Here is a 57,671-nt window from a genome sequence, read left to right on the forward strand (position 1 = left end):
GTGTGATTGAACTGCCTGGCAAGAAAGAAAAACTCGCCTGCGAAATGCAGGCGCTACGCATCGGGGACTATCTGCTACTGACGATTCCCGGCGAACCGATGGTTGAATATGGGTTTCAAATCGAGAAGGCTATTGCCGATCGGGCGATTCCCATTGTCGTGGGTTATGCAAATGGCAACCTCGGTTACATTTGCACGGCCGAATCCCACAAGTACGGCGGTTACGAACCTAACGCCTCCCCGCTGCTGCCCGAAGCAGAACCGCTGATCCTTGCTGAACTCAACCGCCTGGCAGATAAAGTCCTGGCCGACGTATTCGAGTCGTTCAAGCCCACCAAGTAGCTGGCTCGCATTCCTTGATCGTTCGCCCCCGGCATCGACTCGTGCCCGGCAGTTTTCGTACTCGTACACCGTGTGACGCCGCGTCCGCCACCGCGATGATATTACGCGTGCACTTTGGCCCGGACCCCGACATACTTAACGTCGTTGGCACGATAGTCGCTACTTGCTCTGTCTCGGAACTCGCAACAACTACCACAGGTTATGTGTGAAGGAGGAGAAGAGATGTCAGAGTCTTTTGATGCAACCGAACGAATCCGCCAAGCGGCTTATCAGCGCTGGCTTGACGGCGGGCGACGCGACGGGACCGCTGCGGAGGATTGGTTATCGCGGAAAATCAACTCGCTGAAGAAGCCGTAAAAGCGACTATGGTCGACGACGTGCAGGAGGCTTCCGAAGAGTCATTTCCGGCGAGCAATCCTCCGGCTTGGGGTGGCGCGACAAGTTCCCCCAGCCAACATACTAGCCCAGCAGACCCCCAAGCTGTTGCCGTTGACCCCGGCGCTACCAGTCTGTCGAGCTCGCCAAAGAAGCCGAAAGCAGTGGCCAACAAGCGAGCGGCGAAGTCCCCTGGAACTCCCAAAACCGTTGCGCCACCGGTCAACGACAAAAAGCCTTAGTTGGTCGGACTAGGCCATTCAGGGCGAATGAGATTACTTCGCTTCGATGGGCACATCGCAAAAGGTGAGGGCGGCAATTCCATTCTGCCCAAAGAGCAGATTGTTGGGACTCCAATTCGCGCTGTCGAGATAGGTTAACCTCGTCGCTAGTGATGGACTCTTCAGCTTGAGCGTAAGCCGATTGCCGCTCGTTTTACCGAACTCAACTTTCTTCGGCTCGCCAGTTAGATGGAACTGGCTGGTCAAGGAATCTGCCCAGGTGATTGGTTGGTCGAATTCGAGTGCAAGTTCATCGCGCTGGTCGCTCGTAAACCAAACCCGCGTTACGTTTGCAGGAGTAATCGGACTTGAAACTGGGTGCTGGTAAACCTGGTGTTCAATCAGCGGGCTAATGAGCCGGGCAAACTCCGCGTAGCCTGCGGGCGGAAAATGACAGCCGCCAGGCGGCTGAATGCCAAGAGTGGACATGACATGTAGATTAGAAAATAGCGACGGCAACGTTCGTTGAATTTCGCGCAGCTTGTTGTCTGAACCGTTGATTCCCATCGAGCAGGCCTTGGGCCAGATCTGAAACAGGTAGTACTGCTCGAGATTGGGGTAATCCGTTTTCCAAGCAGCCGCCAGATCGACAAAGTACGGACGATAAGTCTCCCAGCCAAAACCGCCCGTTGGTCCATCGGCTCCTTGATCGTTTTCTCCCTGATGCCACAAGACCGCGCGGATTCCGTGCGTAAGCTTGGCTTGCTGCACGCGCCACAGCAGTCGGCCATAGATGGTCGTCACATCGGTCGGATCGACGGCATTGCGTTGATGCTGATCGATACGAGTTCCACCCACAGCACCATTGATGACGCAAATGGGAATTTGCTCTTTCTCGACGAGCCGTCTGGCGAGTTCCATTCCCCAAAAGCCAATCTGCCCTTGGCCACCCTGGCGATTGCGGACGACTGCATTACTCCAGACGTTCGCCCTCGCATTGCGAGGATCGCTGGCTGGACTGCCGAAACTGCGAATCCAGTCGCTGTTGAACGCGGGATCTTCTTTGCCGATATCGGTGGCATCGGCATTCGACTGCCCATTAATCAAAAAGGCATCGCCACAAACCAGGTTGGCGGCCGTGTGCAGCACTGTTTCGCGATCGCCGATCTTTGCTCCAAACTCGGTGCGATATTTAATTAGCCCTGCGGATAATCTCACTGACAGCGAATATGTTTTATCTGCGGTTACCTTGGTCGTTTCCGTAGCAATCAGCTTGTCGTCGGCAAAGACCCGCAGAAACACCGAATCTGCTTCGTTCGCTAAGACGCCGGAATAGACCAGGTTTCCGAAACGCTTGCCGTCGGGATTCCGGTAGTCGCGCGAATAGAACTGGTTGTCCACTGGCTGTTCGCTGGCGGTCTGCGGTTTGACTGCCCACGCATCTTGGCTGCCTGCTGGTTCCTTGATGGTGACGGTTGTCGACTGCTGGGACTTCGCGCCACCATTATCAATTGCGACAGAGATCCTTAGCGGTCCACTCCCCAGGGCCCGTTTCAACTTCAGCTTGCCCGGAACAACTTCCTTGATCACCGCCACATCGTCGACCGACCAGGCAAAGGTCAGTTGTCCTGCCCCCTGCGTCTGCATGGCAGCCAGATTCTCGATCTGCGGAACAATCTCCAGCGGCCGCCTGCCGTCCCAATTCGCGGGAGCGGTCAATTTGAAGATTGGCTCGGGAATGGCTTCGCTGACCGAAATCTCAACGTTCTGCGTCTTCACTTCCGTGGGATAAATCGCTCGCAGTTGCAGAATCTGCTGCTGGTCGCCAACGACTCGCCCTGCCAGGAACGGAACCGAGAGCCGGTCTGTAGCGACGATCGTTTCCTCTTCACCCGACTTAAGAATCCAGAACACCTTCTGCGCGCCGCCCACTTTCGCGGTCAAGGTCTGGCCGCGACCTTCAGCAATTTTGAGCTTGCTTTCGGAAACAGAAAACTCGGCACCGGGCTGAACCAGCAGGCCGACCAACGATTGCTGGGGCTTCTGATTCTCGTACTGCAGGCGTACCCAATCGGCCGATCGTGCGACTTGCGAAACTCGAACTTCATCCAGGTCGCCCACAAAGTCGTAGTTGTGGTACCAACCACCCAGCCACAGCCGACCGGGGCTCTTGATGTTTAGCAATGGTTTGGCAGAGCCATCGAGCTGGCCGTTGATGTAGATCCGGCCGTCCTCGCGGTCATAGGTATGGACGACATGAATCCATTCGTTCAGCGGCAGGCGACTATCGCTGCGCACATCCGAGAAGTCGCTGTCGATCCGGATGTGCGGCGGACTGCGAAACAACATGCGGACCTTGCTACCGCGGCCACCACCCTCGTTACCCCAGCCGATGATCGTGGAATTAGGCCGCTCAACTCGAAACCATGCTTCAGTGCTGTGAGAACTGGCACCAGCCGGGTAGTTCGGAATCTTGTCGCCGCCAAATACACCTTTACCGCCGGGAAAATGGCGAGCGTTGCCGATCACTCCTGGCGTTGACGTCGTCCCGGTATCGGTACTAGCCAAGGTACCGACGTCGTCGTGGACCGGGTGATTCATATGCCACACGCCGACGTAGCCATTCGTTGCGTTAAACACAGCGGGCCCACTCGACGCACTCACCGCATTCGAATTACCCCAATGCAACTTCAGTTCTTGGCGCGAGTTTCCGGTGATCTTGGGAACTCGCACCCACACCGCGGCAGTTCCCTGCGTGGCATCCCATTGTTCAATCTGGTAGGCCAATGCTTCTCCACTGGACGACGAAAATCGCAAATCGTCGCCGGCTGACTTCGCTTGACTGAAATCGAAGAAGTCCTTGTGCAGACGAACGAGCAGTGGAAAGTCTTCGACGGTCGCCTTCGCAGGCAGGTTCGCTCCCTCCGGCGTCGTCAGGATCCACATCGATCCCGAATGCTTCCAGTCGCGGTGCTTATTAAGTGCTGTTTCCGCAGAGCAAGGCCGAAGTACAACAACAGCTAGAAGCAGAATTACGACCAATTTCATACCATGCCTTAGTTGACTCATGAAGTCACAGATCGTTTCGCCGAAAGTAAGTGGAGAGGGGCAGGAACCGGGCAGCAGCTACTTCACGGGCTCAAGGCCAAAGTCGCGAATCGTAAGTAATGTTTGCAGCGAGTAGCCACGTGCGGCGAGCGTTTCGCGGCCACCTTCCAGGCGATCGATAATCGCAAGGACGCCGCGAATTTTCAGGCCAAACGCTTCAGCTTTTTCAATCGCGGCCAACGAACTTCCACCGGTCGTCACCACGTCTTCGACAATCACCACTTCTTCACCAGCGGTCACGGGCCCCTCCACATCGCGCCCCGTGCCATGCTGCTTGGCTTCTTTGCGGACGATAAAGCCCTTGATCCGTTTACCTTGGCGCCCCGCCACAGTGATGATGGCGCCCGTGATAGGATCGGCGCCAATGGCCATACCTCCGACGGCAGCTGGGAGCGGATCCCCTAGTAGTTCGAGCATGCCGTCTGCAATCAGATTCGCACCCCAAGAGTCGAGCGTGATTTTGCGGCAATCGAGGTAGTAATGCGATTTCTTGCCTGAGGCGAGCGTGAAGTCGCCCACTTGCAAAGCCGATTGACGAACGAGGTCCATGAGGGCGGGCTTATCGAACATGATGTTTCCAGCGATGACAAAAGTGAGGAGCGGTTACCAGCGAACAAGTTGCCGGATTATAAACAATGCTCACCACGTTGCGGCGAAGATCGCAGCCTGAATTGATTACCTCGCTTACGTCGGCCTGACCACATGAAGAACCCAGAAAATCTCGACTCGCTCCGGACGGTTCTCATTACTGGTGGAACCAGTGGAATCGGGCAGGCAATTGCCCGCGCGTTCGCAGCGGAAGGCTGTCGCGTCATCGCGACCGGAGTTTCACCCGCTGAAGTTGCCGAGTGCCAGCGCGAATTTGCCAATCAGACGCAACTGGCCGTGAAACAGTTGGATGTGACCGATGTCGTAGCCATCGAGCGACTCGTCGGTTCGCTGCCCCGTATTGATGTGCTGGTCAATGCCGCCGGAGTGATCTTGCGCGGGCAGGAACATGAGCCCGAAATGTTCGCCCGCGTGATCGACATCAACCTGAACGGTGCCATGCGAATGGCAGCGGCATGTAAGTCAAGACTGGCGGAAAGTAAGGGCTGCGTGCTGAATCTTGCCAGCATGCTCAGTTTTTTCGGCAGTGGTCCAGCACCAGCTTATAGTGCCAGCAAAGGTGGAATTGCCCAACTGACAAAATCACTGGCAATCTCGTGGGCGACGGAGGGAATTCGGGTCAACGCCCTTGCTCCAGGGTGGATCGAGACAAAATTGACCGAGCCGCTGCGAAATGACTCAAATCGTTCAGAGAAAATACTTGCCAGAACCCCTCTTGGGCGGTGGGGCAAGCCAGAAGAAGTAGCTCCAGCGGCCGTATTTCTTTGTTCGCCGGGAGCGTCATTCATCACGGGGGTTGTGCTACCTGTAGACGGGGGCTACCTCATTGCGTAACGAATTCGATCGATTACTGTTAAGTGAACGGCCAAAGTCGCTGCCGGGGCGAGAAAGTTTTGAGATCGACCGGTTTTGAGCGACACCTCTCCGATCGACGATGGTTAGATGTTTGTTAGAGTGTTGCCAACGGCGTCCTGGCCAGGGTGATCGCAGTTGACAACGTTTCTGCAGTAACCAATGTCCCTCCCAGGACTTCGGCAATCGGAATTACTCGTGCCTAGCGCAATTTCTCTCGACGACGAAATCATCGTGGCCATTCGCCGCATCTCACAAGCGGTAGAAGGTTACTCTCGGTACCTCTGGCAAGAATACGGCTTAACCGCACCTCAATTGGGCGCGCTCCGCGAATTGGAAAAGAGCCCGCTGGCTACTCCGGGACATATTGCGGAAAAGTTGCATGTCAGCCCGCAGACCGTAGCTGGAATCTTGAAACGACTGGAACAGCGGGGATTGATTACCCGCGCCCGCGTCGAAAATGACCGTCGCAGTTTTTCGCTGCAACTGTCGGAAGAAGGTCGTCGGCTGTCCAATGAGGCACCATCCCTGCTTCGCGATCAGTTCCGCACGGAACTTACTCGCTTGCAGGTTTGGGAGGCGACACAGATTCTCTCGACCTTGCAGCGGGTTGCCACGATGATGAGTGCCGAAGACGTAACCGATTCGGCCCCCTACTTCACCCCTTCGCTAGAAATTAGCAACGGCGAGGCCGATGACGTGGCATCCGTTGGGACAAATACCGCTAACGGCAAAACCAAGCATGCGACCAAAAGTTCGCTGCGTGCTTAAAGACGAATAATCCATCCAATAAAAAAGTCGCCGACGATGCGGCGACTTTTCTGTTCGTCGAGCAATGACGTTGCTTGCTGCTTACTTTTTGCGCTTCTGAATCGCGCGGGCCACTGCTTCGCCCATGGTGGCTGGGCTATCGGCGATTTCGATGCCGGCATCTTGAAGAGCAGCCACCTTCTCGGCAGCCGTTCCCTTGCCCCCGGAGATGATCGCACCCGCGTGCCCCATGCGACGTCCCGGCGGAGCAGTCCGGCCCGCGATGAACGCAGCGACTGGCTTGGTCACGTGTTCCTTGACGAACGCGGCAGCTTCTTCTTCGGCGGTGCCGCCGATTTCGCCCATCATCAAGATGGCTTCAGTTTGCGGATCTTCCTGAAAACGCTTGAACAGGTCGATGTAGTTGGTGCCGACGATCGGGTCGCCACCGAGACCGACGCACGTCGACTGGCCAAGTCCTAAATTAGTCGTTTGCCAAACAGCTTCGTAAGTTAGCGTACCGCTGCGGCTCATGATGCCGATCTTACCCGGCTTGTGAATGTAGCCCGGCATGATGCCAATCTTGCATTCACCGGGAGTGATCAAGCCGGGGCAGTTAGGGCCGATCAGCACCGCATCGCTGCGGCGAATCACTTCGTAAACGCGGATCATATCGATGACCGGCACACCTTCAGTGATCGCGGCGATGACCTTGATGCCCGCATCGAGCGCTTCGAGGATGGCATCAGCCGTGAAGGCAGCGGGGACGAAGATCATCGTGGCATTGGCACCGGTCTTCTCGACGGCTTCGATCACGGTGTCGAACACCGGCAGACCTTCGACGGTCTCGCCAGCTTTGCCCGGCGTGACACCGCCGACCATCTTGGTGCCGTATTCTTTGCAGCCCTTGGTGTGAAACGCACCAGCCTTGCCGGTGATGCCCTGGCAAATGACTTTAGTGTTCTTGTTGATCAAAATGCTCATGGGAAGTTCTTATTTGCAGATTGTTGATTTGAGATTGCAGATTGAGGAACGATCGCGGCCGTGTGCGTTAGGCACTCTTGGCCGCTTCGACAATCTTCTTCGCCGCGTCGGTCAGGCCGTCAGCCGCAATCAGCTTGACGCCGCTCTCGCGAAGGATCTTCTTGCCTTCTTCGACTTCGGTCCCTTCGAGGCGAACCACCAGCGGCACGGTGAAGCCGACCGCTTTGCTGGCTGCCACAATTGCGTTGGCGATCGTCGAGCACTTGGCGATGCCGCCAAAGATGTTGACCAGAATCCCCTTCACATTGCTATCCGACAGAATAATGCGGAAAGCTTCAGTCACCTGAGCTTCGTTGGCACCGCCACCGACATCGAGGAAGTTCGCTGGTTCGCCACCGTGCAGCTTAATGATGTCCATCGTCGACATCGCGAGGCCAGCACCATTGACGAGGCAACCAATGCTGCCATCGAGCTTGACGTACGACAGGCCAGTGTTGCTGGCGCGAACTTCGGCCGGATCTTCTTCGGTCAAATCGCGGAGTTCGAGCAAGTCCTTGTGGCGGAACATCGCGTTGTCGTCGAAAGCCACCTTGGCATCAAGCGCGACCAGGTCGCCCGCTTCTGTCACGACGAGCGGGTTGACTTCGACCATCGCACAGTCGAGTTGAACCCACAGCTTGCAGAGGGCCCGCATGAACTTCTCAGCGCTGGCGACGCTTGGGCCCTTGATGCCCAGGCGATAGCAGAGCTTGCGAACTTGGTAGGGATACAGACCAGCGTGGGGATCGAAATGTTCTTTGAAGATCTTTTCGGGGGTGTCGTGTGCCACCTTCTCGATTTCCACGCCACCTTCGGTTGAAACCATCAGCACGGGCTTGGCCGCGGCGCGGTCAAGGACGATGCCCAGGTACAATTCGCGGGCGATCTTGCAGCCTTCTTCGACGAAGACCTGATTGACGACTTTGCCTTCTTCGCCAGTTTGAATCGTAACCAGCGTGTTGCCAATCAAATTGCGAGCAACGGTAGCAGCTTCTTCCGCTGACTTGACCAGTTGCACGCCGCGCTGCGCTGGGTTTTCCTTGACGGTTCCCTTGCCGCGACCGCCGGCATGGATTTGCGACTTCACCACGGCGATCGGTCCGCCCAGGGCGGTGAACGCAGCTGCTGCCTCTTCAGGCGTGCGGGCCACTTGCCCCTTGAGCACGGCGACGCCAGCTTTGCGAAACAGTTCTTTGCCTTGGTATTCGTGAATTTTCATCGGGTTCTTTGCCTGCCACGGGTCACTGCAAAACTTCGTTCAGTCGAGCGGGCGATTATGGGGCAATAAGGGCTGATTTGCAATCGGACGCATTCCGTCCAACTACCAAACGCGGGATCGTCGCAGATCGGCACTCTTTGGCCGCGGATTGCCAAGTTATAAGGCTAGTGGCTTCACCTCGGACGAGTGGCGAACTAGAATCGGTCAGAGCCCTTCGTCTTCTCTACTGCTAATGCGTTTTTGGAATCAGCCATGAAAGCCTGCTTGAGTTGGTCGTGGTCGCTGTTGTTCTTGCTGGTCGCTTTGGCCAGTCCAGCGCTGGGTCAGTTTCAAGACCTAGCCGCGAAGATACCTAACTCGGCCAATGTCGTCGCGTTTGTAAACGTCGAAAAGTTGATGGCCAGCCCGATCGCGATTCAGCAGGACTGGGCATCGAAGCGGGATAAGGCATTCTCTTCAGGCGTTTCGTTTTTGCCTCCTGATGCCAAACACGCCGTATTGGCAATGGATATGGACCTGCAGTTGTGGACTCCCGTCTGGGAAGCTGCAGTGATCGAACTTGATCACAATCCCGACATGGCGAAGGTTGCCCAAATGACGGGCGGAGCCCCAGATGTGATCGCTGATTTGCAAGTTGTCGCGCTCCCCAGCGACGCCTATGTAGTAAAGTTCGACACGGAAACAGCCGCCTTCATGGCCCCCGCCAATCGTCAATCGACGACGCGCTGGTTGCGCAGCGTGCTGGCAAAGAACGACCTCAATCTTTCGCCTTACTTGTTTGAAGCATTCAAGTATGCCAACGATCGCGGCACTCCCGTGATTGTTGCCATCGATTTGGAAGGGGCGTTTCCCATCGGCGAAGTGCGGGCTCATCTCGCAGCCGGTGGTGACTTCGTCAAGCAGAATAAGCTCGATCCGGAACTCGTCGCCCAGACGATTGCCGGTGTGCGGGGCATTACGCTTGGTGTCACCTTTTCCGATAAGCCCTTCGGCAAAGTGAAGATCGATTTCACCGACGATATCTCGCTCGCGCCAGAAATGGCTAAAGCGGCCATGATTCATGCCTTCAGCAATCACGGCGTAATGCTGAACGAATTCTACGATTGGAAGCCGGAAGTCAGCGGCAAGAGTGCTTCACTTGAGGGCTTCCTAACGCCTAGCGGAATGCGCCGCGTTTCGAGCTTGTTCAATCGTCCGCCGTCCCTCAAGCCACTCGACCCTGCCAAGGTCGCCACTCCCAAGAGCAAGGAAGAGATCATGAAGGAAGCCTCGATCGCGTATTTTCACGCAGTCGAAGGCCAACTGCAGGATCTGAAGCAAACCAAGCAAGGAACCGCCGTCTCGTCGATGGGGCAAATTGGCGTCTGGATGAGCAAGTACGCGAACAAGATCGATCAGCTTTCCGTTCTTTATGTCGACCCAGAACTGGTCGACTATGGTGCCTATGTCTCGGACACGCTCCGCTCGTCGTACAACGCGATTCGTTCCGGTGCAGCCCGCTCGCGAATTCGTCAGGTAGACACACCGATGCAATACGACTACTACACGCAGACCAATACCTACGGCTATACGGTTCGCGATGGCTGGTTTGGTGGCGGCTATACTCCCTACGGATATACCAACACCTACGCCGTTCCCGATCAGCAGGCTTACATTCACGCGAGGACACAGGCCGCGACGGAAGAGCGAGTTACCTCGGGCAATCAGGCTCGCGACATTTTCCAGGGAATCGAGAAGGCGACCGGCGACATCAAGCGAAAGATGACGCAAAAGTACAGCGCCGATTTTTAAGCCAGCGCAGCAGCGCTGTTGATTGCTATTTCGCGACTGGCGGGAAGATGGTTTTCCAATCCCGCCGCATATCGACGACGGACCAGCCTCGATCGGGCGCTTCATCCAGAGCACGCGCGAGGCGACCGACATGGGAATCTCGATCGTAGGCGTATTCTCGCTCCGCATCGGTGTGATGCACGATCAGACCGATGCGCGATCCCTTCCCCGCAGTTGTCCAGCGGAGCATTTCGTAGTCGCCATCGGAATTGCCAAAGGCGAAGACCGGCCGCCGGCCGATAAGTTTTTGAATGCCCACCGGCTTCCCCGTTTTGTCATCAACAAAATCCAACTCTGCGAGTCGCATGAGGACCGGCTCAGCATCGCGCAGTTCGTACTTGAGTTTGCCTGAACTGCCGATAACCTGCTCGGGCGGAATTCCATACACGCGCTCAGTAAAGGGGCGCATGAACTCGATGCCGCCACCTGAAACGATATAGGCCTTGAAGCCCTTGCTGCGCAGAAAGGCCAGCACTTCGAGCATCGGCTGATAGACGAGTTCCGTGTACGGACGGTCGAACTTGGGATGTCTGGCAGTGGCGAGCCACTGCGTCACGATCTGCTCAAAATCGGCCGTCGTCATGCCTGTGTGAGTTGCTGCCAACAACTGCAGCATTCCCTTTTCGCCAGCAGCTGCCAGTGCCTTGATGTCGTGCCTCAGCACTGCGGCAAATGGCTCCGCTGTTTTCCATTCGGGATGTTGCGCAGCCTGTTGGCGGACGCGGTCGAAGACAAACTGCATTTGCACATAAACCGGCTGTTCACACCAGAGCGTGCCGTCGTTATCAAATACCGCGATGCGCTCCGCAGGTGGAATGAAGTTCGGACAATCAGCATCCGTGGCGCAGGCCACGAAGTCCAGGATGTCCGTGCGCGCGGCACACTTATTCCAGGATGGCAGCGGATCATCATTCGCATTGGCAACCGGTTCTCCTGTTGCCTCTTGCGCACTGGCAACCGGCAGCTGAACTGCAGCCAGCAGTGAGGCTGCACTCGCGAGGAAGTGACGTCGGCTTTCACTAACAGACTGAATGGTCATGGCAGCTCTCGATAAGACTAGGAAAGAGACCGCACTATTCTCGCTGTTCGGAGAACCGGCTGACAATCGGTCGCGCAGCGCGTTCAGTATGTGTAGAAAGCAATAATCTTTGATGTTCGTTAGCTACCGAAGTTCGGTAGCGCAAGGTGACTAGCTGCAGGATTTCTGCGATGTAGTAACCTGCATGCCCACACTGTTGGCCTGATTCAACCGCAATCTCTGGCTTGCCCCCGAGCAGCACATTTGCCTGTCGCAGGGGTCGTGACTAGGATCAATTGTTCCTCAGCTCGCGCTGGTTGAGGTTTCTTTTTGACCCTTGAACCCCGCGACATCGCTCCTATGTGGAATTGGCTTGGCTCGTTAATAGGACGCAATCGCGAGGCACGTACGGGGCAGGCCCACATGACGTTTGGGCAAACGTCGATTGGGCGGACCATGTCGCGGACTCGCCTGTTGCTCAAAAAGCAGATCTGGGTCTGGCCCATCATCGCGGTCGTGTTGTTGGCGACAGTCGGGTTTTTCGTCCGTGTTTCCATTCAGCGGACGATGGAAGACAACCTCCGTTCGCAGCTGACAACGCTCCGCGATGTCGAGCGGGCGATGCTCGAAAAATGGTTCCACGTGCAAGAGTCGAACGCGCTATCACTGGCCAGCGAACCGGAGGTGAGGCACGCTATCGAGGCCATCCTTAAGGCTCGCCAACTGGCCGCTGAGCAAGATGCCGCGATTGCACCGACGGCGATTAAGGAACTTCAAGCGCGGCTCCAGACGGAGTTGGAGCCGGGGATGCAGTCGCATAAGTTCTTCGGCTACATCGTGGCCAATCGCGATCAGCGCGTCGTGGCTTCTAACTCCGAAGAACTGATCGGCCAGACCCACCCCAGCTACGACGACCTCCTTGGTCGAGTTCTGGATGGCAGATCAACCGTCACGCCTCCCTACGCGAGCATTGCCTTACAAAAAGATCACGACGGCAAATTACGAACTGGCCTCCCCACCATGCTCGCCTGCGTGCCGGTGCGCGACGAGAACTTTCAGATCATTGCCGTGCTCGGAATGCGCATTCGGCCAGAAAAAGAATTTACCGAGATTCTGCAGTTCGGCAAGTTTGGCCAAACAGGCGAGACATATGCCATCGATAAGTTCGGGACGCTCGTGTCTAACAGCCGCTTCGATAAGGACCTGAAACTGCTCGGCCTGATTCCCGACACGAAGGAGGCGGCTTCGATTCTGAACATTCAGGTGCGCGACCCAGGTGGTGATATCACACGCGACTATCGCCGTACCAAGCACCGCGAAGAACTCCCCCTAACTAAAGTTGCCTCAGAACTCGTCAGCGGTTCCACGGGCGTCGACTTGACTCCACATCGTGATTATCGCGGCGTCCCCTCGATCGCTGCGTGGACGTGGCTACCGGAATATGAAATGGGGCTGATCACCAAAGTCGAATACGCGGAAGCCTTCGCCCCGCTGACGATTCTCAAGCGGACCTTTTATACACTGTTCGGTTTACTCACACTCAGTGCGATCGCCATCTTCATCTTTACCATCGTGGTTACGCGCCTGCAGCGCGAGGCCCAGAAGGCTGCCATCGAAGCCAAGCAGTTGGGGCAATACCGCTTGGAAGAACGAATCGGCGCGGGCGCAATGGGCGTAGTCTATCGCGGGCACCATGCCATGCTGCGACGGCCGACGGCAATCAAGATGCTGGAGGTCGATCGGGTGAACGAGTCATCACTCGCCCGCTTCGAACGCGAAGTGCAGATTACCTGCAAGCTCAACAATCCGCATACCGTGGCCATTTATGATTTTGGTCGCACCCCCGAAGGGGTCTTTTATTATGCGATGGAGTTTCTCGATGGCATCAACCTACAAACGCTCGTTGAACGCTACGGCGCGCAAAGCGAAGCCCGGGTCATCAGCATCCTGAAACAGATTTGTGCCTCGCTCTTTGAAGCCCATTCGCTGGGCCTGGTGCATCGCGACATCAAGCCCGCCAACATCATGCTCAATCGCCGTGGTGCCGAGCCAGACGTCATCAAGGTGCTTGACTTCGGTCTCGTTAAGGCTTTGAACGAACGTCAATCAACAACTGGCAACGATCTCTCGGGCACACCGCTCTATATGTCTCCCGAAGCGATTCAAACGCCGGACCTGGTCGATGCTCGCAGCGACCTGTACGCCGTCGGAGCCGTTGGTTACTTCCTGCTTACCGGCCAGACCGTCTTCAATGCCCAGACGTTGACCGAACTGTGTCAGCAGCATGTCGATGGAATTCCCGAGACCCCTTCGAAACGAACGGGCCGGGCCATATCCGCGGAACTTGAACACGCGATACTCGCCTGCCTGGAGAAGACCCGCGGTAAACGACCACAAACGGCTCGCGACTTGGCCGCGATGCTCGACCGCGTACCCATCGTTCAACCTTGGACACTCGACGACGCCGAAGGCTGGTGGAGCCGTCACGAACGGGGCGAAGCCATTGCCAATCAGGCTGTAGTTGCTGCCGCGACTACTCCCCCAGCACCGCGCCCCGCCGGCAATGGCACCGTTATCTCGGGGCTTGATCGGACGATCGACGGCCCCGGAAATTAAACGCCCGGCTTAAGGCGTGAGCGGCTTGTACTCGTTCAGCGGCGAAGGGGGTATCCGATTGGTAATGAGGTTGTCCTTCAGTTTCTCGCGCCACTTCTGAATTGAGGTGGTGTTCGAAGCGAGCGGCTTTTCGGGACGATACATCAGCATTAGCCCCGTGATTCGCCGCAAACTATCGAGCGCGACGACGCGCACATCGTTATCGCTGCTCTCGAGTGCCTTCACCAGCTTCTCGGCCGCGCCGCTGGTCAATTGTTCGTCACTCGCACCCAGCAACATTTCGTAGACCAACTTGGCGTTCTCGGGACGTTGATTCTGCAAGGTGGCAAAGACGCGGCCGGCCGTGTCGGTCGAACGAGTGAGTGCCAACCGCAGCGAATCGATGTCGGCCGCCCAGTAGGAATATTGCCGCGGATCGTTAAGTTCGGCCAGAATTGGCTCGAACTGATCGAGCGCGGCGAGTGACCGGGAAGCGAGCGAACGAATCTCGACGCGCCGTCCCGTGGCATGTTCCGCGAGAGCAATATCAAGCGGCTTATCGAGGGGCAATTCTGCTTCCATATCGAGCGAAGCGCGACGTTCGATATCGGGCAAGCTTTTGGCATCGACCCAAGTTGGCTGTTCAAAAGGGCCAGCCATGCGCGGCAGCTCATCAGCCAGGTAAATGACAACTTGCGAAGCCGGAATCTCGATGGCCTCTGCTTTGTCGACTCCGTCACCGGTCGGTTGCCAAACCACGCGGCCACCGAGCGCGAACAGGTCAATCACGCGCACCAACTCGGCACGCGGATCGTCAGCAGAGATACCAGGTGGCAGAAAACGACGGACTTCAATGGCGACTGCAGCATCGGCGTCAGCCAGGGTCACAACACCCTTCAGTCCCGCCAAGTTGAGTTCGATTTGACCGCCAGCCGCTCCGACAGAGACGAGTACCACGCGACCATATTCGATGGTCATTGCCGCACTGCCCGGCTGAGTCGGCTTGTCCATGCGAAAGGCCGACTCACCGGCGAACATCGCTTGCAGGCCGGTGGCAAGCGTAAGATGGGGGCGATAGGACGGCAACACTATAAACCGCTGCCCACTCGTAAGGGGCGAGCGTGGAGCCAACCGATACCAAAGATTCGTCTTCATCTTCGGGTCGGCCACCAACTGGGCGAGCACCTGTTCATCGGAAGTGTAGCGGCCAGCATCAACCTCTTCGGCTGGCACCACGGTCGGCATCGGTTCGATGGGCTTTGGCTCAACCGGGATCGGTTCTAGGGGCTTCGGCTCTGCAGGCGTTAGGGGATCAACCGGCGGCGGAACTGGCAACGGCATGGGGGGAGGCGGGACAATCGGCTTCACGTCCACTGGATCAACGGTGCGAGCTTCACCGGGCGCGGGCTCGACAGGAACTGGCGTAACAGGAATTGGCAGAGGAGGAACGCCTTCGCCCGGCAAGGGCATGGGCGGATTCAGCACCGGCAATTGATCGCCCGGCAGCGTTGCGCGGCCAGGATTCTCGGCCGGATCCGCAGGAATTCCCGGCACGAGGGGTGGGGGAACAGAATTCGCATTGGGATTTAAAATGGGATTCGGGTTTTCCAGCGGATCGCCGTTGGGTTGTGCGGGAACAACAGCAACGGTTGCTCCGCCCATGCCCAGCAACTTGGCCAATGGATGCGTACCATCGAATGGACCCATCAATCGCAGGGCACCGACGGCGATCAGAAAGACGGTCGCGAGTGCAACTGCCCAGAGCCAGTTGCCGCTTCCTTGCGCTGCCTTCAGATAATCGGGCACAACCATCGTCTTGGCGACTGGCGGAGCTACCGGGTCGGCGACTTTGCCATTCTCGCTCGGCGGTTGTAAGGTCGTCGCTGAGGTCGCGGCGCTCGATGGCTTCGGCGGAACGGGGGGAGCACCGTCGTGAATGGGAGAGTGCGACGAGTCGAGACGACTCGGTCCTGCTAGGCGGGCCGCTTCGGCCTTCTTGGCCAGTTCATAAACTCGCTCGCGCAGATTGGCGGGCACATCGGCCGGCTTGTTCAGCACCATGGCCAGCACCTGGTGGCACGACGCCACTTCGGCCAATTGCACGTCCGATTCAAGACACAAGCGTTCGAACTCGCCAATCCGTTCGGGTGCCAGCGAACCATCGAGATACTCGGCTACCGAATTCGGGTCGCGGCCCAGTCCCTTACCCTCGACCTTCGGCGCGCCCATTCGCAACTTGCGGCTGATGCTGCGAATCCGCATCACTAGCCCCGAAGCGAAATCACTCTTTTCGATCTTCTCGGCCAGGGCTTGCGAATCGGCCGGTTCGAGCACGTTATCGAGATAAGCCAGCAAGGTGGCGAGTGTCAGACGCATGATCGGCAGTCCTCTTCGCGAGTAAGGTCCACGTGGCGATGAGCAAAGTCATCGGGCAACACGCAGCCGCTACCAGTAATAGTGCGGCTGGAGGCCGTTTTTCGTACAGGCGGGCTTAAAAAAAGAATTCACCGCGTACCGTCGCGACGTAAGTCTGGAGAGCAACGCGCGAAAAGACCACCAACTTGTTCAACTTTGTGGGCGATTGTTGAACAGCAAGTGCGATAACTCTCGGCTGCGGCGCAAATGGCTGTTCAACTATCGAGGCAAAGTTGAACGCCCCCCATTGGAGGCACAACTGAACTTACGGCGAATGGCTCGCGCCCCCTCGCCGGCAATTCTCATAGAATTCGCGACGCTCACGGCAGTTACTTGCTCGGTCGCTTTTCAGCGATCAGTTGCAGCAGCGCCTTTTGAGGATCAGCGAATTTTTGAATCCCTTCGTCCATCAGAGTCTTTTCAAGATGGGCAATGTCGACCTTCTTGGCGATTTCGTCGAGGACGGCCTGTGGCGGCAGCGAATCAACCTGCCGGGTGAACTCGCGCTTGCTGCGGGCGATGGCTTCGTTGGTGGCCGGGGGATTGGTTTGAATGTCGCTGCCGGCGAAGGCTTCGACATACTTCCACGGCGCATCTTCCTTCTTCTTGGTTCCCGTGCTCGCAAAAATCATTTCCTGCTGCAGCGGCAATTTCTTCTCCGCCCAAAAGCGGCAATTCTCCGCCCAGATTTGCTTCGCGTTCACAATGCCCACTTGCCCCTGTGCTGCAGGCGACAGCTTGGGGACATGCTTCTCTGTGTAAATGTCAACGCGCGAGACAAAAATGCTGTAGACCGATTTGAAGCGTTGGAGGTTGGTACGCTTTTGAGCGCCGCGCCAGATGGCGTCGCGAGCGGCTTCGTACTGCCGGGGCGAAAAGATCAGCGTGACATTTAGCGTGACGTTCGCGGCACATAATGGCTCTAATGCTTCGAGCCCCGCCGGGGTGGCGGGAACTTTGATCATGCGGTTCCGCTGACCAGAAGACCACTTCAGCCCGAGTTCGACATATTTGGCCACCCGCTCGGCATGCGGCATATTCGCTACCGGATCTTCGATCAGAGGATCAAGTTCAAAGCTGACGTAGCCATCGTTGCCGCTGGTTTCTTGCCAGACAGGCAAAAAAACCTGCTGAGCTTGCCCCACCAGGCGGTCGGTCAACTTCCAAGCGACCTGGTCGTCGGTCGAACCCTCGGCAGCGAGGCGAACGATCTCGTCGTCAAACCGACCGGTGCGAATCAGGTCCGAAATAATGACTGGATTGGAAGTGGCCCCGGTGGCACCCTCCTGACGATCTCGCTTGACGAGTTCAGGGTCGATCGAGTCGAGCCACAACTTGGTACCGGAGGCTACGAGCGATTGGAGGGGAGTCATGGGTCTTCCTTGAAAATTGAATTGCAGATTGCAGATTTAAGAATGCAGATCGAGAACAGGAATAGACTGCCTTTCAATCTGCAATCTAAAATCATCAATCTGCAATTCTTTCAGGCCGCTTCGTCGGCGGCAGTGATCACAAATTCGCTGACCAGGGCCTGATTGAAATCAAATACCTGGTCAAAATCCTCGCGGCGATCTTCCGGCGATTTGGTCATTTCGCCGATCTTGATCAGATTATAAACGATCTCGCCAAAGTCGCTGGTGCACGTGATGCCCCAGCCCGCGAGGACCAGCTTGGCCATGAAACCGTATTGATCGTGAGCGTACAACTTGAGCGCGTGGCACAAGTCCTGGCCGGTGACGTGTCGCACTTGACGAACTTCACCTTCGGCGACTGCCGCTTCTTCCTGCCGACCGAGTTCCAGCACATCCTGGGCATATTCCAGTCCGCTGCGTACGAACTGATAAGCCTCCAGCTTGTAGCGGCGGTCTTCACAGAGCAGTTTGATGAGCGGATGGATATCGGGAGTCATGCTTTTGGACACGGCAGGATTCCTGAGGATCGATAAAGTACGGCGAGGTTTACGGGACGGGAATTAAGGAGAGGAAAGATCGGGCGGAGGCTGCTCGACTTGCGTGGGGGGCATTGTCGGCGGCAAGTTGGCGCTGGGATCTGATGGAGGCGCATTGGCCGGAAGTTCACCGCGCGACATATCGTCGTACGGCACTTCTGCCGGACGATTCGCCTCGGGCGGTTTCGTTTCGCGGTTCTGTGGATCGCGCGGCTGTTGACTCCCACGCTGGTCATCGCGCCGCTGCTGCGAACCAGCACCGGTTGGTCGTTGCCGCGAGCCACTATTTCGATCATTGCGATCATTCGGTTCGTTCTCGGCGTTAGTCTCGCCGGCAGGTGCTGCGCCCGAATCGTCCTGTTGATCCTCTTCGGCATCGCGCGAGCGGCCACGGCGAACATTGCCGCTGCCAGTCTTCAGAATCGTGAGGACTTCAGCGACGCCAATCAACACGCGGCGGCCATCTTCCATCTGCACCAGCAACTGCTGCGTGAGAATCTCCTGACCAAGCACGCGGGCCCGGCCGGTGGACGTGACAATCTCAGAACCAGCGGGGGGCAGAGTCTTGTGCAGTTCTTCGTACGTATCGTATTCGTAGCGCAGGCAGCACTTCAATCGCCCGCAGCGGCCAGAGATCTTCGTCGGGTCGAGCGTCGCCTTTTGCAGCTTGGCCATCTTCATCGACACCGGTGGCATTTCGTGCAGGTGCGTGTTGCAGCAGACGGGCTTACCGCAGTCACCATAGTCGGCCAGCAGTTTGGCTTCGTCGCGCACACCGATCTGGCGCATCTCGATGCGGGTTTGAAACTCGGCTGCCAGTTTCTTCACCAGGTCGCGAAAGTCGACGCGGTCTTCGGCCAGGTAATACACCACCACGCGCTCGCCGCCGAACAGATGCTCAACATCGACCAGTTCCATCGGCAGGCCGAGGTCTTTTACGTGATTGCGGCAGACCTCGAACTCGTTGCGTTCCTTGCTATGAATGTGAACGAGTTCGTTGGCGTCTTCCTGGCTCAGTTCGCGCAAGATCGCGCCGCCCGGAGAACCGCTCAAGCTCTTGGCGACATCGTCGGTCGCTTCGCACAGCACGTCGCCCGCTTCGAGCCCCCGCTGCGTACGGGCGACGACTTTCATGCCACGACCATAGCGCTCGCTACCGCGCGCATTGAAGATGCCGAGCGCTCGCGTCGAACCGTATCGCAGCACGTATCGTGCTGATTGCCGCCGTGGTTCTTCGGTAGTCGCCATGCATTGCCCGGATCGAGGGAACGAAATTCAACGGCCTTAACCGCCGGAATGAACCCGCTCAGTATATCTTGCTGCTGCGACTGAAGGTAGGCGCGGCAAGGGTGCGAAAGCGCAAGGACGAGAATCTGCTTGCAATCCCTTCCTGGCACCGACAGGGCTAAGTAGGTTGCGTATAGATATGTCGGAGCGACTTCAGTCAGAGCGGAAGCACGATGTTTATTCATCCAAGTCTGGACATGCTGATCATCTTTCGCACTCGCGAAGTGTCGCCAGAACTGCCGGAACTGAAAGCGCGGGCGATCATTGATCGCCAGGCTGGGAAGTACTTTCCCAATTGCCAATCTGATATCCGCGTCTACGCCCGCGAAGTTGAACTTGAACAGGTCATCACCGCGTTTTCAAACGCTGGTCTGCATATCAACCAGTTCTCGATATCGCCTCTCTACCTCGAGAATTTCTGGGAGAACATTCCAGACGACTGCATCGGAGCCTGCTTGAATGCTGATGGATACGTCAGTCTTGCTGAACCGGCCTTGGCTTGGCGCATCTTGCCTTTGGATGAGCCCGTGTATACCAGTGGACGGCCGGTCTCCGGTGAAGAACATTCGCGTCAACGACCACACGTTCTCTCTCGCGGTGGAGGAGTACCCATTGTCAGTGATGAACTGATCGCCCAGTTGCGCGCTTTTGGCGCGGAAGGAGATACAGCACCGATCATCTATCGAGGCGCCAATAAGCAGGCGTATGATCGCGTGCAGCCCGGCTATAAAAGGTTTCTCGTTCGTCCTGAATATCCAATTCCACCGAAAAATGGCTTCGAGTTCTTGCCTGCTGAAATTCCGGAAAATTTCGGCATTTGCGCTTTGCGAAGATCAACGTCGGACGAATGCTGGTACGAACTCGCCTTGTCGTTGCCCGAGTGCCAAGAGCTTAAGGAAACTCGCCCCAGCATCTTGCTCACTCCTCTATTTAGGCTGGGCGGACAGACTCACAACATGGTCAACGAGATTCAAGCGGCAGTGGAGCGAATCAACCACAGCCAGACGGGTTGAATTCAGTCATCAAACAATGGATCAATGGCTACTAGGATCGCTCTCGGGAAAACTTTACCAACGGATGTTTGGCAAGATTTCCGAATCATCGAGCTCCCAGGGAACTCTGCTTTGGAGAATGACCTGCCGCTCGCGCCACTGCTGATACGATTTCCAACCCGCGGCGATCAAGAGCGGACCCAGGATGACCAAGATCGTTAATGATCGAAGGCTGTAGCGCATGCGGGAATTGTATCACGCGGGCAGCAAGCGGTAGTCCGAGATCTTGCTCTCTTCACAGCGCAAGCCCCTCACTCCAACCCTCTCCCCCGAGTACCGAGGCGAGGGAGTAAATGCAGCTTATCCTTGCCCACAAGTACCGAGGCGAGGGAATACGAGCAGTTAGGCTTTGCTGCTGATGAGCGTGCCCACTTTTTCGCCGCGGACGGCGCGGAGGACGTTGCCGTCCTTGCGAAAGTTGAACACCAGAATCGGCATCTTGTGTTCCATGCAATGCGCGATGGCGGTGCTGTCCATGACACGCAGGTTTTGCTCACGAACGGCGTTATACGTGAGTTCGCTGTAGAGCATGGCGTGCGGATTGCGTTCCGGGTCGTCGCTGTAGACGCCGTCGACCTTGGTCGCCTTCATCAGAATTTCGGCTTCGAGTTCCATCGCCCGCTGGGCGGCAGCGGTGTCAGTCGTCACGAATGGGCTGCCGGTGCCCGCCGCCAGGATGACGATGCGACCTTTTTCCAAATGACGTTTCGCCCGCCGGCGAATGTAAGGCTCGGCGACGCCGTCCATCTTGATGGCCGTCATGGCTCGCGTCTGGCAACCGATCGATTCGAGCGCGTCTTGCAGAGCCAGCGCGTTGATGACCGTCGCCAACATGCCCATGTAATGAGCCGTCGCTTCTTGAATGCCTGCTCCGGCACCTTTGAACTGCGAGCCGCGCAGTATATTTCCTCCCCCTACGACCAACCCGATCTGGCAGCCAGCCTGGTGCGCCAGTTTAACTTGCCCAGCAATATGCATGACCTCTGGCACGCCAATCCCGCGCTCGCCTGCATGGCTCATACTCTCGCCCGAAAGCTTGAGAATGATGCGTTTAAAGCTTGCGCGCGGAGCAGTTGATTCGGGCATTGCGGGTGAGGGCCAGAGATTAAGGGCCGGGGGCCAGGGATGGATGAGGAACTAAAGCACGACAATTTGCGAAGGAGTCGAATTTCGGAAGCAAAGATTGGGGGGAATGCCTTGCTTGCATTCCCCTGGTCCCTGGCCACTAAACTCCGGCCCCTCCGACACTACTCTTCATCGTCCTCTTCTTCCTCTTCTTCATCATCCCAGTCGTCGTCTTCATCGTCGTCGAGGTCGTCGTCTTCTTCCTCTTCGTCTTCATCGTCGAAATCTTCGTCGTCGACTTCTTCCCATTCGTCGTCGAAGTCTTCGTCGGCGTCTTCGAGATCGTCCTCGTCGTCTTCGTCGTCGAGGTCGTCTTCATCTTCCTCAAGATCGTCTTCTTCGTCGTCGAGGTCATCGTCCTCGTCGTCATCGAGTTCGTCTTCTTCAAAGTCGTCTTCGTCATCTAGGCGGGGAGACTGGACGACCGGCTGCGTAGTCGCAGAAAAAACACCGGCCTTCCAGTCGGCGGCTTCTTCTTCGCCCAGCCAGAATCGATCCGGGGTCAAAACACTCACGTCGAACTCCTTCTTGCGGTGATGCTACGGTGAATCGGTGTACGGTTCATCGGCCAGAGGTGAAAAAGAATCGACAGCCAGACTCAAGGTTGGGTTCGCCGTAGTGGCCGGAGCCATGAGCGTTCGCATTTCTTGAGCGCGGGGTAAGTCGTCTAAATTCACCAGGCCGAATAATTGGAGAAATCGTTTGGTTGTGTTGTACAAATAGGGGCGACCGAGTTCTTCGCTACGCGAGCCGATTCGAACCAGGTCACGTTCCATTAGTTGGCGAATCACTTCGCCGCAGTTCACTCCGCGAATGGCCTCAATATCGGCCCGCGGTGTTGGTTGACGATAGGCAATTACTGCTAGCGTTTCCAGGGCGGGTGCCGACAATCTCAACTCAGGCGGCACATGCCCCAGCCGACGAAGCCAGGAACTGAACAGCCGGCGAGTCATCAATTGAAAACCACCCGCCACCTGTTCTACTCGAAACGCCCGCCCCACGGCATCGTAATGTTCGTTCAAGTGGCGGATTAGTGTACGGGCTTCAGTTCCATCCGCCAAGTTGGCGTATTGACTAAGTTTGCGAGTATTCAGCGGTTCGCGGGCCAGGAATAAAACCGCCTCAAGCCGCTGCCTGGCGGTCTGCCGCAATTCATCGTCTGACTCGGCCACCAAACCGAGCACTGTTTTCGTCGCGGCGGCCAAAATTAACGGGCGATTTGGTGTGATTCGTGGGCAACCGCGCGGCGAGTCGAGCGGGCTGCCATAGCGCGCGGACGTACTTTGCAGTTGGATCGCGGGAATGGAAGAGGTCTGGCGCATCGGGCGTTCTGATTCAGCTCCGCTGAAAAGGAGGCTCGCAACGACGTAACATAAGGCCGGATGGAAGTTAGGGACAAGCCCGGAGATGGCTCCGAAGAAACGAAAGAGTTTTTTTACAGATCGAGACTTACTCAATTGACGGCCGCTATTCAGCCGACCTAGAATACCAATCAACGTGCTTTGATAGCTACGTTTCTGGTGCGACTTTGAACTTAGCTTCAAGTATCACCAGTTAACTCCCTGACTGCGGTCCCACCTGATTCCGCAGCCAGTCGCCAGATTAGATGGATCGAACCTACCCCGGGACGAAAGGCGAATCATGTTGCGAATTGATGCTGGCCGGACTGGCCCCTATTGCGATGGCGTTTCCCGTCGCAGCTTTGTGCAACTGGGTCTGGCTGGCATGGGCAGTTTGGGGCTCGGCAGCTTTCTGAAGTTGAAAGAAGCTTCCGCTGCGTCGGTGGGGAAAAAAGATACGTCGGTCATTCTGCTCTGGATCGATGGCGGTCCGGGGCACATGGACACGTACGACATGAAGCCGGAAGCGCCGCCCGAGTATCGCGGCATCTGGCGGCCGATCAACACCAACGTCCCTGGCATGCAGGTGACCGAACTCTTTCCGCTGCACGCGAAAGTGGCCGATAAGTTTTCGGTCATTCGCTCGATGCATCACAACAACGGCGACCACTTCACCGCCGGTCACTGGATGCTCACCGGCCGCGGCGGCCCCAGTGGTGCTGCCCAAGCTGGCAAATTCCCATTCTTCGGCGGCATTGCCACCAAGCAATCGGGCCCGCGCCAACACGGCATGCCAGCCAACGTCGCCATTCCGTATGCCATGAGCATCGGTCTGCGTCCCGGCTACTTCGGCGGCAACTACATCGGCCCGCAAGAGAATCCCTTCGAAACCGAAGGGGATGCGAATAATCCCAAATTCGAAGTGAAGAATCTCACGCTCGGTAAGACCATGTCGGTCGATCGACTTGAAGATCGCCGCAATCTCCTCTCAAGCATGGACAGGCTCCGGCGTGAGATGGATCGCAGCGGCAAGCTTGAAGCGATGGACAAGTTCGATCAAAGCGCGTACGAAATGATCACCGGCGAGAAAGCTCGCCAGGCTTTCGACATTAATCAAGAAACGCCCGAAACTCGCGATATGTACGGCCGCCACTCGTGGGGGCAAAGCGCTTTGCTAGCCCGCCGACTCGTCGAAGCAGGAACGACATTCGTCACCTGTCACTTCGGGGGCTGGGATCATCACTGGAACCTGCAAAGCGGGTACGACAAGTATCTGCCCATCATCGATAAACTCGTGCATGGCCTGTTCACCGACCTGTCGGAGCGAGGGTTGTACGACAAAGTCACAGTCGTTCTGTGCGGCGAATTCGGCCGCACACCGCGTATGAACGACGGCGGTAACGGCGGCCCTCCGGGCAGCATGGGAACTCCCGGTCGCGATCACTGGGGGAACGCCATGTCGGTCCTGATCGGCGGCGGCGGTATCAAGGGTGGCCGGCTGATTGGCAGCACTAATCGTTTGGGCGAAGTTCCCAAGGATCAGCCGCTTATGCCGGGCGACTTGCATAAAACGCTGTTCAAAGTGCTTGGGGTCGATCCCAACGTTCACTATCCCGATCTCACCGGCCGCCCGATTGTCTCCGTCGACCACGGTGCCGTAATTAACGAGCTGTTTTAATCGAAGGCATCCGCTGCGCTCGAAATAGCCCAAGGCAGTCGATTTGAGTTCTCCCGCGAACCTGATTGGCATCTCGCGTGTCTTTTCCAGCACCAGCGTGATCCCAGTTTGCTCGCGGAGACTTTCCACTCAATCTGCAAAAACTTCAGCAGGCGATCAGCATTCGCGATCGCAGTTACCAGTTGCTCTTCTGGCTGAGCGAGCAGATTGGCAAAGGAACAATCGCGATCTCGCGCGTAGCCAATCATTCGGGCGGGCCCGAAGCGGTGACCGAATGGCTCCGCAATTTCGCCTTCGTGATTCCTGCTCCGTTGCACCCTCACCCGAGCGAACTCACCGAGTTCGCAGCTTTCTTCAGCACCTATCTGACGTCCTCGTTCGATGTCGTCGCCAAGCCTGGCACACGCGGCGAGGGACCAACAGGAATTTGCGGCTGCCCGATCTGCGTGCGAATCGTCAACGCCCCTCATCTGCAGGCAAAGAAACTGACAGCTGGCGATAAGCGACGAGCCGACTTCTTGATGACCGAAAGCCTGCTCTCCTTGGCGAAGGAGCAAGCGTACTTTCTGAGCGAAGATGATGCCGAACAAATCGTGCTGGCCAAGCAGACGCGCCGCGCTTGTGCTTATCTGGCTTATGGCGAGTGGCTCATCCGTCGACTAGCTGGAGAATCCGATGGTCCCGCAATCCTGGTACTCTGGCGACTAATCGCCTGGGATCCGCGCGGCGGCATGATCCGCGGCTTCAAACTGACACTCGACGATTTCGTAACGGCAGAGCAAGCACTCGGCCAGCAGATCGCGCAGCAACAAAACAATCGTCGAAGCGAGGAGAACCCGAGACTCGATCAATAAGTTGGAGTTCCGCCTTTAGGCGGCCAATTGCGATAAAGACCGCCTAAAGGCGGAACTCCAACGACAGAGACTCGTGCGATCGACCTCGCTTCGCCGTTGCTTCAGGGGGGCTTTGCGGTACTTTGCGAGTTGAATGAAATCACATCGCAAAATCTGGATGAAGGTTTGGTGAAGTTCGGTTTGCTCAGCATTGGTTGGCGCGTACGTTAACGCCCGTCACTCGCCAATTCTGAGACCTTTGAATGCCCGCCGCGCTTATTCGCTCCGCAAAGCTCACATACAGTTGCCACCTATGGGTGTTGGCAGCACTGTGCGCGGGGTGTGGAGTGTCAGATCGACCGCGGCTCTATCCGGTGTCTGGCGAACTCTTCGTGCAGGATACACCCGCTGCCGGTGCACTGGTCATCCTTCGTCCACTTGAACAGGCAGATGCAAACACCTGGCCCATGGGCTTCCCCCGTGCAACGGTGGCGGACGATGGTTCGTTTCAATTCGAAACGTACGACGAGGGGGATGGAGCTCCAGCCGGTAAATATGTGTTGCTGGCTGAGTGGCGAGGCAACGAAGACGTCGGCGAAGAAACGGACGATTCCGTTCGCCAGAATCGGCTTGATCCCATTTACAACGACCCAGGACTCTCTCCCTGGACTGTCGATATCGCGGCGAAGCGAAATCGATTGCCGCGCTTCGAAGCGACTTATCCACCACCTCCCCCCGTCGCCAAAAAGTAGCGCATGGAATTGGAGAGAACAAGATGTTTCGTTTCGTTCGACAAAGTCGGGGTAAGCAAACTGCCGCTGGCTTCACGTTGGTCGAGCTGTTGGTGGTGATAGCCATCATTGGCGTGTTGATGGCACTTCTGTTGCCGGCAGTGCAGAGTGCCCGCGAGTCAGCGCGGCGGATGCAGTGCAGCAATCACGTGAAGCAGATCATGCTTTCGATGCATCACTTTCACGATACCTACTTGGTTCTGCCGCCAGGGGCAGTTCGTCCACCCGCAGCCGCAGTTCAGGCCAAATTCAATTTGACTTCGTCGACGGCCTATCATGGCTGGGCACCTTTCATACTGCCGTTCATGGAGCAGAAGAACCTGGCGGATAAGTACCAGTGGGACCAAGACTGGCGGAGCATGGCCAACCGTGCGGTAGTCGAAACTCAGGTGAAGATATTCATCTGCCCCTCCTCCCCCATGCAGTTGCGTTGGGAGGAGCGAACGAAGGACGGCTTCGATATTCGCGCGGCCGCCAGCGACTACGGCATCATGAACGATGTCAGCACTTCTGGGCTGAATGGCTTGGGCTTGCTTGATCCAGCGAGTAACGCATCGAGCGACGGCGTGATGAAGGTGAATGAAGCGCTGCGGTTTGCAGAAATAGGCGATGGGCTCTCCAATACGTTTTGGATCGACGAGTGTGCTGGGCGGCCCGCCGTTTATCGCCGTGGCGGCAAGAGAGCATCGGCTGGGCCCCATTCCGACGCCAATTCCAGCGCCTTCAGCGATCGCAACGAGCATGTGATTCACGGCTACAACAGCACGGGAACGGCCGCTGGTGCCTACGCGATTAATGTCACGAATGCGGACGAGATCTTTGCGTTTCATCCCGGTGGCGCGATGGCCGGCTTCGGCGATGGTTCGGTGCGATTCTTGGCAGAAAATACCGCCACACGTGTGGTCTGTGCCTTGGTGACTCGCAACGCGGGCGATCCCATCGATTAACGGCCAGTCAGCAACATCCAGACGTTCTAGCCGAGCTGCGCGAGGCAAGAAACGACACCGCCGCAGAATCGTTTGATCCTGCGGCGGGCGTTTGTCGCGATTCGTGCAGCTGAGAGGACTAGACTCTCAGCTGCGGTCTACCTGTTTCTCCAGAGAGAAAGCAAGTTGGCTCTTTGCTAACCGTTGGCTTAGAACAGGTAGATCAAATCGATACCGAAGGTGGTCTGGTCAGTCCGGGTGCCGTCATCGTAGGGCAGGGCCAAGGCACCGCCGGCAGGAATACCGTTGAACCAGTCGTAGCGGACTTCACCGCGGACGGTCAGGTTCGCAGTGGGCGAGTAGTTCAGGCCCGTGGTCAACTCGTAGAAGTTGCCAGCGAACGTCGAACCGGCCAGCGGGTTGTTCGGGCGAACACCGGTGACGCGGACGCCATCGTCATCGCGGAACCATTCACCACGGAAGCCCCACTTCCAACAATCGTTGATTGTGTAGAAGAGGTACTGATTGATGCCGTACCATTCAGCGTTTTCCGCACCACCCAGACCACCAGCCACCTGGCGACCGTAATCGTGCTGGAAGATGTACTGCCAATCTTCGCTGATGTTGCGGGTATACACGAGGCTATGGGTATAGCGATCGGTGTAGACGGCGGTATTGTCGAAGCGAGGTTCGTTGCCGTAAATCACGTTGAACGCGAGTACGTCTTCGCAGCCAGTCCAGGTGAAACCAGCGATGAAGCCCGGGTCATTCTGAACGCGGTCGAGAGCATCCCAACCGTTCACAATGCCGTAGTTCAGGCTGACTTCGTCGCTCCACTTGTACGAACCGAGCATACCCCAATGGGTGAAGGGCTCGCCGTACTGCATCGTGTAAGCGTGCGAGTAGAAGAAGTTGCCATTCGCAGGCACCACTTCGTAACCGAGAACGGTATAGAAGTGACCGAGCTTGATGGAGTTGTTCTCGTTACCCACTTCGGCGTACAGCTGAGGAATGGCCAACCCGTAGTTCGGATTGGTATTCCACTTCGCTCCACCGGTTGGGGTCGTTTCCCAGCCCAGCGATTGCGTGAAGATGTAATCCGAACCGTACAGCAGGTCGACGCGACCACCCCAGTTCCAGCAGCACGTTTCACGGTCGATGGCCTTCTCAGCGACGAGATACAACTGGTTGAATTGACCAGAATCACGATCGTTGAAGGTCACTGGGCCATTGAAGGTCGAAGGTGGGTTGTGGAAGTTGTAGGTGTAGCCGGCGTTGACGAAGCCGGTGATGTTCCAGCCGCATTCCTTTTGGCAGAACAACCGCCAAGGATCGCAGGTGGCTTCTTCTTCTTCGGCACAGGCGTCGCATGCGGCCGGAGCAGCAGCGGCAGCCATTGGGGCTTGTTCGACCATCGGGGCCGGCGGTGGCCGGTCGCTGGGCGAAGCCTCGGGTTGATAGAAGTAGTCGTTGGTCGCAGCGACCTGACGAACTTGTGGTTGTTGCCCATACGTTTGGGCAGAGGCATTACTTGTGTAAATGCCCCAAGCGATCGCGGCAGCGAAAGCAAGCTTCGACAGTTTCATGGTTTTAACTCCCCAGTCCATGAGGAAACGGTTGCAAAGAGCGCGACAAACGGCGCAGTTCGTCACGCCAAACAGGTAGGGCCAACAGGCAGGTACTGGGAATCCGTGGCAAGCAATTGGAAGGGCAAACCGTCGCCTTATCCCAGCACTGTTGATATCGGTACTGCCGCGCTGGCAGGTGCAAGACATTCACTCGATAAACATGGCAGAAACCGCGACTTTGCGTCGCGGGTGTGAAACCTTGCCGGATGTTCCGCAGGTGCCGTCGTTAAGGTCGTTACAACCGGACTTCAATCAATTCCGGACGTTGCACGCTTTTAGGAATGCCCGCGCAAGCAGGGTTCGAGTTCAGGAAACGAAGCTCACACAAGGTCCTCGAACAGGGCATCGACAAACTGCTGCGCGTTAAACTCTGCCAGATCCGCAGCCTTTTCCCCAAGCCCCACGAACTTGACTGGGATCGCGAACTTTTCCCGAATGGCAACCACCACACCACCCTTGGCAGTGCCATCGAGCTTGGTGAGCACAATGCCCGTACACTTGGCGGCTGACGAAAAACCCTGAGCCTGGCTGATTGCGTTCTGCCCCGCAGTTCCATCCAACACCAGCAGCACTTCGTGTGGCGCATCCGGTATGACTTTGCCCATCACCCGATGGATTTTCTCGAGCTGCTGCATCAAGTTCGACTGGGTCTGCAAGCGTCCAGCGGTATCGACAATGCAGATATCCGCATTCACTTCGACGGCCTTCGCCACCGCGCGATGAGCAACACTCGCTGGATCCGCGCCCGGCTCGGCTTTGACAATTTCCGCGCCCAAGCGATCGGCCCAGATCGTCAGCTGTTCAACAGCCGCCGCGCGAAAGGTATCTCCAGCGCCGAGGACAACCTTTTTACCCTGATCTTTGAAGCGTTGGCAAAGTTTAGCGATTGTAGTGGTCTTGCCGGAGCCATTCACGCCCACCACCAAGATAACTGTGGGCCCGCTGGTGACGAACTGCAATGCTTGCTGTTGGCCTGGTTGGTCGAGCATGCCGCGCAGTTCCTGCTTCACGGCCGCTAGCACATCACTCATTTGCACCACGCGCCCGCGAAAATCGGTTTTCACCCGATCGCGCAGCTTGTTGGCAGGGCCGACACCCATATCGGTCTTCACCAGGGCGGCGAACAGTTCCGTCAGGAACTCGTCATCTACGAGCCGACCCTCGCGCTTGAACAAGTCGCGAATATCGGTGTTGAGGACGTCGTGCGTTTTCTTCAGCGCCGACTGCAGGCGGGTGAAGATGCTCTGCGGAGTTGCCGCTTCTGCTGCGGGTTTGCTGGCCGACTGTGGTGCCTCGGGCAAAGCAAGCTCATCGGGCTTCTTCTTGAAATAGTCAAAAATTCCCATAGGTCTTATCTTGGGCACCAGGGGCAACTAGCCGGTACCCGCTTAGCAAGAGGACGAGATTGGTTTGATTGCGGCAAGAATGACCATTTTCACAGATCGCCGCTGGGCACAGACGATTGGCAATTACTTTTCCGCCTGTTCTGACTTGCCCGTTTCCCGACGTTCCTTAACGAACCGGTCGAGAATTCCGTTGACGAAGTGGAACGATTGTTTGGCCCCGAAACGTTTGGCCAGTTCGACCGCTTCATTGATCGCCACTCGCTCGGGCGTATCGGAGTGGAGCATCTCATAAGCGCCCAGCCGGAGGATATTCCGGTCGATCACCGCCATCCGCTCGAGGCTCCAATTATCAGCTGTCTGCTTCAGGAGGTCGTCGAGTTCGATCCGGTTCTTTCGCACTCCCGCCACCAGTCGGCGAGCAAAATCGAGCAATTCCTGGTCCTGATTCAGGCGATTGCGCATGAAATCGTCGGCCTGAATCGTCTTCCGATCCGGGTTCAAATCGTCTTCGAATAAAACTTGCAGCACGACTTCTCGCGCTCGGCTACGGCGAGTCATAACCCCCACACTCCTGGGTTGCGGGCAACGGACTTCTTCACTGTCACGTCGATTATACGGGGCGAGCGGCCATTTTGAGAGGAGACCTAGAGCTGAATTGCCAGAACCACCTCAAGGCGAAGTAGCTGGCCGAATTGTGCCTTGCATCAGCGCGCCGTCGGTGTGCCAAGGATCCCCTCCGCCGTTCTTGCCTGATTTGGTTTTGTGAAAATCGGCAATCAACTGCACATCGACCAGCCGCCCGGTCTGCTGCAAGTCGCCAAACAGCAGGTCTCGCTCGGCATCGACATCTGGGGAAATGTGGTGGGTGATCTGGCCGGTCGTACGACTCAACTCGACATGCGAGTCATACGCAGCCGAACCCACCCACAGAGGACGATTTTGATCGTCCAATTGAGCCGATTTCCAAAAGCGCACATGGTGCCGCTGACGCGGATTGTTGCCGACCGGCTTTTCAAAGGCAAAGTCTTCCTTGCGGCCATACAAGAACAAATTGCTGACTGGGGCCGCTCGGTACTCGCGCGAGAGGACCGTATCGGCGGCAATCTTCAGGTCAGCGCGCACTCCCAAGGGATCGGCCGGAAACCAGCCCGCGGCTTCCATCACCGGTTTCAAATCAGCTTCGGCACTAACGAGGGCCACGTTAATCGGATCGCCCAAGTGCCCGTCGGCGGCGACAGTCATGCCCGGAGTATTATCGAGCCCCGGATGCCGATGTGCGTAACGCTTCCACACCAGAGGCATCACTACGTAGGCAACTAAAAAATACGTCGCCACAATGCCGAGGAACACGAGCACAGCCGTTTTCCATTCAGAACGGGAATTCTTGGGTGAGACGGGCGCGGCAGATTCGGAGGTCGCAGGTACTTCATTCATGGGGTGGTCGCTTCATTCGGTCGAGCAGGACTGCACTTAGAATAACCATTCCCAGCACAATCTGCTGCCGCTTGCTTTCCAACCCAACTAAATTCATGCCATTGGCGATCACTGCCAGAATCAGCGCTCCGATAAAGGTCCCCCACATGGTGCCGCGACCACCCGCCAGCGAAGTCCCGCCAACCACGACTGCTGCAATCACCATCAGTTCGTGCTTCGAGCCATAATTGGGGCTGCCGGCCCCCAGTTGCGATGCCATCAGCACGCCACCAAGGCCCGCCAGCGCAGCGCAAATGATATAGGCAGCGATTGTCACGCGCTTGACCGGCACACCGCACAGCCAGGCTGCCTTCAGGTTGCCGCCGACCGCGTACAAATGCCGGCCGAAGATTGTTTTTGTCATGATGAACTGGGCGACGACATACAAGCCAATCATCAACACCGCGGAATTGGGGATTCGGACGAGCGCTGTACCCTTTCCCAGCCACATGAACGCCCGCGGAATTTCGTCGATGGTCGCTCCTTGCGACAGGTTGTAGGCGACTCCGTCAGCCAGCAACATCATTGCGAGCGTAACGATAAACGACGGCACGCGGAGCAACGTGACGAATGTCCCGGAGACTGCGCCAAACAAGGCACAGGCACCAATCGCAGCCAGACTGCACGCCAATGTGGCGAATAGCGATGCGCTTTGCCCACCTGCCAGATCACGGAGCAAAATAGTGCAGATCACAGCTGAGAGCGCGATCAAGCTGCCGACCGAGAGATCGACGCCGCCGGTAATGATGACCATAGTCATCCCGATCGCAATGATCGCGATTACGGCGATTTGGTTGCTGATGTTCAGCAGATTGTCGGTTTTCAGAAAGTTGGGCCAATAATAGGGCTGCGGTTTCAGGATCATCACGGGTTGTGACTGCCTCTCGGCCCACCGTTGTACGGCGGTCCAACTGCTGGCAACTTCGCTGGCTGCGATCAGGTCGATCTTTTGCCCCGCCAATGTCGCGGCCTCAAGCGCCGCGCGAGCTTGTGGCGGCTCGGCATTCACTATCACGGGAATCCGAAATCCCCGTTGCTCTAGTTGCGCCTTTAGTTCAGTGGCGAAGGCTAGATCCTCACTGGTGCTGCGCGTGAGGATTGCCACCGAGTTGCCGGTCGCCAGTTGCCCGCTGATTCTGGCGGCCAAAACTTGACCAGCAACTGCACCGGTCGGCGATTGTTTATCCCACGTCAGCACGCTGAGCACCGCGATCAGAATCACCAGCGCGACGAGCATCGCCTGCTCGGCCAGCAACCAGCGCAGCCAGGCAAGATACCTATTCGAGTTTTGGGCTGTGGCAGGCATAGATCCCATATCGTTGGCTGACGAATCGGGGCAGATGAAAAGCTACTTGCTCAGCGATTCATCTTTCTGCCCATCTGCCTGGCGATAGAGCTCGGTGGGAATCAGTTGCTCGGCTGGTGGCGATTTGCCATCGAAATATTCCAGAATCGACTTGGCGGTGAGTTGCCCCATCCGCTCAGGATACTGAATTGGGTCAGCGTAAATCTTGCCGTCGCGAATCGCCCGCTTGCCGTCGTCCTGACCGTCGAAGCCGATTATCTTCACTTGCGCAGTCTTGTTTGCCTTTTCCAGCGCAACATAAGCACCCAGTGCCGAGGGGTCGTTAATGGCAAAGATGCCGACCAAATCGGGATGAGCTTGCAGGGCGTCCTCCGCCGCCTTGTTGCCGTTCTCGCGTTTGCCATCGCCGGGAAGTTCGGCCACGATGTCGATCTTTCTGTCAGGATTTTTCTCGTTGTAGGCAGCGATCACTTCCTTAAAGCCTTTAACGCGCAACAAGCACGATTCCGCTTGCTTGAAGTCAAGAATGACGACCTTGCCCCCTGTGCCCCCGAGCGCTTCGATCATCGCCTCGCCGGCCTGTTTGCCGCCACCGTAATTATCGGTGGCAATATGCGAGACGACTTTTGCCTGCGGCGCAAGGCAGGCAATATCTGCCGTGAAGACGGGAATGCCCGCAGTGTTGGCTTTTTGAATTGCTGGGCCGATCGCTTTGGAATCGCAGGGGCAGAGTACAATTGCCGAACAACCCTTGGCAATGAAGTCTTCAATTTGGCTTTGCTGCTTGGCAACGTCCAACTCGCCAGCCACGACGATTGTCGTGTAGCCTTCTTTCGCAAGGTCGGCCGTCACGCTATCGGCGATCACCTTGAAGAACGGATTATTCAGCGTGAGAACCGAGATGCCGATCGGTCGCTTTTCATTGATTGGCACTTTGCCCGTTTCAATAAGAGGCTCGCTGGGGCCGCTCGGTTCGACGGCAGCAGGACTGCAACCGCCGCACGCGAGAATTCCCAAGCACAAGAACGACAAGAATGCAGACAAACGTCGCACGGTCATCGGAATCGCTCCGCAGGCAACCGAGTGGAGAGGTAAACGTGCATGCCATGTTAGCAATCCCCCCACCGAATGCGAGCGTGATCGTGCAGGAGTCTGCCAGCCGGTCTTGAACGGCGCTAAAGTCTCCTGTCTTAGCTGCTCGCCCCTCGCCTCTCGACCATTGCACCGCTAATATTGTGGAAAGCCTAGCTCCTTCAACTCAGCAGAGAATTGCCCACGAATCATGGAAACTGAATGGTACAGCCGCGTTAGTACGCTGCAGGTCAGGGTCGGTCAACTTCGAGACAGTCTTTGACTACGACAACAAGCTGAGAAAAGTAAGGGAAATTGAAGAGCGGATGGTCGCGCCCGAATTCTGGAACAACCAGGAGAAGGCCCGCGATGTCATGGCCCAATTGAAGGCCTTGCTCGCCGTCACCAAGCCACTGCAACGCGTGGTCAAGGGGACTGCCGATTTGCCCGGCCTGCTCGAAATGGCCGAATCCGACGACAGTCTCTCCAGCGAAGTCGCCAACGAAATCGGCGAGCTCGAATCCCTGGTCGACGAACTCGAACTGCAGGCGCTACTCAACGGCCCGCACGATTCTGCTGGCGCGATCATGAGTATTTACGCGCGCGACGGCGGCACAGACGCCAACGACTGGGCCGAAATGCTGCTGCGGATGTACATGCAATATGCGGCGAAAGCTGGTTTTGAATTCGTCGTGCTTGACCGGTTGGATAACGACCAGGCAGGCATCAACAGCGCGACAGTCGCCATTCGTGGTCCGATGGCGTACGGATTTCTCAAAGGTGAAAACGGCATTCACCGACTGGTGCGCATCAGCCCGTTCAACTCGGAAGGAAAGCGACAGACGAGTTTTGCTGCGGTTGACGTCGCACCCGAGATCAACGACGAATCGGAAATTGTGGTCGATTGGGCCAAGGATGTGCGCGAAGAAACGATGCGAGCCGGCGGTGCCGGCGGACAGCACGTGAATAAGACGGAGAGTGCGATTCGGCTGATGCACTACGAAACGGGCATTGAAGTGAAATGCCAGAACGAACGGAGCCAGCACCAGAACCGCGCTCTCGCGCGAAAGATGATGCTCGCTCGTTTGGCCCGCTTGGCTGATGAAAAGCGTGAAGCCGAGAAAGATCTGCAGTACAAAGCCAAATCAAAGGTCGGCTTCGGCTCACAGATTCGCAATTACTTCTTGCATCCCGACCAACGAGTCAAAGATCAGCGCACTGGTTATCTGGTAAGCAACTTCCACACGGTGCTTGATGGCAACATTCAGGGCTTCATCGACTCGTACTTGCGCTGGCGGATGAAGCGCGGCGGGGAAGATATCGGGACTGCTGGGGACGACGATGAGTAGGAGCCAGGCCATGCTCTCGTTTGCTAGGCGCTGAGTTCGGGAATGCGTTCAATCGGGACTTCGTTTTCTTGCCACCACTCGCGGGCGTGTTCACGCGTCCAAGTGCCGGAGTCGTGGCACCGATCAAGTGCGGCAGCCAGGTCAGAGGCAGATTGAAAACGTTGGCCGGAATTCTTCTCCAGGCACCGGAGAACGATCATCTCGAGGTCGCCAGCCAGATCGGTGCGCACGAGCGAAGGCCGAACCGGCGTCTCGTGGGCATGCTTGAACATAATCTTCAGCGGCTTATCGTCCTCGAAGACTGGCTTACCCGTGACCAGATAATACAGAACCGCCCCAAGCGAATAGACGTCGCTGCGCGAATCGGGCTCTGTGTCGCCCGTGGCTTGTTCCGGAGACATGAACAAAGGCGAACCGGTGATGGTTCCATCGGCGGTCAAATGCGCCGCGTTGAGGTCGGTCAGCGGTTTAGCAAGGCCGAAGTCGAGAAGCTTAACAACATCACACACGCCGCCGCGCGAAGCGGCAAAAATGTTGGCGGGTTTGATATCTCGGTGGACGAGTCCCAAATCGTGGGCTTCTTGCAACGCATCGCAGGCCTGGCGAATCAGATAGATCGCGCGGCCAGGAGGAAGTGGACCAAAGCGGCGAACCAATTCCGACAAATTCATGCCGGGCAAGTATTCCATGACGTAGTAAAACGTGCCGTCGTCGGCCCGGCCATAATCGAAGATGTCGATGGTGTTCCAGTGCGAAAGTCGCGCAGTCGCCTGCACTTCGCGTTCGAAGCGGGCAAGAACCTTGGGGTCTCCGGCCTTCTCTGGACGAATCACCTTGATCGCGCAGGGGCGCTTCATCAGCTGATGTTCGGCGAGATAGACTTCGCCCATGCCACCGCTGCCGATCAGTTGCTTCAGCTGATATTGGCCGAGGCGTTTGGCCTGATAGACCTCGCTGCGAAGAGTGTTGATGGTGTGGACACCCCAAACCGAACTGACGGCAGCAATCGCCATCACCAAGACAGTAACTACGACCGTGTCCCACTGTTCCAGCAAGACTTCGGCACTTTGGACGTGTGTAATTGCCGAAAGCGCAATCAGCAGCACCGGCAACCCCGAGAGCACGCCGATAAACACCGCTGCTCGTTGCCAAGTGTTGGGAATGAACAAGGCATAAATGTAAATCGGCAGAAGCCAGGCCGCGGCCACTTCGGGATGCATGCCATAGTTTTCTGCAAAATACGTCGCCCGGCTGTAATGGAGCGTGGCGAAGAAACCGGCTGGTACAAAAAACGTGGCAATCTCAATCCAGCGGAGCTCGGAGAGAGTGAATTCTCGCCGGGTGCAGAGCAGAAAGCCAAGCATTCCAAGGATCAGTGTGGCAACGATATGGGCCGCGTAGTTAACGACATAGATCACCCGATCCCATCGGTCGAACGACAGCGTGTGCCAGACGAGAAAAACGGCTAGCGCTGCGAAGATTAACAGCGAAGCGGAACGGAGACGCGACCGGAGTAGGTGCGTAACTTCCGAGCGAACAGCTGTGCTATTTCCTTCCCTCAGATGGAGACGGCAGACTTGTTCGCTGCCGTTGTCCGAACTGGGATCCGACGGCGCATCGAGCGTAACGTCGCCGGGGTTGACGGAAAGTCGGGGCTCGGACTGGGCCGAAAGTCTCACGCGCGGGCTCGCCTGGGTGGAGTAATATCTCACCCATCATACCGCAACTCGGCGGTCAGGCGAATCACGCGCGGCTACTACGTTTTGTTAACTACTCGGTAACAGGGGGGAGCAACTGCGGAGTCTCGTCGTCCGCAATCCGGTACGAGCCGTCGGGTTGCGCCGCAGGAACTTGCTGTGGATACGCAGTTGGCTGAGGAGCCGCGAACGCAGTGGGTGCGGAGGGGGGCTGCTGCGTATTCGCCGGCGCGGTCGGGAAGACGATCTCGACCGGATTGCTCGTCGTTTGCGAAGCCTGCTGGAATGGACTCTGGCCGGTCGGCGCCGTCCGTTGAACTGGGCCCGCTTGGAACAGGCTGAGCGCTTGTTGCCGTTGATCCATTGGCTGTTGAGCATTCACTTGAGCATACGGCTGTTGGACGTTCTGCTCGGGAACGCCACCCATTTGGGCCAGTAGTTCGCGTGCGGCGCTAAGTTCCGGTTCAACTTGTAATGCTAAACGCAGGTGCTGGGCTGCTTCTTCCTGCTTACCCCGACCGACAAGCAAGTAAGCCAGGTTGTAGTGCGCGGCACCTTCGCTGTTGAGCGCTTTGAGATGGCGGAAGGCTTCTTCGGTGCGGCCATTTTCGACGAGGACTGTCGCCAGGTTATTGCGATACTTGGGATCCTTGGGAGATCGTTCGCAGGCCATCGTCAAATGTTCGACGGCCCGAGCAGCGTCCTTTTGGCGGGCGTAGCACAGTCCGAGGTCGTTCTGTACAAGACCACTCTTAGGATGGGCCGCCGCGGCGCGATTATAGGTTTCGATCGCTTTTGGGAAGTTTCCCTGGCGGTCGTACAACCGACCAATACTAATGAGTGAGGCGAGATCGTTGGGCGCGACCTTCAGGGCCTTTTCATACTGCTGCAGCGCTTCGGGGAACTTCCCCTTGGTTTCGTACATCCGGCCAGCAGCGATCAGAATATCGGGAGTGATTGCTTTCGTCTTGCTATCCAAGCTGGTTGGGTCGTCGGTAGGAACTGCTGACTTGGTTCCCTTCCAAGCGAACACCGAACCCACGGCCGCCGTCGACTTGTTCCACGCGTTGCTGACGTAGTTACCGCTCGTGGCCTTTGGTTGCTGATAGGCACCTCCAGCACCGGACGAGAAGTCTTGCGACAGACCATCGTATTTCTGCTTGCCGACATCGGGTGTCGCCGAGCTGAACATGCCCCCCGTGCCACCAGATCCGCTGCCCCACCAACCCCAGGGCGATTTGCAGCCTGTATTTAGTGCACAGACCAACAGGGTGCAAGTTGCGACGAAACGCAACGTACGACGACCGAACGATGGTTGATATTTCTTCATCGTGCACCTCTCCTCGCAACAAACAGCCTCTCCGGCTTCGAACAGCCGCGACGCATGTCTTGCCGCGGTTCGGACGCGACGAAGCGCGCCCCTGTTTGTCATCGTCGCGCGGGCCAAGTTGGCTAAAGTCGAATCGTGCCGACAATGCGCAGGATGCTGAGAAGAACGAATGCGCTGCTAGCGAAAACATCCGCTGGCAGCGTTCCGTTGGCGAAGCTTAGAGTCCCTTTTCACCTTCAAGGCTCTGCGGCAAATCACTCAAGTCATCGAGACCGAAAAGATCGAGAAACCGACCAGTCGTAAGAAACTGTGGCGGTGCCTTTGGTTCGGCTCGTTGGACCCGTAGAACATCGCGGCGAACCAATTGTGATAGCACGGCACCACTGGGTTTGCCGCGCAGCCGTTCGACTTCGTCGGCGGTGATGGGTTGCTGATAGGCAACGATTGCCAGCACATCGACGGCCGATTGCGACAGACGGGCTTCTTTCACCCGGCCATAAAACCGATCGCGAATCGGCCCCCACTCGCGACGTAGTTCCAACCGATAACCGGCCCCATGCGCGGCAACGTGATAAACGGAGCCATCGCGTTCGTAGCTATCATTCAGCTCTTGAACCAGTTCGTCGATTTCTGCTGGCCGCACGCCACGCATCAGGCCGGCGATTTGTTGACTGGTGAGTGGCTCGCCTAAGGGATGACCGACAAACAACATCGCTTCGAGAATTGTCAGTGGCGTGACTTCCGCGGCGTCATCGTCGTCCCCATCAATTACGTCGAGCGGTTCGTCATCGCTCTCCGCAGACGTTTCCTTCGAACTCTCAGGCGCGACAGTTGTCTCAGCTTCAACTCGCTTGGCCGCGGCTTCGTAGGGATCGGCCGCCTCGGTCATGAGCGAAGCGTAGGCCTGGCCGAATTCTTCTAACGACAGGCCCGCATCATCGGGCTCTTGAAAATGCGCCAGACCAAGGGACTCAGCGATTTCTGCGGGATCGGGATCTTCAAACACGACTACGCGCGGTGTCGAGGCCGAGCGCGGCCCACGTTTGTTTACAGCAGTTGCGTTTGGCTGCTCGTCGGGCGTAGGCGCGGACGGCACATCGGACTTCGCGGACTTCTTGCGTGCCATCCAGGTTCAACCTAATCCTTCCCCTTGTGCTCGACATCTTTCCAATACTTCTCGAAGGCCCCCTTCACGTGAAAATCGGGGCTGTTGTCGAGATCGTGGCACTCCATGCACTTTCGCTCGGCCACACCGCCAGCCAGCGACAGTTTCATGGCGTCGCGCCGGCTGGTGACTTCCGCTTGAGCCAGTTGCACCGTTCCACTTTCGGCTTCCACGTGCGCGGAACCAGGACCGTGGCAGTTTTCGCAACCGTTGTGCCGCATCAGCGGAGTTTCTGTCAGTGAGGTGTAGCCCGAGGTAAAGGGAAAGAACTTTTGTGGTTCCCAACCCGTCACGTGGCAACTAAGACATTCGGGATCGAAGTGCCGCGCGATATGGCCTCTTTCATTTGGCGGCTTGACGAGTGAATCTGTCGCGTGCGAGTGAGGAGTATTCTTCCAAACTTCGAAGGCCTTGGTATGGCACTCGCCGCACTTATCGGAACCAACAAAATGCAAACCCGACGGATGGGGCTGCGGTCGCAAGCCAAGTTCCGATAGTCCCATTTGTTCGAGTTGCTGTTGATAGTCGGCCAGCAACTGCAACATTGGCGGCGAGTCTTTCCACTGGCTATCGAGTGGAACCCGTTCGTAACGTAGCGGTTGTTTGGCATCATCGAAGACACCCACGACGCCAACGTACATTCCCTTCGTTCCTACCTGGGCCATCATTGTTTTGCCACCAGGGATCTTTTCGAGTTCCAAGGTCGGTTCACCAACGCCGCCGGCAGTAACTACCAGATCAAAGAGTGGCGCTGCAGCAGCCAACTTACGACTTTCTTCCAGCGTCGCATGACAGAGGAGTACATATAGATCGCAGTTCTGGGCCTTCAGTTCGGCACTCACTTTCTCGAGTGCTGCAGCGGCCGGTTCATGCACCAGTTCGTCGCCAGCCAACTTTTGTTCGAGGGAATCACCCAGTATTCCCGTGATGCCGATCTTCTTACCGCCCGCTTCGATGATCTTGTAAGTCGGCTGAAGATCGCGCGCCAGCACCGCGACATTGGCGCTGACGAAGATGCTCGGCTGATCATCGGGATTGGTAGCCGCGGTCAATTCACCCGCCGTTAAACGAAGATCATCGGCTCCCAGCGTGACTGCCTGATAGCCCATCGCTCGCAAGGCTTCGGCAGTTCGCTGGAACTTGATCTCGGGCTGTTTGCCGAAGCGTTTGCTTTGACTGCCAACATCGACGGGAACCACATTCCAACCCCGTTTCTCTCGCAGGTCGTTGAGCAGCGATTGCCTGCGAGCCAAACCACCTTTTTGATTCGCGAGGCCGGTACAGCCACACGGTTCGATATATCCTTGCTGTTGACCGGTAACAAGAAAGACCAGCTTTGGTTCTGGCCACCCCGCAAACAGCGGCTGGGTGGGGATTTTCTTGGTGGTGGCCGCTGGCGGTTGTTCTGGCGGCAATTGCACCGCGGGAGTAACGGTGGATTGCTTTGTCAGTTCGCTTGGTGGAACCTCGGGTTGAGGATCGTCAACTTTCTGATCAGTCTCACTACTCGACTGCTGAACCGGAACTTCCGGCGGTACGGGGGCCGGCTTTTCATTGCAGCCGAGCCACAGGAACGAACAAGCCAGCGTCGTCACGCAGACTGCTAGAATTCGCTGTAAATCCGTTCCACCCACTCGCATGACGACCTACTTCCGTGTCAGGTTTAACTCTCAAATATCAATCGGGCTCGCGGCCTACTCTGTCACCGCGTATCGCACCAGAATCACGAACTCTTTGATTCGCGGGTGCGTGGCGGCGATCCGAATTACTCCCGCATTTTCTGCTGTCGTACCGAGCTTTGAAATCGGCTTGGCATCTTTGGCAATCGAAATGGTGAGCGGGTAGCGTGCCACCTGCGGGTTGTCATTCGATTCCTTGCCAAGTTCAGCCAACAATCCGGTGGGTTCGGTGCCCGCCAGAGTTAACTTCGTTTCGCTTCGATGCGGACCTTTCACCAGCACATGCACGGTAACCGACTTACCTTTGCCAGCAGCCACAGGCCCAAACCGGACGATATTCTGCTCGCTGACAACGTCGGGACCAACCAGTACGATATCGCCGACAACCTTCCCTTCGATAGGAATCTCCAAGGGGGACGTCGCCGATAAATTGGTGGTCAGGCGGATTGTCTGCGCCACGCTTCCCAGTGGCAAGCCGGATTTGACTCGAATCGTAGCCTCAACGCCCGATTTCGCCCCTTTTTCGGCAGCGACTTCTTCTGTGGTGAGGGGGCGAAACTCAGCCGAAAATGGCTCGGCGCGGTCGGTCGCGAGAAACTCGTGCTTGACAACTGCTAGCGGCTCTTCGCCTCGGAACGAAAAAATCTTCAGCTTCCCGGTTGTATCTTCGCTGGCCGAGAACGTGCCCAGCGAAAGATGTCCCCGGTCGGGCCGAAGAGCATCAATGATTTTGCCGTAGACATGCAAACGCACGATGGGCTGACGCGGATCGGTGGTTTCGACTTCGGCGGACTGCGAAAAATCGACATCGCCGGTTTTTGCATTCCAGTTCAACTTCACAGGCATGATCTTGCCCGGCAGCAATTCGCCGTCTTGCATTTCGCTCATCGTGCATTTGCAGGTCGTTTGACCTTTTTCCAGCCGCAACGGCTGATCGCCATCGTTCCGGATTTGAAACGTATGCTCCCCTTCGGCGTGACGATCCATTTGGCCGAAATCAAAAGTACTACCACCGACGAGCGTAACCTTCGGCCCTTTATCAGTGGATGGCGCAGACTTATTACTGGCAGCAAGGTAGGGAACTGTTGGCAACTGCTCGCCCGAGAATTCCTGCCGCGTGCTGGCGACGCCTAGTCCCACGCCAACCGCCAGACTCACGACGACGAACACAAGATTCTTCATAGCTAAAAACTCTGAAAGCGGAGTTGTTGAGCGCTGGCTGTCGCAGACTGGCAATAGCCTCAATTGCTGCTTGCGCCATCCCGCAAGCGGGCTACTACTTTCGCTGCGTTTTCGGCAGCAAGTTTCTCTGCTACGACCGGTTCCTTCGTTAGTGGCCAATGCGGATCGTACAGCATTCTTTGTTCTAACTTCTGTTCTACGTGCGGGCAAAGGGCGTCCAATTCTGCAGCACGCTTGGCCGCCTCACTGGCATCAGCTTTCCGACCCTGTTCATCATAGACGGCTGCCAATTGCGCGCGCAAGAACGCGTTATTCGGGTAGCACTTCACGGCAGTTTCATACGCCCGGGCAGACTCGGCCAGCAGGTCGGTATTCTTAATGCGGCGCGACGCAAATAGCAGCCAGTCCCCCCGCTGCTGATGCTGAGTAAAGTGATGTGGCGACGACTTTTCAAATTCATCCATCGCGTCGACAAACTGCTTCCAATTGCGGGAGGAGGGATTAACCAGCCAGGCACCGAATTGTAAGTTTGCCAGAAAGCGCCGCGCCGTGGACGACCAAGGATCTGCCGCAATGGCCTGCTCGATGTATTCAACGGCCAACGACATCCGCCCTGCCTGTCTCTCTTCGCTGGCGTTCGCCAACAGCTGCTGGCTCGCCATGACCGGAACATATTCGGTGTAATTGCAGGCTATGAGGGCGACGAAGCACAACCCGGCCAAGATCCAGTTAATCGCTTGCTGGGGCGATTGCAGGTTCAGTACAGCCGGCGATTGTTGACTCGCAGAACTTTCGCTCTGGTTGCCTCGCATCGCGATTGCCCACAACAACCAGGCCGAATTCACGACCCCCGGATAAATCGCCGCCCCCGCAGCGAGCAGGTTCACCAAAAGTGCAACTAGCGCGATCACAATTGCCGAACGGGGCAGATCTCCGCGATCAATCCAATTGCCCAGCAGATATATTCCGAGTCCGAACGAAAGAAAGCCCGTGATCCAAACGACAGGCAGTCCCAGTGCAGTGTCGCGTGGATCGAAACTCGTTCGCGTCGTTTCGAGTGGATCGAAGACAATGAAACCAAGCAGGCCCGCCAACATCAAGCCTACGAAGGCTCCCACGAGAATGCCAAACGTGCTGATTTGCCGGCCGCTCGCTCCCTCCTGCTCATCACGAGATGCAACTGTTACCGCAGAATCGGCAAGTTCCGAATTGCTTTGGCGAGCAAGCTGCCACGCCGTCGTAAAGATCAATGCCACCAAAGCCAACAGAGCCGGAGTCCCCGCAGTGCTCCAGACCTCTAGCAAAAAGTTGTGTGGGTCCGCGATGGTTTCACTTGCCTCGGGCAACTTGTGCCCGGCATAGCGTTCCTGAAAATTGCCGGGACCAACGCCCAGCCAAGGATGGTCGCCAATCATCGCGGCTGTAGCTCGCCAGTATTGCAAGCGATAAAGCACCGACTTGGGGGACTCGCTGAGCACTTCGGCATCGAGCCCGTTGGTCGCGACCGCACCGAGCCCAAGCAGCAACACAACCGCCGCAATTCCCGCCGGCCAGCGCCAATCGAGTTGCCAACCCGAGCGGCGACCAAACATCAAGATCAAACCACAGCCACCAGCAGCGGCAAGCCAGGCGGTTCGGCTTTTCGTCAAGATGAGGACCGCGAATACGATCACCGCTATCGCAATGAACACCGTCACCGTGGGCAAAGACTCACCTTTCTGCACTAACCAAAATGCCAAGGCGAAAGCCACCAACATCCAGGGCAACAAGAACCCGGCCAATGAATTCGTGAGTGCGAACTCGCCTACTGGCTCCAGACTATTGATGCGATTCTCTGCCAAGGTGAGCAGCGGGCCGGCGGCGTCGGCTGATACGTCCATCTGTTGCAGAATCGCTTGCGGATTCTTTTTGAATTCATTGCGCAGGGCGGGCTGAGTAACCGAATATTGATAGAAGGCATGCAGTGAAACAGCGACGGCGAGCAACATCATCACGACCACGATCGCGCGAGTTTCTTGTCCCGTCAACAACTGTTGCCGCATCACAATTGCCAGCGCGCCGTAGGCAACCCATTGCCAGGCTGCGTTCCAGGCATGCCGCTCGTTGCCATCGCAGAGCGCGGCGCTGAGCAGATGCCAACCGACGATCACCGCAATCCACAGGTCGGGCCACGCCCAGCGGCGATTTGCCTCGACGGAGATTACCGAACCAAGGAGCGAAAACAGGGCAAGTGCCAGCCAGAGAATGTACCAACTAGCGCCAGTTCCCTCGGAAACAATTGACTCGCTGGCGACGAGCGGCGTTGAAACGAGCAGCGCAGTGGCGATGGCAAGAATGGCGGGGCGAACGTAGTTGCTGAAGACCACTGCCACCTGCCCAATCGAGGACGCAGAGCTCTCCCGGGCGTGAGACGACGCTTCTGCGGACGCATGCTGACCGCGGCGACGTTTCATGGCTGCTTGATCTTTCGCCTGGCGGTGGTTTCCAAAATGGCGATCAGAGACAGCGTGCAGCCGACGATCATCATCAGCAACACGGCCCCCAGAGTATCGACCCGGTGCAACAAGACCGCCGCGAGCCCGCACATCGCAGTGGTCAGGTAGACCGTCAGCACGGCCTGTGGCTTCGTTAACCCTAATTCTACGAGCCGATGGGAGAAATGGTTCTTGTCCGCCGCAAAAATACTTTGCCCCGCGCGAATCCGAATCGCCAGGACCGTAACCAGGTCGTACAGCGGAACCGCCATCACGCAGAGGGGCGCGAGAATCGCGTGCCGAGTCTCGCCGTGATAACCAGTGTAACTGGCGAGCAGCGTCGCGACGGCAATGTTAAAGCCGACGAAATAGCTGCCGGCATCGCCCATGAAGATTTTCGCCGGGGGACGATTGTGCCACAGAAAGCCGAGCAGGGAACCAGTCAGCACGAGCAGGAATCCCGCGACAAATAACTGCGGACCGGGCGAATCTGGATTCGGGGCAATGAGCATCACCGCGGCCAAAAATCCCGCCGCGATTGTCGCGATTCCTCCCGACAGCCCGTCCATGTTATCGAGCATGTTGAACGAATTAATCAGCGCGACGATCCACAGCACCGACAGCATTCCCGTGAACCAAGGCTGGTCGATGAAGACTGTTAGCCGCAGATTGGGAATGAAATAGACGCACGCTGCGGCCACGGCAAATTGAGTTGCCATGCGGACCTGCCACGACAGCCCCCAGCGATCGTCAGACAGCCCGAGCAACATGAGCACGGTTCCCGCCAGGAGCAGAATCCACAGCTTCAGCATTTGTGCGTGAATTCCCGCCAAATGAGGCCGGGCGAAATCGGGAACCAGTTCTTGCCAGGAGCTGTTTGCGCCGATCAGTGTGAGAGCAAGTTGCCCCGCGGCAAATGTTCCCACCACGCCAAGCCAAATGCCAATTCCACCACCTAGAGGAGTTGGCGTGACGTGAACCTTGCGCGCTGCCGGATGATCGACCAACCCCCAGCGTGGACTGAGCCAGCGCATCAGTCTGGTTCCAATCAGCGCCAGCGCGAGCGCGGGGATAACTGAGCCCAGCAGGAAGAACAACGTTTGGCGAAAAGTCATGGGAGAAAAGGTTTTCCAGCGGGCCGAGCGAGACAAGTTTGTCCTGGCATTTCTCTAGTCGGCCGCAGTCTCCTCTATCTTACTATCCCAGGCATTTCGCGACGATGTGTTCTTACGACTCCAACTCAAAAATCGCTTCGATCTCGACCGTGATGTTGCCCGGCAATGAGCCCATGCCAACGGCGCTGCGAGCACCGACGCCATTATCGGGCCCCCATACGTCCCGCCACAGTTCGCTGCAGCCGTTGATGACCGCCGGATGCTTGTCGAATTCTGGCACTGAATTCACCATGCCCAGCGTCTTCACCACGCGTTTCACGCGATCGAGGCTGCCCAAGTTGGTGCGCAGGGTCGCGAGAATCGCGAGTCCCGTTTGTCGCGCGGCGATGAACCCGGCTTGCTGATCGACTTCGGAACCCACCCGCCCAACGTACAGCGAACTATCACTCTTGAGCGGACCGTGCCCGGAGACATAGGCCAGATTGCCCACGATGACGATTGGCTTGTACACGCCCATAGCCTTGGGGGCGGGGGGAAGTTCGAGCTTGAGTTCCGCGATTTTCGCGTCGGCAGTTGTCATGAAGTCACCCGTGGATCTGGAGTTCGTAATTAAGAAATGGGGGGAGCTTAGTAGCGTGGCACGCTGGGGTCGACGATTTGCGACCAGGCATCAATGCCGCCAGCCATGTTTTGCACTTGCGAAAAACCTTGTTCGCGGAGCCATTGCGTAACTCGCATGCTGCGGCCGCCATGATGGCAGTGAACCACAATGTGCGAATTCTTCAGCGGTTCGAGTTCGCCAAGCTTGCCCGGGATTTCACGCATCGGAATCAGTTTCGAGCCAGTGATGTTGGCAGCCTGATATTCGCCCGGCTCACGGCAATCGAGCAGGGTGAAGTCGGCACCGGAATCGAGCAGTTGCTTCACCGCCTGCACATCGATTTCCCACGGGCATGGTTCGTTCGTCATGAATTTGTTCTGGGCAAAGGTTAGGAGTGGTCCAACCGGCAGCGATTGTCAGCCTGGGTCGGGCATGTCATTCTAACGAGCACCTCGCCGGGCGAAACTCCCGCCCCGGCTTGTTCGTGGCATTCTTCTGTTGGCGAACAATAGAAACAAACGACCTGTGTCATCGACGTACGATCCTGCCGCCGCCCGTGCATTTGCCGTCGATGTCGTGCGCAAGCTGCGCGACGCCGGCTATCAAGCGTTATGGGCCGGTGGCTGCGTTCGCGACCAGCTCATGGGGCGCCAGCCGAAGGACTACGATGTCGCGACCAGCGCGCGCCCCGAACAGGTGCGCGAGGTTTTTGGCCAGCGGAAAACATTAGCCATCGGGGCCTCGTTTGGCGTGATCACCGTCATCGGCCCCCGCGACGTCGGTCAGCTCGACGTCGCCACGTTTCGCCGCGACGCAGGTTACAGCGACGGCCGTCATCCCGATAGCGTGACATTCAGTGACCCGCACGAAGATGCCCAGCGGCGCGACTTCACGATCAATGGCCTGTTCTTCGATCCCCTCGCCGAACAGGTGATTGATTACGTCGGTGGGCAGGATGATTTGCAAGCGGGGATCATCCGGGCCATCGGCCAGCCTTTGCAACGAATTGCCGAAGATAAATTGCGGATGCTCCGCGCGGTTCGCTTTGCCGCCACGTTTGCATTTGTGATCGAAGCCGAAACCATGGCTGCAATTCGTAGCCAGGCGAGTGAACTGGTGATCGTGAGTGCGGAACGAATCGCCGCTGAACTGCGCCGCATGCTCACGCTCGAACGGCGGCGCATTGCCGTCGAACTGCTGGCCGAGTCTGAACTTCTCGAAGTCTTTCTTCCCGAAGCTCGTGGTATCCACACGCTTGCCTGGTCGCAAACCCTGGAGATTATCGCTCGCATAAAGGCACCGACCTTTCCCCAAGCATTTGCCGTCCTGCTTCGTCCGCTGGCATCTTCGCCGGCGGAACTGGCCACCCTCTGTGAAACGGTTTGTCGTCGGCTCAAGCTCTCGACGGACGAGATTTCACTCATCCAGCGACTGCTGCGCGAAGAGCCAATGATTCGCGGCGCGAGCAAACTAACCTGGCCGCAGTTGCAACGATTGCTGGTTACACCGGGATCGGATGCGGTCCTCGCGTTCACCGAGGCTGTCTCACAAGTGATCGATGGCGAGGCCGATGAGGTAGTTGCTTGCCGGCGCATGCTCGAACTGCCTGCCAAGCTGCTGAATCCGGTACCGCTCATTACGGGCGAAGATCTGAAGCGACTTGGGATGAAACCGGGAGCGCACTTTCGCACCATCCTGGATCGGGTTCGTGATGCCCAACTCGATAGCCTGATCAACACTCCGCCTGAAGCACTCGCGCTGGCGACGAAACTGGCCGCGGAAATTAAGGAAGCTTAGGCGTTTGGCCCGCCGCCAGGTCGCGTTCGATCAGGCGGATATGCTGACGCATGGCGGCTCGCGCAGCGACGGGGTCACGAGCCTTGATGGTTTCAAAAATGCGCAGATGCTCTTCGAGCGCGAGCTTGGTTCCGGATTGGGTCAGCGTGCGGCGACGAGATTCGCGCAACAGCTGCGCGACCGTTTCCAGTAACAGGACGAAGAGAGGATTATTGGTGGCTGCAGCCAGAGCGCGATGAAAGTTGATATCGGCTTCGATGCACTCTTCCAGAGTCGCGGCGGCGGCCAGTTGCTCGTTGGTCGCAGAGATGGCTTGCAACTGAACGTCGCTTGCTCGCTCGGCAGCCAATCCGGCAATTTCAATTTCCAAGGGCTGGCGGACTTCTGTTAGGTGCTGCAGCGAACCGCTCCCGCGGCTGAGCAGCGCATCGAGACTGATAATCGCGGCCTGCGGATCAGCAGACTTCACCCGCGGCCGGCGACCTTGTGAAATCTCGACTAGGCCCTGCGTGCAGAGAATACGCATCGCCTCACGGATGACCGTCCGCGAGACCCGCAGCGTCGTTGCCAGATCTCCTTCAGAGGGCAGCGATTCACCCGCCGCTAGTTTGCCGCCGACGATCTGCTCACGCAGCCGCTGCACGACTTCATCCACTCGATTCGTGAGCCCGAAAAGTTCGCGGGCGTCAGTTGTAGCGGGCATTGCCTAAGAACTCCAATACGACTGCCTAATCCTACTTATACTATAGGGTAAATCGCGTCGCGGCAAACAGCGAACGACATCAAATCTCGTCATATGTGACCATTTTTCGACATTAATCGATTGACTAGCCTGTCCGAAATCAATACGATACAACCTGTATGATAAGTTTTTCGAGCCGGGAGCACTCGCCATGCAACGCTCTTTCAGCCCTGCAGTCCTGCTAATTGCCTGTCTGGCTGCCAACCTGCGCGGCAATGACGAAACGTTTGCTCCCGTGTCGGCGATTTTCGAAAAACGCTGCGTCAGTTGTCACTCCGCGGATGAATCCAAAGGGTCTTTGTCGTTGCAATCTCGGGCGGCTTTGATCACTGGCGGCGATAGCGGATCAGCAGTCTCCTTGAAAGCGCCAGCCGAAAGCCTTCTCCTGCAGATGATCAGTGGCGAGAAGCCGGAGATGCCCAAATCGGGAGCCAGACTGACCGCGGCGGAAGTGGAGTCGATTCGCCGCTGGATCGCTGCGGGAGCACCATGGCCGGCCGACAAGAAGCTGGAGGATCGCAGTCTGGCCGATAGCAACTGGTGGTCGCTCCGCCCGCTTGTTCGTCCCGAGTTGCCGCGACTCTCTGCGGCAGATCAAGCCTGGGCCACCAATCCCATCGATCACTTCATCATCGCGACATTACGCGATCATGGTTTTGGTCCTTCTCCGCCAGCCAATCGAGCGACACTGATTCGCCGGCTCTATTTCGATCTCGTTGGTTTGCCGCCGTCACCGGAAGAAGTGGCTGAGTTCGTCCAAGATCCCGATCCGCATGCTTACGACAAGCTCGTCGAGCGGTTGCTCGATTCACCGCACTACGGGGAGCGCTGGGCGCGGCATTGGCTCGACGTCGTTCATTTCGGTGAGACGCACGGTTACGACAAAGATCAGCCCCGGCGGAATGCCTGGCCTTATCGCGACTACGTCATTCGTGCCTTGAACATCGACAAGCCCTATGGCCGCTTCATCGAAGAGCAGCTTGCTGGCGACGTGCTGCACACCGGCACAATCGATGGGATTGTGGCGCTAGGATTCATTGCCGCCGGACCTTGGGATTTCATCGGTCATGCCGAAGTTCCCGAGAGCAAGATCGACGGCAAAGTGGCCCGCCATCTTGATCGCGACGATATGGTGAGCAATGCGATTGGAACGTTCAACAGCTTGACGGTCGGCTGCGCGCAATGCCACAACCACAAGTTCGACCCCATCAAACAAGTCGACTATTACCGTCTGCAAGCCGTGTTCGCGGCGGTCGATCGGGCAGAGAAGAAGTATCACTCTGACCCTGCTGTGCTCGCTGAATACACGGCCCTCGAACAGCAGCAGCGTGAGTTGACAGCGACGAAGAAGACCCTCGATGCGGAAGTGAAAAGGCTGGCCGGCGCAGAACTCGTCAAGCTGGATCAGGCGATTCAAGCAGCGCGGCAAGCATCAACCACAGGTCTTGCACCAGAATACGGCTACCACAGCCAGCTTCATCCCAAAGCGGATGCGGAGAAATGGTTTCAACTCGATTTGGGCTCGTCGCGAGAAATCGCCAGTGTGGCTTGCATCGGCTGCTACGACAATTTCAATCAGATCGGCGCGGGCTTTGGTTTTCCGGTCCGGTACAAGATCGAAGTTTCGAACGACCCTGACTTCAAAAAGGAAGTCACGGTTGTTGTCGATCACTGCGAACAGGACGTGCTCAATCCCGGCACGACGCCGCAGGTTGCAAACTTCGCCGCGCAAACAGCGCGTTATGTCCGCATGACCGCAACCAAACTTGCGCTGCGGCAGAACGACTACATGTTCGCGGTAGCAGAATTTCAGGTCTTCGATTCTGCGGGGACGAATGTTGCGAAAGGTGCGGCCGTTACAGCGCTCGATTCCATCGAGGCTCCAGTACGTTGGCGGAAGGCGAATCTCGTCGACGGAATCTACCCCGGTGCTAAGGACGCGAACCTCAGTGGCAAACAGTTAAACGAGTTGACTCGGCAACGGAGCGAGTTACTGGCTAAAGTGATTGATGCCGAACTGCGAGCCAAGCTGACCGCTGCCGAAACTGCGGCGGCGGATATTACGCATCAACTGAGCAAATTAACGGCCCCGAACGTCGTCTTTGCGGGAACTGTTCACCACGGCTCGGGGAACTTTCAAGGAACTGGCAACACCGGCGGCAAGCCGCGCAAGATCTTCGTGCTGCATCGCGGCGATGTGAAGAGTCCCACAGAAGAAGTTCAACCTGGCGCACTGCAATCCCTGCCGGAGTGGTCCGGTGACTTTCGGTTGCCCGAGGGACACAGCGAGGGAGAACGTCGTGCTGCCTTAGCACGCTGGCTCAGCGATCGACGAAACCCTCTCACATGGCGCAGTGTTGTGAATCGCGTGTGGCAATATCACCTGAGCCGCGCGATCGTGGATACACCGAACGACTTTGGCCGGATGGGGCAGTTGCCTTCACACCCCGAGTTGCTGGACTGGCTGGCGGTGGAGTTTCTCGACGGCGGCCAGTCACTGAAGTCGCTGCATCGGCTGATAGTGACCAGCAGTACCTATCGCCAGCAATCGCAGCCAGACGAAAACGTTCTCACCAAGCTGAAAAATGATCCTCGCAAAACAGATGCTGGCAACGTTTACTTGTGGCGAATGAATCGGCGGAAGTTGGAGGCCGAAGCCCTTCGCGATGCCGTGCTGCAAGTCTCCGGCAAACTCGATCCTAAGATGGGCGGCCCCAGCTTTCAGGATTTCGTCATCGACCAGCCTGCTCATTCGCCGCATTACGAATATCACTTGCACGATCCAAGCGATCCGAAGTCGCATCGCCGCAGTATTTATCGGTTTATTGTCCGTTCGCAGCCGCAGCCCTTCATGACCACGCTCGATTGCGCGGACCCTTCAATGCGCGTCGACAAACGAAACGAATCGATCTCGCCGTTGCAGGCACTCGCGTTGCTCAACAACGGCTTCATGGTCACGATGGGCCAGCATTTCGCTGCGAGGATTGAGGCGAGCACGCAGGAACCTGCAGCCCAAGCCGAACTCATCGTTCGCCTGGCCCTATCCCGCCACGCGAGCGATGAAGAGCGACTACTGTTTGCCGACTACATTCGAGCACACGGACTTGCCAACGCTTGTCGCGCGGCGTTGAACCTCAATGAGTTTGCATTTGTGGACTAGGTGATGCGCATGAGCTCCAACATTGCTCCGAATCGTCGAGAGTTTCTGCAATCGCTGGGCCAAGGCTTTGGCAGCTTGGCCTTGGCGGCGATGCTCTCGGCGGAACGTCAACCTGTTTTGGCGGGGGACGCCGCTCTATCGCCAAGCAAGGGTGCGCTGCCGCAGTTGCATCATCGGCCGCGTGCCAAGCGGGTCATACAACTCTTTATGGCCGGGGCCGCGAGTTCGATCGACTTGTTCGATTTCAAACCCGACCTGGTCAAGCACCATGGCGAACCGAGCAACTTCGGCGAACCAGTCGAGGCATTTCAGAATGGTCTCGGCCCCTGGCTCAAGCCCATTTGGGACTTCAAACCCTACGGCAAATGCGGCAAGCAACTCGCTGAGCCAGTGGCAGAGTTGGGGAAAGTGGCTGACGAGTTGGCGTTTGTGCATAACGTCGTTGGCAAGACCGGGGTTCATAGCCAGGCCACTCTGTTGCATACTACGGGATTTCAGTTACCCGGTTTTCCCGGCATGGGTTCATGGTGCAGCTATGGCCTGGGGAGCTTGAACGATGACCTGCCGACGTTTGTCGTACTGCCCGACCATCGCGGATTGGCGAGCAATGGCACGAAGAATTGGGATTCAGCATTCCTTCCCGCGCAGCATAGCGGCACCGTGATTTATCCCGGCAATGAAACCCCGATTGCCGACCTCTATCCGCACAAGAGCGGTTCGTATGTAAACCCGCAGAGCGAAGCCGCGACTCAGCAACTGCTGGCCAGGATCAATTCGCAGCACGCGAGTTCACGCGCCGGCGACGCTCGACTCGAGTCACGCATTCGCAGTTACGAGTTGGCGGCGAAAATGCAACTCGCCGCGCCGGAGGCGCTCGACTTTTCGCAAGAGCCTGAACACATCCTCAAGCTCTATGGTTTGAACAATGTCCCGGCGCAGTTCGAAAAGGAAATCAACGTCCGCGAAGAGACCGTTCACTTCTCTCGTAAATGTCTCGCCGCTCGTCGACTCCTGGAGCGTGGCGTGCGCTTCGTCCAGATCTGGTCGGGCAACGACAACGGTTTTCCCCGCCGAAACTGGGACTCCCACGAAGATGTTCAGCGCGATCATGGTCCGCTTGCCGGCGGGATGGCCCGCGGCGCGAGCGCCCTCATTCAAGACCTGAAACAACGTGGCCTCCTCGACGACACCATCATCCTCTGGACTACCGAATTTGGCCGCATGCCCAGTTCGCAAGGGGGCAAGGGGCGGGATCACAATCCGTATTGCTTCACGAATTGGCTGTGCGGCGGCGGCATTCGCGGCGGCATCACGTATGGCCCTAGTGATCAATGGGGATACAAGCCGCTGAACCGTGAAAGTCCAACGCAGGTCTACGATATTCACGCCACCATGCTTCATCTCTTGGGCATCGACCACACTCGCCTCAGCGTGCGACACAATGGCATCGACCGCCGCTTGACCGACGTCCATGGCCACGTCATCCGCGAACTAATTTCCTGAACTTCCCTCGCCCCCTCGTCAGCCTCCATTCGCCAGTCACCCCCGCAGCATCCCTACCCGCCCTCCATCCCATTTGCTAAGCTAACCCTTCACAAGCATCCGCTTGCCAAGAGCGCCCATAGCTCAATTGGATAGAGCATCGGTCTTCGGAACCGAAGGTTACAGGTTCGACCCCTGTTGGGCGTAATTACCGTAAATCCCGCCAAACGCACGACTTAGCGTACCTGCCTGCGTAGGGCAGTGTGGCCTTGAAGCCTGAAGCAAAGTGGTAGTCCTACCACTTTGCTCCAGGGCATGGAGCCACACGATGCCACGCATGCCGAGAATACCTGCGTATCGATTGCACAAATCCTCAGGCCAAGCCCGGGTGATTATCGATGGTCGGCACGTCTATCTCGGCCTCCACGGATCGGCAGAGAGCCGAGAGGCGTATGCGAGATTAATCGCCGAGCGTTTCACTCCGTCAGTCCGTGCAAAAACTCTACCGGTTGCCGTGAACGGGTTCCCGGATTTGTCCATCAATGAGTTATTGCTGCGGTACATCGAGTTCGCCGAACGGTACTACGTGAAGGACGGCAAGCCAACGAAAGAGCTGGTGTGCATGAAGGAGGCGATGAGACCACTCAGAACGCTCTTTGGCGAATTGAGTGCGCAGGAATTCGGCCCACTGAAGCTCAAAGCAGTTCGGCAGCACATGATCGATGCTGGCCTATCCCGTGGGGTAATCAACCAACGTGTAAACCGGATCAAACGCATTCTAAAATGGGGAGTGAGCGAAGAACTCTTACCGGCCGCAGTCCACGAAGGCGTTCGCACTGTCGCCGGGCTCCGCTTTGGCCGTTCAGCGGCTCGGGAAACTGAACCGGTGGGGCCGGTGGCTGACCAATGGGTCGATGCAGTGGTACTGCACGTTGCACCTCAAGTCGCCACGATGATCGAACTGCAGCGTTTCACCGGCATGCGACCTGGAGAGGTCGTCAAAATGCGTCCGTGCGACATTGATCGTACGAATGACGTTTGGCTTTACGAGCCGTATGACCACAAAAATCGCTGGCGTGGGCATCGCCGTCGCATTCCACTCGGCCCCAAGGCGCAGACTCTGATTCAGCCGTTCCTCAACCGGCCAGGAGATGACTTCCTTTTCTCGCCGCAAGAAGCCGAGGGGCATCGAAACACGCAGCGTGCGGTCCACCGAGATCCCAATCGTAAAACCAAGATTTATCCGTGCGAACTGCGGGCGCAAGAGGCTCGCAAGGTCCAATCGCGAAGCCGCCGGTCGAAACGCCCCAAGGGGCAGCGTTACACCAGTGACAGCTATCGGCGAGCAATCGCATACGGTATCGCTCAAGCCAACCGTTCGCATAGGAAGGCTGTGCCAGCCAAGATGGAAGTTCCCTCTTGGCACCCCAACCAGTTGCGGCACAGTTTCGCTACACGCGTACGCAAGGACTTCGGTGTTGAGGCAGCCCAAGTCGGCCTCGGGCACGCCCGTACCGATGTGGTCGAAGTCTATGCAGAGAAGAACCTTGAACTGGCCGCAAAAGTGGCCAGGCTGACCGGTTAATTCGGAAGAGGCCCAAAGTCATGCGAAAGCCCGCCCAGACGAAACGAAATGATGATCTAGCGGTCTTGCGGAAGAAGTTTGAAGAGGTTGATGCGATCGTACGTGACTATGAAAATCGCTTGTCGCAATTCCGTGCAGATTTTCATATCGCAGTCGATTCAGGGACTCTTGATGCCCACGGGCTCCTCTCCAAAGTCAGCCTAGGCATGAAATCCTTGGGCATACTCGGCCATACCAAATCTTTGATTGAAGGGGATCTCAAGATTATTCAAGATGGGCTGGAGGAAAGCCAACAGCATGGGCTGCTGAATCTCGTAAGAGAAATTCAAAACTTGGCCAAGATGATCAGCATTTCTGTTTCTACACCTTCAATTGACCCTCGTGCCAATGTCATTAATCTCTTCGACTCACTTTGCAGCTTTACGCAGGCTGGACTCGTCCCTTTTCTAACTCTGAGGGATCGCTATCGGGAGAACCTAAACGCGGCAACACCGCAGATCTCGCGAGATCAACAAATAAAGTTGCGAGATCGGATTGCTAAGAGGATGCGCAAAGTGAATCCACTAATTAGCTGGTCAGAGTTAGCCGTCAGGGTTCGAGACGATCCGGAAGCCCAGGAACTCACCATTCCGATTAACAAGAATACCGTTCGGCAGCCCTTTAAGTGAGCTGCTCGGCAAATTTCGGACAGTGTTGTGGTTATCCTCGGTACAACCTCAGCAAACTGGGGCCGATGGCGGGCACGCTAAGGCGCCCTTCAACGCCACCCAAGCGAAATTCCATCAAGCCGCCTGGGCCAAGCATCTCGGCACGCAGGTCGAGACCGTCAACAGTGTCGGCGCAAAGATGATTCTCATCCCGCCCGGCGAGTTCATGATGGGCAGCACGGATGAAAAAGTCGAGGCGGCCTTGAAGGTGGCCGACGAAATCAAAGCCGATGGCGTAGTCATCAGCCGCATCGAAAAGGCCGAAGGTCCGCAACACAAGGTCATCATTACCAAGCCGCTGCTGATGAGTGCAACCGAAGTAACGATCGGACAGTTCAAGAAGTTCAGTGCCACGGGCTGCCGATCCCTCGGTGGCTTGGATCGCCCAAGCTTTACCTGAATTTTCGTCATTATCGTGTCACAATTACATGCTCCCGGAAGCTAACTATTGGGACCTCTCGTTCCAACGCTCCCCGGGCTCGATTTCAGCGGTGATCTAACGATCGCCGCATTCCAGGCTTGCGTCTTGCGAGCCTGAGACAATTTGTCCCTGCCTCGCGGCGTTTCCGCGGGGCGGTTGTGTTTTCCCAACACGACCGCCCCGTGTTGGGGCGGTCCCTTTCCCAAGGATCGTACCCATGATTGCCATTGCGCCTATCTCTTCCCCCGCTCCCCGCCGCACGAACACCCAGAACAACTGGCAAGATCGCTACTTACTGCTGCTGCCCAAGATTCGCCTGATCGCCCGCTGTGCATTTCGCAAGCTTCCCGCTGAAGAACGCGAAGATGCGATTGAAGAGGTGATTGCCAACACCTTCACGGCTTACGGTCGACTAGTCGAACGTGGCAAAGAGTCGATCGCCTACGCTTGGCCGCTGAGTCGTTACGCCGTGGCTCAGTACCGCGCTGGCCGGCGCGTGGGCTCATCGCTTAATGTTCATGATGTCCTGTCGCCAAATTGCCAGAAGCGGAATGGGCTGGCGTCGCGCTCGTTCTCTTATTGCCACAAGAGCAGCCAGTGGGAGGAATTGGCCGTCGAAGATCGGCGCGCGACGCCTGCTGATGTGGCTGCCTGTCGACTCGACTTCCGGGCTTGGCTGCGCGGGCTTGAACGGGCGAAGCGAACCACTGCCGAATTGTTGGCTGGTGGTGCGACCACGATGGATGCCGCTCGGCAACTGGGATTGAGTCAAGGGCGGGTTAGTCAGCTCAGGCGAGAGCTGAAAGAGGCCTGGGAGCAGTTTCAGGGTGAGGCGAAGGAAGTTGCCGCGGCTTGAATCTAGTTTACCGAGTGTAGCAATCGTTTGGAGTTCTCCGCGGCTGCGAGGTCTGCCGCGGAGATGCTGAACGCAGTGCTAGCTTGCCCTGCAAACGTAGGCGTTCTTTCATCCCAGCTTCTTGAAAGGAGGTGCGCTTGCAGCTCACCACGTTGGTTGTCTGTTTTTC

47 protein-coding genes and 1 tRNA gene (1 of these 48 running past the window's edge) are annotated in these 57,671 nt (G+C 57.1%); 20 read left to right on the forward strand and 28 right to left on the reverse strand.

Features of this window, described 5'->3' with window-relative positions; genetic code table 11:
• Window positions 1-341, forward strand: the 3' end of a protein-coding gene (locus tag ETAA8_RS21340; protein ID WP_202921159.1) for a hypothetical protein. It extends 970 nt beyond the left edge of the window; only the last 341 of its 1,311 coding nucleotides appear in the window; its start codon lies beyond the left edge, outside the window; it ends in the stop codon at window positions 339-341.
• A 222-nt stretch (window positions 342-563) separates the two neighbouring features.
• Window positions 564-698 (forward strand): DUF2934 domain-containing protein, encoded by a 135-nt coding sequence (locus tag ETAA8_RS21345; protein WP_202921160.1) that lies wholly within the window; start codon window positions 564-566, stop codon window positions 696-698.
• Between the two features lie 293 nt (window positions 699-991).
• Here the strand turns inward: ETAA8_RS21345 and ETAA8_RS21350 are convergent, their stop codons facing one another.
• Window positions 992-3,883 (reverse strand): DUF2341 domain-containing protein, encoded by a 2,892-nt coding sequence (locus tag ETAA8_RS21350; protein ID WP_238397472.1) that lies wholly within the window; start codon window positions 3,881-3,883, stop codon window positions 992-994.
• Window positions 3,884-4,063: 180 nt separating this feature from the next.
• Window positions 4,064-4,615, reverse strand: a complete 552-nt coding sequence (gene pyrE / locus ETAA8_RS21355) for an orotate phosphoribosyltransferase (RefSeq protein ID WP_145093045.1) — start codon at window positions 4,613-4,615, stop codon at window positions 4,064-4,066.
• 132 nt (window positions 4,616-4,747) lie between these two features.
• On the opposite strand from pyrE, the gene ETAA8_RS21360 reads away from it, so the two are divergent.
• A complete protein-coding gene (locus ETAA8_RS21360; RefSeq protein ID WP_145093048.1) occupies window positions 4,748-5,488 on the forward strand; it encodes an SDR family NAD(P)-dependent oxidoreductase in 741 nt (246 codons plus the stop codon).
• A gap of 216 nt (window positions 5,489-5,704) precedes the next feature.
• A complete protein-coding gene (locus tag ETAA8_RS21365; protein WP_202921162.1) occupies window positions 5,705-6,277 on the forward strand; it encodes a MarR family winged helix-turn-helix transcriptional regulator in 573 nt (190 codons plus the stop codon).
• A gap of 81 nt (window positions 6,278-6,358) precedes the next feature.
• Here the strand turns inward: ETAA8_RS21365 and sucD are convergent, their stop codons facing one another.
• On the reverse strand, window positions 6,359-7,240 hold the full coding sequence (gene sucD / locus ETAA8_RS21370) for a succinate--CoA ligase subunit alpha (RefSeq protein ID WP_145093053.1): 882 nt from the start codon (window positions 7,238-7,240) through the stop codon (window positions 6,359-6,361).
• Between the two features lie 67 nt (window positions 7,241-7,307).
• Window positions 7,308-8,498 carry an ADP-forming succinate--CoA ligase subunit beta gene (gene sucC, locus ETAA8_RS21375; RefSeq protein ID WP_145093055.1) on the reverse strand — a complete coding sequence of 397 codons (1,191 nt, stop codon included), beginning with the start codon at window positions 8,496-8,498 and terminating at the stop codon, window positions 7,308-7,310.
• Between the two features lie 252 nt (window positions 8,499-8,750).
• Here sucC and ETAA8_RS21380 point away from each other — a divergent pair, with 252 nt between their 5' ends.
• Window positions 8,751-10,289 carry a hypothetical protein gene (locus ETAA8_RS21380; RefSeq protein ID WP_145093058.1) on the forward strand — a complete coding sequence of 513 codons (1,539 nt, stop codon included), beginning with the start codon at window positions 8,751-8,753 and terminating at the stop codon, window positions 10,287-10,289.
• 25 nt (window positions 10,290-10,314) lie between these two features.
• Here the strand turns inward: ETAA8_RS21380 and ETAA8_RS21385 are convergent, their stop codons facing one another.
• Complete coding sequence (locus ETAA8_RS21385; protein ID WP_145093061.1) at window positions 10,315-11,367, reverse strand: HAD family hydrolase; 1,053 nt, start codon at window positions 11,365-11,367, stop codon at window positions 10,315-10,317.
• A 402-nt stretch (window positions 11,368-11,769) separates the two neighbouring features.
• On the opposite strand from ETAA8_RS21385, the gene ETAA8_RS21390 reads away from it, so the two are divergent.
• Window positions 11,770-13,962 carry a serine/threonine protein kinase gene (locus ETAA8_RS21390; protein ID WP_238397479.1) on the forward strand — a complete coding sequence of 731 codons (2,193 nt, stop codon included), beginning with the start codon at window positions 11,770-11,772 and terminating at the stop codon, window positions 13,960-13,962.
• A gap of 9 nt (window positions 13,963-13,971) precedes the next feature.
• Here ETAA8_RS21390 and ETAA8_RS21395 read toward each other — a convergent pair whose 3' ends face one another.
• From ETAA8_RS21395 to ricT, 4 genes are all read right to left on the reverse strand, one after another.
• Window positions 13,972-16,317, reverse strand: coding sequence for a hypothetical protein (locus ETAA8_RS21395; protein WP_145093064.1), 2,346 nt, complete (start codon window positions 16,315-16,317; stop codon window positions 13,972-13,974).
• A gap of 368 nt (window positions 16,318-16,685) precedes the next feature.
• Window positions 16,686-17,729: a transaldolase family protein gene (locus ETAA8_RS21400; RefSeq protein WP_145093066.1), complete on the reverse strand. Its 1,044-nt coding sequence runs from the start codon at window positions 17,727-17,729 to the stop codon at window positions 16,686-16,688.
• 110 nt (window positions 17,730-17,839) lie between these two features.
• On the reverse strand, window positions 17,840-18,277 hold the full coding sequence (locus ETAA8_RS21405; protein WP_238397481.1) for a Minf_1886 family protein: 438 nt from the start codon (window positions 18,275-18,277) through the stop codon (window positions 17,840-17,842).
• A 51-nt stretch (window positions 18,278-18,328) separates the two neighbouring features.
• The gene (gene ricT / locus ETAA8_RS21410) at window positions 18,329-19,552 is read right to left on the reverse strand and encodes a PSP1 domain-containing protein (RefSeq protein ID WP_145093069.1); all 1,224 of its coding nucleotides are present in this window, start codon (window positions 19,550-19,552) and stop codon (window positions 18,329-18,331) included.
• Window positions 19,553-19,764: 212 nt separating this feature from the next.
• Here ricT and ETAA8_RS21415 point away from each other — a divergent pair, with 212 nt between their 5' ends.
• Entirely contained in the window at window positions 19,765-20,604 is an 840-nt protein-coding gene (locus ETAA8_RS21415; protein ID WP_145093072.1) for a hypothetical protein, read from the forward strand.
• A 381-nt stretch (window positions 20,605-20,985) separates the two neighbouring features.
• Here ETAA8_RS21415 and pyrH read toward each other — a convergent pair whose 3' ends face one another.
• The 3 genes from pyrH to scpB (ETAA8_RS21435) form a co-directional block, all read right to left on the reverse strand.
• Window positions 20,986-21,729 (reverse strand): UMP kinase, encoded by a 744-nt coding sequence (pyrH, locus tag ETAA8_RS21420; protein WP_145093074.1) that lies wholly within the window; start codon window positions 21,727-21,729, stop codon window positions 20,986-20,988.
• A gap of 161 nt (window positions 21,730-21,890) precedes the next feature.
• The gene (locus ETAA8_RS34835) at window positions 21,891-22,283 is read right to left on the reverse strand and encodes a hypothetical protein (protein ID WP_202921163.1); all 393 of its coding nucleotides are present in this window, start codon (window positions 22,281-22,283) and stop codon (window positions 21,891-21,893) included.
• A 24-nt stretch (window positions 22,284-22,307) separates the two neighbouring features.
• A complete protein-coding gene (gene scpB, locus ETAA8_RS21435; protein WP_145093077.1) occupies window positions 22,308-23,090 on the reverse strand; it encodes an SMC-Scp complex subunit ScpB in 783 nt (260 codons plus the stop codon).
• Between the two features lie 319 nt (window positions 23,091-23,409).
• Here scpB (ETAA8_RS21435) and ETAA8_RS21440 point away from each other — a divergent pair, with 319 nt between their 5' ends.
• From ETAA8_RS21440 to ETAA8_RS21455, 4 genes are all read left to right on the forward strand, one after another.
• Complete coding sequence (locus tag ETAA8_RS21440) at window positions 23,410-24,786, forward strand: DUF1501 domain-containing protein (RefSeq protein ID WP_238397487.1); 1,377 nt, start codon at window positions 23,410-23,412, stop codon at window positions 24,784-24,786.
• A 182-nt stretch (window positions 24,787-24,968) separates the two neighbouring features.
• Complete coding sequence (locus tag ETAA8_RS21445) at window positions 24,969-25,640, forward strand: hypothetical protein (RefSeq protein ID WP_145093083.1); 672 nt, start codon at window positions 24,969-24,971, stop codon at window positions 25,638-25,640.
• Window positions 25,641-25,966: 326 nt separating this feature from the next.
• Window positions 25,967-26,371 (forward strand): hypothetical protein, encoded by a 405-nt coding sequence (locus tag ETAA8_RS21450; protein WP_145093085.1) that lies wholly within the window; start codon window positions 25,967-25,969, stop codon window positions 26,369-26,371.
• Window positions 26,372-26,394: 23 nt separating this feature from the next.
• On the forward strand, window positions 26,395-27,357 hold the full coding sequence (locus tag ETAA8_RS21455; RefSeq protein WP_145100820.1) for a DUF1559 domain-containing protein: 963 nt from the start codon (window positions 26,395-26,397) through the stop codon (window positions 27,355-27,357).
• Window positions 27,358-27,545: 188 nt separating this feature from the next.
• Here ETAA8_RS21455 and ETAA8_RS21460 read toward each other — a convergent pair whose 3' ends face one another.
• From ETAA8_RS21460 to ETAA8_RS21485, 6 genes are all read right to left on the reverse strand, one after another.
• Window positions 27,546-28,922 (reverse strand): porin, encoded by a 1,377-nt coding sequence (locus ETAA8_RS21460; protein WP_145093088.1) that lies wholly within the window; start codon window positions 28,920-28,922, stop codon window positions 27,546-27,548.
• A gap of 362 nt (window positions 28,923-29,284) precedes the next feature.
• Window positions 29,285-30,310 carry a signal recognition particle-docking protein FtsY gene (gene ftsY, locus ETAA8_RS21465; RefSeq protein WP_145093091.1) on the reverse strand — a complete coding sequence of 342 codons (1,026 nt, stop codon included), beginning with the start codon at window positions 30,308-30,310 and terminating at the stop codon, window positions 29,285-29,287.
• A 123-nt stretch (window positions 30,311-30,433) separates the two neighbouring features.
• Window positions 30,434-30,868, reverse strand: coding sequence for a transcription antitermination factor NusB (nusB, locus tag ETAA8_RS21470; RefSeq protein WP_145093094.1), 435 nt, complete (start codon window positions 30,866-30,868; stop codon window positions 30,434-30,436).
• A gap of 111 nt (window positions 30,869-30,979) precedes the next feature.
• Window positions 30,980-31,744 (reverse strand): LssY C-terminal domain-containing protein, encoded by a 765-nt coding sequence (locus tag ETAA8_RS21475; protein ID WP_145093096.1) that lies wholly within the window; start codon window positions 31,742-31,744, stop codon window positions 30,980-30,982.
• Window positions 31,737-33,089: an ABC transporter permease gene (locus tag ETAA8_RS21480; RefSeq protein WP_145093099.1), complete on the reverse strand. Its 1,353-nt coding sequence runs from the start codon at window positions 33,087-33,089 to the stop codon at window positions 31,737-31,739. Before ETAA8_RS21480 ends, ETAA8_RS21475 begins: the two co-directional genes overlap by 8 nt.
• Window positions 33,090-33,131: 42 nt before the next feature.
• Window positions 33,132-34,148, reverse strand: coding sequence for a substrate-binding domain-containing protein (locus ETAA8_RS21485; protein WP_145093102.1), 1,017 nt, complete (start codon window positions 34,146-34,148; stop codon window positions 33,132-33,134).
• 223 nt (window positions 34,149-34,371) lie between these two features.
• Here ETAA8_RS21485 and prfB point away from each other — a divergent pair.
• A protein-coding gene (gene prfB, locus ETAA8_RS21490; RefSeq protein WP_391484795.1) for a peptide chain release factor 2 occupies window positions 34,372-35,509 on the forward strand; the annotation gives its coding sequence in 2 pieces (ribosomal slippage) (window positions 34,372-34,440 and window positions 34,442-35,509; 1,137 coding nt in all).
• A gap of 23 nt (window positions 35,510-35,532) precedes the next feature.
• Here prfB and ETAA8_RS21495 read toward each other — a convergent pair.
• The 9 genes from ETAA8_RS21495 to ETAA8_RS21535 form a co-directional block, all read right to left on the reverse strand.
• The gene (locus ETAA8_RS21495) at window positions 35,533-37,188 is read right to left on the reverse strand and encodes a serine/threonine protein kinase (RefSeq protein WP_238397488.1); all 1,656 of its coding nucleotides are present in this window, start codon (window positions 37,186-37,188) and stop codon (window positions 35,533-35,535) included.
• A gap of 91 nt (window positions 37,189-37,279) precedes the next feature.
• The gene (locus ETAA8_RS21500) at window positions 37,280-38,536 is read right to left on the reverse strand and encodes a tetratricopeptide repeat protein (RefSeq protein ID WP_202921164.1); all 1,257 of its coding nucleotides are present in this window, start codon (window positions 38,534-38,536) and stop codon (window positions 37,280-37,282) included.
• Window positions 38,537-38,753: 217 nt separating this feature from the next.
• The gene (gene scpB / locus ETAA8_RS21505) at window positions 38,754-39,662 is read right to left on the reverse strand and encodes an SMC-Scp complex subunit ScpB (RefSeq protein ID WP_145093111.1); all 909 of its coding nucleotides are present in this window, start codon (window positions 39,660-39,662) and stop codon (window positions 38,754-38,756) included.
• Between the two features lie 11 nt (window positions 39,663-39,673).
• Window positions 39,674-41,296: a multiheme c-type cytochrome gene (locus ETAA8_RS21510; protein WP_202921165.1), complete on the reverse strand. Its 1,623-nt coding sequence runs from the start codon at window positions 41,294-41,296 to the stop codon at window positions 39,674-39,676.
• A 99-nt stretch (window positions 41,297-41,395) separates the two neighbouring features.
• A complete protein-coding gene (locus ETAA8_RS21515; RefSeq protein WP_145093115.1) occupies window positions 41,396-42,562 on the reverse strand; it encodes a DUF1573 domain-containing protein in 1,167 nt (388 codons plus the stop codon).
• A 59-nt stretch (window positions 42,563-42,621) separates the two neighbouring features.
• A complete protein-coding gene (locus tag ETAA8_RS21520; protein WP_145093117.1) occupies window positions 42,622-45,015 on the reverse strand; it encodes an O-antigen ligase family protein in 2,394 nt (797 codons plus the stop codon).
• On the reverse strand, window positions 45,012-46,151 hold the full coding sequence (locus ETAA8_RS21525) for an MraY family glycosyltransferase (protein WP_238397489.1): 1,140 nt from the start codon (window positions 46,149-46,151) through the stop codon (window positions 45,012-45,014). The genes ETAA8_RS21520 and ETAA8_RS21525 overlap by 4 nt, the downstream gene beginning before the upstream one ends.
• A 112-nt stretch (window positions 46,152-46,263) precedes the next feature.
• On the reverse strand, window positions 46,264-46,731 hold the full coding sequence (locus ETAA8_RS21530; RefSeq protein WP_145093119.1) for a RidA family protein: 468 nt from the start codon (window positions 46,729-46,731) through the stop codon (window positions 46,264-46,266).
• 47 nt (window positions 46,732-46,778) lie between these two features.
• Window positions 46,779-47,120: a rhodanese-like domain-containing protein gene (locus tag ETAA8_RS21535; RefSeq protein WP_145093120.1), complete on the reverse strand. Its 342-nt coding sequence runs from the start codon at window positions 47,118-47,120 to the stop codon at window positions 46,779-46,781.
• A gap of 157 nt (window positions 47,121-47,277) precedes the next feature.
• On the opposite strand from ETAA8_RS21535, the gene ETAA8_RS21540 reads away from it, so the two are divergent.
• Window positions 47,278-48,549: a CCA tRNA nucleotidyltransferase gene (locus ETAA8_RS21540; protein ID WP_145093123.1), complete on the forward strand. Its 1,272-nt coding sequence runs from the start codon at window positions 47,278-47,280 to the stop codon at window positions 48,547-48,549.
• Here ETAA8_RS21540 and ETAA8_RS21545 read toward each other — a convergent pair.
• A complete protein-coding gene (locus tag ETAA8_RS21545; RefSeq protein ID WP_145093126.1) occupies window positions 48,536-49,252 on the reverse strand; it encodes a FadR/GntR family transcriptional regulator in 717 nt (238 codons plus the stop codon). The two genes, ETAA8_RS21540 and ETAA8_RS21545, sit on opposite strands and share 14 nt — an antisense overlap.
• A 190-nt stretch (window positions 49,253-49,442) precedes the next feature.
• Here ETAA8_RS21545 and ETAA8_RS21550 point away from each other — a divergent pair, with 190 nt between their 5' ends.
• The 7 genes from ETAA8_RS21550 (at window position 49,443) to ETAA8_RS21580 (ending at window position 57,502) form a co-directional block, all read left to right on the forward strand.
• Entirely contained in the window at window positions 49,443-52,451 is a 3,009-nt protein-coding gene (locus ETAA8_RS21550) for a DUF1553 domain-containing protein (RefSeq protein ID WP_145093129.1), read from the forward strand.
• A gap of 9 nt (window positions 52,452-52,460) precedes the next feature.
• Entirely contained in the window at window positions 52,461-53,954 is a 1,494-nt protein-coding gene (locus tag ETAA8_RS21555) for a DUF1501 domain-containing protein (RefSeq protein ID WP_202921166.1), read from the forward strand.
• A gap of 112 nt (window positions 53,955-54,066) precedes the next feature.
• Window positions 54,067-54,140 (forward strand) — tRNA-Arg (locus ETAA8_RS21560).
• Between the two features lie 325 nt (window positions 54,141-54,465).
• The gene (locus ETAA8_RS21565) at window positions 54,466-55,518 is read left to right on the forward strand and encodes a tyrosine-type recombinase/integrase (RefSeq protein ID WP_202921167.1); all 1,053 of its coding nucleotides are present in this window, start codon (window positions 54,466-54,468) and stop codon (window positions 55,516-55,518) included.
• A gap of 20 nt (window positions 55,519-55,538) precedes the next feature.
• Complete coding sequence (locus ETAA8_RS21570; RefSeq protein WP_145093138.1) at window positions 55,539-56,186, forward strand: hypothetical protein; 648 nt, start codon at window positions 55,539-55,541, stop codon at window positions 56,184-56,186.
• A gap of 22 nt (window positions 56,187-56,208) precedes the next feature.
• Window positions 56,209-56,625: an SUMF1/EgtB/PvdO family nonheme iron enzyme gene (locus ETAA8_RS21575; protein ID WP_145093141.1), complete on the forward strand. Its 417-nt coding sequence runs from the start codon at window positions 56,209-56,211 to the stop codon at window positions 56,623-56,625.
• A gap of 238 nt (window positions 56,626-56,863) precedes the next feature.
• Window positions 56,864-57,502 (forward strand): hypothetical protein, encoded by a 639-nt coding sequence (locus ETAA8_RS21580; RefSeq protein WP_145093143.1) that lies wholly within the window; start codon window positions 56,864-56,866, stop codon window positions 57,500-57,502.
• The last annotated feature ends 169 nt before the right edge of the window (window positions 57,503-57,671 follow it).

Origin of the sequence: Anatilimnocola aggregata (assembly GCF_007747655.1) — a bacterium.
Classification (GTDB): domain Bacteria; phylum Planctomycetota; class Planctomycetia; order Pirellulales; family Pirellulaceae; genus Anatilimnocola; species Anatilimnocola aggregata.

Excerpts from the sequence above, each read along its gene's own strand:
- ETAA8_RS21535 (WP_145093120.1), bottom strand. The coding sequence starts at position 47,120 with ATGACGAACGAACCATGCCCGTGGGAAATCGATGTGCAGGCGGTGAAG.
- ETAA8_RS21485 (WP_145093102.1), bottom strand. The coding sequence starts at position 34,148 with ATGACCGTGCGACGTTTGTCTGCATTCTTGTCGTTCTTGTGCTTGGGA.
- ETAA8_RS21345 (WP_202921160.1), top strand. The coding sequence starts at position 564 with ATGTCAGAGTCTTTTGATGCAACCGAACGAATCCGCCAAGCGGCTTAT.
- ETAA8_RS21545 (WP_145093126.1), bottom strand. The coding sequence starts at position 49,252 with ATGCCCGCTACAACTGACGCCCGCGAACTTTTCGGGCTCACGAATCGA.
- ETAA8_RS21400 (WP_145093066.1), bottom strand. The coding sequence starts at position 17,729 with ATGACTCCCCTCCAATCGCTCGTAGCCTCCGGTACCAAGTTGTGGCTC.
- ETAA8_RS21555 (WP_202921166.1), top strand. The coding sequence starts at position 52,461 with ATGAGCTCCAACATTGCTCCGAATCGTCGAGAGTTTCTGCAATCGCTG.
- ricT (WP_145093069.1), bottom strand. The coding sequence starts at position 19,552 with ATGGCGACTACCGAAGAACCACGGCGGCAATCAGCACGATACGTGCTG.
- ETAA8_RS21530 (WP_145093119.1), bottom strand. The coding sequence starts at position 46,731 with ATGACAACTGCCGACGCGAAAATCGCGGAACTCAAGCTCGAACTTCCC.
- ETAA8_RS21570 (WP_145093138.1), top strand. The coding sequence starts at position 55,539 with ATGCGAAAGCCCGCCCAGACGAAACGAAATGATGATCTAGCGGTCTTG.
- ETAA8_RS21360 (WP_145093048.1), top strand. The coding sequence starts at position 4,748 with ATGAAGAACCCAGAAAATCTCGACTCGCTCCGGACGGTTCTCATTACT.
- ETAA8_RS21580 (WP_145093143.1), top strand. The coding sequence starts at position 56,864 with ATGATTGCCATTGCGCCTATCTCTTCCCCCGCTCCCCGCCGCACGAAC.
- ETAA8_RS21480 (WP_145093099.1), bottom strand. The coding sequence starts at position 33,089 with ATGCCTGCCACAGCCCAAAACTCGAATAGGTATCTTGCCTGGCTGCGC.
- scpB (WP_145093111.1), bottom strand. The coding sequence starts at position 39,662 with ATGGCACGCAAGAAGTCCGCGAAGTCCGATGTGCCGTCCGCGCCTACG.
- sucD (WP_145093053.1), bottom strand. The coding sequence starts at position 7,240 with ATGAGCATTTTGATCAACAAGAACACTAAAGTCATTTGCCAGGGCATC.
- ETAA8_RS21520 (WP_145093117.1), bottom strand. The coding sequence starts at position 45,015 with ATGAAACGTCGCCGCGGTCAGCATGCGTCCGCAGAAGCGTCGTCTCAC.
- ETAA8_RS21455 (WP_145100820.1), top strand. The coding sequence starts at position 26,395 with ATGTTTCGTTTCGTTCGACAAAGTCGGGGTAAGCAAACTGCCGCTGGC.
- sucC (WP_145093055.1), bottom strand. The coding sequence starts at position 8,498 with ATGAAAATTCACGAATACCAAGGCAAAGAACTGTTTCGCAAAGCTGGC.
- ETAA8_RS21380 (WP_145093058.1), top strand. The coding sequence starts at position 8,751 with ATGAAAGCCTGCTTGAGTTGGTCGTGGTCGCTGTTGTTCTTGCTGGTC.
- ETAA8_RS21440 (WP_238397487.1), top strand. The coding sequence starts at position 23,410 with ATGTTGCGAATTGATGCTGGCCGGACTGGCCCCTATTGCGATGGCGTT.
- ftsY (WP_145093091.1), bottom strand. The coding sequence starts at position 30,310 with ATGGGAATTTTTGACTATTTCAAGAAGAAGCCCGATGAGCTTGCTTTG.
- nusB (WP_145093094.1), bottom strand. The coding sequence starts at position 30,868 with ATGACTCGCCGTAGCCGAGCGCGAGAAGTCGTGCTGCAAGTTTTATTC.
- ETAA8_RS21460 (WP_145093088.1), bottom strand. The coding sequence starts at position 28,922 with ATGAAACTGTCGAAGCTTGCTTTCGCTGCCGCGATCGCTTGGGGCATT.
- ETAA8_RS21500 (WP_202921164.1), bottom strand. The coding sequence starts at position 38,536 with ATGAAGAAATATCAACCATCGTTCGGTCGTCGTACGTTGCGTTTCGTC.
- ETAA8_RS21515 (WP_145093115.1), bottom strand. The coding sequence starts at position 42,562 with ATGAAGAATCTTGTGTTCGTCGTCGTGAGTCTGGCGGTTGGCGTGGGA.
- ETAA8_RS21385 (WP_145093061.1), bottom strand. The coding sequence starts at position 11,367 with ATGACCATTCAGTCTGTTAGTGAAAGCCGACGTCACTTCCTCGCGAGT.
- ETAA8_RS21395 (WP_145093064.1), bottom strand. The coding sequence starts at position 16,317 with ATGCGTCTGACACTCGCCACCTTGCTGGCTTATCTCGATAACGTGCTC.
- ETAA8_RS21350 (WP_238397472.1), bottom strand. The coding sequence starts at position 3,883 with ATGTGGATCCTGACGACGCCGGAGGGAGCGAACCTGCCTGCGAAGGCG.
- ETAA8_RS21415 (WP_145093072.1), top strand. The coding sequence starts at position 19,765 with ATGTTTATTCATCCAAGTCTGGACATGCTGATCATCTTTCGCACTCGC.
- ETAA8_RS21525 (WP_238397489.1), bottom strand. The coding sequence starts at position 46,151 with ATGACTTTTCGCCAAACGTTGTTCTTCCTGCTGGGCTCAGTTATCCCC.
- scpB (WP_145093077.1), bottom strand. The coding sequence starts at position 23,090 with ATGCGCCAGACCTCTTCCATTCCCGCGATCCAACTGCAAAGTACGTCC.
- ETAA8_RS21550 (WP_145093129.1), top strand. The coding sequence starts at position 49,443 with ATGCAACGCTCTTTCAGCCCTGCAGTCCTGCTAATTGCCTGTCTGGCT.
- ETAA8_RS21475 (WP_145093096.1), bottom strand. The coding sequence starts at position 31,744 with ATGAATGAAGTACCTGCGACCTCCGAATCTGCCGCGCCCGTCTCACCC.
- pyrE (WP_145093045.1), bottom strand. The coding sequence starts at position 4,615 with ATGTTCGATAAGCCCGCCCTCATGGACCTCGTTCGTCAATCGGCTTTG.
- pyrH (WP_145093074.1), bottom strand. The coding sequence starts at position 21,729 with ATGCCCGAATCAACTGCTCCGCGCGCAAGCTTTAAACGCATCATTCTC.
- ETAA8_RS21390 (WP_238397479.1), top strand. The coding sequence starts at position 11,770 with ATGACGTTTGGGCAAACGTCGATTGGGCGGACCATGTCGCGGACTCGC.